A 57,671-nucleotide genomic window follows, 5' to 3' on the forward strand; every position below is an offset into this window, starting at 1 on the left:
TTTGACGATAACCTGGAAATTTTGCACGGCACTGACGAGTCCTGTCACGGCAGTATCGACTATGTGAAAGAGCGTGCAAACATCCAGTTCAAGTCGCTCAACTTTATGCGCGGCCGTTCTTTCAACAACGCCTACATCATTATCGATGAGGCTCAGGGCTTGACTCAGTTTCAGTTAAAATCGGTAATCAGTCGGGTGGGGGCCGACTCCAAAATAGTGGTGTTGGGTAACCTGGCTCAGATAGACAATAAATACATCAGTCCGCTGACTTCCGGGCTCACCTACCTGGTGGAGAAGAGCAAGCAATACCCGCACGCCGGCATTATGCATGTGAACGGTATTGTGCGCTCCAGGCTGGCTGCCTTCGCGGAGGAAAATCTTTAGCGGGCCCTGTTAGCGGGCCTTTGCAAATCAACGATAGATTTGCGTGCCCAGCCTTTTTTAGTCCCAGCGGAGTCGGAGTTTGGCGTCTGCGCTTACCCAGGCGCAGGCCCCAACCGGCCCAAGGACTTAATCTACATCTGAATCATCATCACGTGCTCTGTCTCTTTTGCCAGCGCGAGAAAAGTCCCTGGAAAGTGCAATTTCCAATCTGACCACGAAGCTCCAGGCCACGTCCCGTTCATCTTCGTATTCTGCACGACGGTAGTTTATCGCCGGTTCCAGCTCTACGAATAAGAAGTCCCGGTAGACCTGGCGACGCCATATGGTTCCCAGACTGTAGTTCTTGACGAAGGAATCGGGCTGAGTCTCCCCGGCAACGGTGAAAAAGTGATTTAGTGCCAGCGGTCTTTTCGTGTCTGATTTATAGCGCTGAAACAGCGACATGCGTGTGCGCCACTCCATGCCTTGAGTGTGACCGCCATACTTCAGTCGATTGCTCCAGCGCAAGACGTCCGTATTTTCAAATACTTGGTAAAGATCTCCCTGGGCGATGGTGAAGAAATTTTCGCCGTCTTCGTATTGCAGGCGCTGCACGTAGCGATAGCTGCGGGCAGATTGCAGTTCGCCTTCATTGCGGTAGCGAACACCGGGCTTTAGATGACCGGAGGAAAAGCCCATGGTGGCATCGAAGCGTGACCTGTCGCCTTCCCTGACTCGGTACTGTAGAGAGATATTGTCCTCGTCTTCCTTTTCCTCCCTATCAACCGAGTCACCATCGGAATCACTGAACACCAGATCCAGGCGTTTACTTAGTTTGGGCAACTGCACCTTACCGCGCACGGTCGCGCCGAAGTCATTGCCATCATCCTGGTCCCACTCGTTCTCGAATTCAAGGCGCAAAAAAGACTCTGCCTTTTCAAGATCATAAGTAGGATCACCAAAAAACTCGTCTACCCACTCCACCATCGCCTGTGCCTGGTCAGCGGCGACGGACTGGCCAGCGTCCACCCAATTGACGGGCGGTTCCTCGGTCTCGATCCCTCGCTGGTCTGTGACACGCAGCACCGGCTCCTCAGTGAGTTTTTCAGCTTCAGCGAGCGCAAAGCAGGGCATGAGTGCGATTAGTGCAAGCCAAATCTTCATGTCAGATTACTATTTTGTTTATTGGGTTAGACGATACACTATCCTTTATGGATAAACTCTTCATCTTTTTACAGCATATCGTGCCCCAACACCTGCTCTCACGTTGCACTGGTTGGCTGGCGGAATTGGAACACCCCTCGTGGTTAAAGGACTGGGTGATCGGTTTGTTTATTGGCCGGTTCAAAGTGGATATGAGCGAGGCCGTGGAGCCGGATCCCAAAAAGTATCCTAATTTCAATGCCTTTTTCACCCGGCCCCTAAAAGAGGGTGCCCGACCTGTTGCTGATGCCGATGTGGTGTGCCCCGCTGATGGCGCAATCAGTCAGTTGGGTGACATTATTGACGGACGAATTTTTCAGGCCAAGGGACAGGATTATAGTTGCGTCGAGCTGCTAGGCGGTGACCCTGAATGGGCCGCAACCTTTGCTGGGGGTAGCTTTGCCACTATTTATTTATCACCTCGGGATTACCACCGGGTTCACATGCCTATGGCGGGCAAGCTATTGGGGACAACCTATGTACCCGGCGACTTGTATTCGGTGAATGGCGTGACGGCCGAGAACGTCGAGCGCCTGTTTGCTCGCAACGAGCGCATGGTCTGCTATTTTGAGACGGCAGTCGGTCCCATGGCGATGATTCTGGTCGGCGCGATGGTGGTAGCCGGTATCGAAACTGTGTGGAGTGGTCAGGTCGCCCCTGCACCCAAAACACCGACTTCAGTGGGTTTTCAGCACTTGCCCGAAGCCGTGGCTTTGGAAAAGGGAGAGGAAATGGGGCGCTTTAAATTAGGTTCGACGGTCATCCTCCTGTTTCCCGAAGGTGCGGTGGAGTGGGATGGACGCTACGAAGCCGGTGCTGCTACCCGGCTGGGTGTCTCGCTGGCAGATAAGGCCTAATTCTCCTCCAGAGAGGCGATAATGTGCCTATAGCTTGCCAGCCGTGACGGGGTAATATCCCCTGAGTCAAGCGCCGCGAGGATGGCACATCCCGGTTCTTTTTGGTGCTGGCAGTCACGGAATTTGCAGTAGCCCAAATGGGGTCGAAACTCACGAAAACCCTGCTCCACTTCTTCTTTGTTCATATGCCACAGACCGAATTCGCGAATACCTGGCGAGTCGATGAGGCTGCCGCCACAATCCAGGTGGAATAGTTGCGCCGTGGTAGTGGTGTGAGTGCCCTTTAGGGTGCTTTCTGACAAGGCACCTACCCGCATGCCTGCGTCCGGTAGCAGCACATTTACCAGGGACGATTTACCGACGCCAGATTGGCCGACAAAAACGCTGGTTCGTTCGCGCAGCGCACTGTGCAGGTCTTCCAGACCGCCTTGTTTGCTGGAGGTGTAAAGTACCCGGTAGTCCAGACCCGGATAGATGGCCATCAGTGCCTCCATGTCGGCGCGCAGTTTGACATCGCTGTCCAGTAGATCGGTTTTGTTAACCAGGATGACTGGCTCTATGCCTACGACTTCCGAGGCCACCAGGTAGCGATCCACCAATTTGGCATGAGCTTCAGGGTAGGGTGCTATCACCACAAATATTTGGTCGATGTTGGCGGCTACCGCTTTGAGCTTGCCGTAGGGGTCTGGCCGTGACAGCACACTTTGTCGATCCAGCTGGGCGACAACGACCCCGGTGGGCTCCCCCTCGCACCAAACGACCCTGTCGCCGGTGACCAGACCTTCTATGTTGGCGCGAATATGGCAGCGCTGGCTCACTCCTGGTTCTGACTCTACAGCCACTTGGGTACCATAATGGGCGATGACTAGACCTTCGCGTTCAGGCCCCAGTTCGCCCCCCGTCAGCGCGCTTTCGGCGGCTTCGGTTCGGCGGGCAGCGCGCTTGGCACGCTCTTCCTGTATTTTTTCCACACGCCAGGCTTGCTGGCGACTGAGTTTACGCTTGGACATGTGGCCATTATTGGGTCAGGGAGTGGGCCTGTCGAGGCAATTTGTTACACTGTTGCCCTGTTAAAGCTCAAGAGCGACCTAATATGCAAAGCGCTAGCAATCTTGTCTGGGTTGATTTGGAAATGACCGGGCTGGATCCCGATGAGGATGTGGTGATCGAAATAGCCACCATCGTGACCGATTCAGATCTCAATACCCTCGCAGAGGGGCCGGTGATTGCCATCCATACCAGTGACGAGCGTCTCAATGCCATGGACGAATGGAACACGACCCACCATAACAGTTCGGGGCTGGTGGCAAGAGTCACAGCCAGTGACTATGACGGGCATCGCGCTGCTACCGAGACGATGGCCTTTCTGGAGCAGTGGGTGCCTGCCGGGGTGTCACCCATGTGCGGCAACACGATCTGTCAGGATCGGCGTTTTATGGCGAGGCATTTGCCCGATCTTGAAGCGTTCTTTCATTATCGCAACCTGGACGTGAGCACCCTGAAGATACTGATGCAGCGCTGGCGTCCGGAGCTGGAGGCGGGGTTTACAAAGACCGCCACCCACCTGGCACTGGATGATATTCGTGAATCTATCGATGAGATGCGTTACTACCGCGAGCATTTCTTGCGAATGGAGGCGTGACGGTAGCGCTATACCCCGGCGGATTTACCTTCCAATTGGCCTAGCGCCCACTCAACATGCTCGCGAACCAGCTCTGATGGAAATTCGGACCGGCTTCGCAGTGCTGCGATGGCCTCATTAGATGCCGGACCATTGCCCAGCCCCACGGCCAGATTTCGTAGCCATCGTTCATGGCCAATGCGCCGGATCGCTGAGCCCTCGGTGCGACTCAGGTAAGTTTCCTTATCCCACAAGAACAGATCTACTAGTTCTGCATCAGCCAGCCCATGTCGTGCTTTGAAATCTGACTCTCCTGTTTCCTGTGCGAATTTGGTCCATGGGCAAACTAATTGGCAATCGTCGCAGCCGAACACGCGGTTGCCCATTAAAGGACGAAGCTCTGGGTCGATGCTGCCATGGTGCTCTATGGTCAAGTAGGAAATACAGCGCCTGGCATCAAGTTCGAAGGGACCAACAAAGGCATCGGTGGGGCACAAGTCAAGGCAGGCGGTGCAAGTGCCGCAGTGTTTGCTCTCTTGCGAGCGCGTCTCAGGTAGTGGCAAGTCAGTATAAATTTCACCCAGAAAGAACCAGGAGCCCGCGTCAGGATTGATCAGCATGGTGTTCTTGGCGATCCAGCCGAGCCCAGCCTGTTCCGCGATCGCTCTTTCCAGCACCGGGGCGCTGTCGACAAAGGCGCGAAACTGACCGCCCGTGATTTCTTTTTCGATCCGCGCGGCCAATTGTGCCAGTCGCTTGCGAATGAGTTTGTGGTAGTCGCGGCCAAGGGTGTAGCGCGAGATATAGGCCTTCTCACTGGACGCGAGGACTTCCATCGCGCTGTGGTCTGCCAGGTAATCCATGCGCAGTGAAATGACCCGGCAGGTATCCGGCACCAGCTCTGCCGGGCGCGAGCGCTTGTTACCATGCCGTGCCATGTATTCCATACTGCCGTGGTAGCCAGCATCCAGCCACTTCTGTAAGTAGGACTCGTGCTCGCCAAGGTCTACATCGCTCACGCCCAGTTGCTGGAAGCCAAGTTCATCGGCCCAGAGACGGATTTTAGCCAGCAGCGCCTCGGGCTCTGGCAAAGTAATTTGTGAACCACCTTGTGAAGACATTTGCGTATAATTCGAGTTGCGTCATTTCTGCCTGAGCAGGAATCCAGTGACACCGGGGGCTTTGCACCAATCGCTCCTGGTCCCCATTAGCGTGGGGTGACGGAGTGAATGAATGGACCCTAGCCAATTCGAAGCATTGTACACCGCCAAACAAACCCGTGCGTTAGATCGGTGTGCGATAGAGGATCACAACATCCCGGGGATTACCCTGATGTCACGGGCGGCCGATGCCACGTTTGATAGCATGATTAATCATTGGCCCGAGCCAGAGTTGGTCCAGGTATTGTGTGGCACTGGAAATAATGGGGGCGACGGTTTCCTGGTCGCTGATTTAGCTCACAAGCGCGGTATCAAAACCATCGTATTGCAGGTGGGAGCGTCGGACAAAATTTCTGGCGACGCTTTACTCGCTCGCAATCAGGCGTTGGCGAATGGCGTTGACATTCAGCCCTTTGAAGACGGTGCGGTGCTGTCCTTGGGCGTAGTTGTTGACGCTCTGCTGGGCACAGGCGTGGGTGGTGATGTCCGAGGCGACTACCTGGAGGCGATCACAGAGGTAAATGCCGCTGGCGCCTCAGTGGTTGCCGTTGATATTCCCTCTGGCCTCTGCGCGGACACCGGGCGAGTGTTGGGGCAGGCAATAAAGGCAGATATGACAGTCACCTTTATTGGTCTTAAGCGCGGACTATTTGCCTTGGAGGCGATGGATTACACCGGAGATCTGCAATTCGCTGATCTCAGCGTCCCTTCAGAGGTGTATCAGCAGGTGCCCGCTGATTGTCGTCGCCTGGAATTGGAGCTGTTATTAGAAGAATTGCGCCCGCGTCCTGCTACCGCTCATAAAGGTATGTACGGCACGGTACTGGTTATCGGTGGAGACTATGGTATGGCGGGCGCTGCGGCGATGGCGGCAGAAGCGGCATTGCGTTGTGGTGCAGGCCTGGTAAAGGTGGCTACTCGCCCTGAACATGTGTCAGCGTTGGTGGCGCGCGCTCCGGAAGTTATGCCCCTGGGGGTAGAGTCCGGGGATGAACTCGAGTCATTATTGGCAAGCGCTGATGTGCTGGTGGTCGGTCCTGGTCTTGGGCAGTCGCCCTGGTCTGAGTATTTACTGCAGGCTGCAGTTGCCAGTGGCAAGTCCATGGTGCTGGATGCAGATGGCTTGAATATGCTTGCCGGCGGAAAGGTGAAGGCCAGAGACGGCATGATTATTACCCCTCATCCCGGTGAAGCCGGCAGGCTGCTTTCCTGCTCAACCGCTGAAGTGCAGGCAGACCGGTTTGCCGCAGCTCGCGCTCTGCAGCAACAGACCGGGGCGGTGGTGGTGTTGAAAGGTAATGGCAGCCTGATTGCAGGCGATGGACAGTTATTGCTCAGTGACTATGGTAATCCGGGTATGGCAACTGGCGGTATGGGTGATGTGCTTGGCGGAGTGATTGCTTCACTGTTGGCCCAGGGATTGGAGCCAGTGGCGGCGTCGGCCCTTGGCGTTTGTCTGCATGGTGCCGCCGGTGATATTGCCGCGGAAGAGGGTATGCGTGGCTTGCTGGCAACAGACCTTATCCCCCGGCTGCGGGAATTATTGGGTTGAGCGCGACTGAAATACAGTTGCTGGCAGACGGCGAAGAGGCGATGGTGTCTCTGGGTAATCTGCTGGCCCGCGCTTTGCAGCCAGGGTCAGTGCTTTACCTTGAAGGCGACCTGGGGATGGGTAAAACCACACTCAGTCGTGGCATTGTTCAAGGCTTCGGTCATAGCGGTGCGGTTAAGAGTCCGACCTATACGCTGGTGGAGCCCTATGAACTTGCGGAACTAAACCTCTACCACTTCGATCTATATCGTCTGGGTGATCCTGAGGAACTTGAGTTTATGGGCATCCGTGATTATTTCACAGGCGACTCAATTTGTTTGGTGGAGTGGCCTGGCAGAGGTCTGGGCATTTTGCCCCCGGCTGATTTAGTGATTAACATAGAGCGCAAGGGGATGGGACGTCAGCTTGCTTTTAATGCGAATACTGCCAGGGGGCAGGCGGTGTTACAGGACTTGCAAACAGACGCTTGATCAGTGTTACCTAAATAACAAGCGCATCAAGCGCGGGAGTGATATGAGCAGGGCATGGATCGGGGCGATCCTGGGCTTTTTCCTGACGGCGACTACCGCGATTGCGGGGGACGTGCACGAGGTGCGACTGTGGCGCGCACCTGACCACACGCGCGTGGTATTTGACCTCACAGGTCCCGCTGAACATAAAATATTTGTCCTGCAAAATCCGACGCGTATCGTTCTCGATGTGGAAGACACTCGCCTTAAAACCAACCTTTCCGACCTCACGCTGACAGATACGCCGATTCGTCAGGTCCGTTCAGCCGCTCGCGATGGTGATGACCTGCGCATAGTGATGGACATGAGTGCCTCGGTGGATCCGCGCAGCTTTTCGCTGAAGGCAAATCAGCAGGCTGGTGATCGCCTGGTGGTCGATTTGTATGATAAAACCGCAACTGCCGCGAAACCCGCGGTCAGGAAAACCGCCACTCAGGACAGCAAACGAAACATTATTATCGCCATCGATGCCGGCCACGGCGGCGAAGATCCCGGTGCTCTGGGCCCGGGACGACGTCGCGAAAAAGACGTTGTGTTGGCCATCGCCAGAGAAGTAAATGCCCTGTTTAAAGCCGATGTTGGCTTTACACCCACTCTGATTCGTTCAGGGGACTACTACGTTAGCTTGAAAGGTCGTCGCGACCTGGCTCGCAAGCGCCAGGCGGATTTGTTTGTATCTATTCACGCCGATGCCTTTAAGCGCAAAGAGGCCAATGGCGCTTCCGTTTATGCCCTGTCCACCCGAGGTGCAACCAGCACCGCCGCGCGCTATCTGGCACAGCGGGAAAATGCTGCCGACCTTGTGGGTGGTGTCAGTCTTTCTGATAAAGACGATATGCTGGCGGGTGTGCTGGCTGACCTGTCCATGACTTCTACGCTCGATACCAGTTTGCAGGTGGGTGCTCAGGTATTGCGCAACGTCGATAATGTCGCGCGGCTGCATAAAAAGAATGTAGAGCAGGCCGGCTTTGCCGTGCTGAAGTCACCGGACATCCCCTCGATTCTGGTGGAAACCGGTTTTATTTCCAATCCAACCGAGGCGAAAAGGCTAGCCACCAGCAGTTACCAGAAGAAGATGGCCAGGGCGATTCACTCCGGCATTAAGAGCTACCTGTTAGCGCATCCGCCCTCCGGTACCCTGGTGGCCTGGAACAAAGCCCAGGGAGGTACCGAGTATACTATTGCCAGGGGTGACACTCTGTCCGGTATTGCGCAACGCTTCAATGTGTCCCTCTCTACCCTCAAAAGCACCAATGGCATTAGCGGTTCAACCATCAGGATCGGCCAGAAGCTCACCATCCCTGCAACTTGATACGAAAACCGCCTATCACGCCTGCATAGTCGAGGCTTAGCGTCTTTCGGTGGTTCACCTACCTCTAATCCAGTAACATCTCCCGTTCACCCCGGCGGATACTGGATCCCCGCCTGCGCCCGGGTGACGTTTGTGCCATTGGTGGGGTGATCAAAAAACTATGCCTAAAATTCAACGCCTTTCCACTAGGCTGGCCAACCAGATAGCAGCCGGTGAAGTGGTCGAACGCCCTGCGTCGGTAGTGAAAGAGGTTCTCGAGAACAGCCTGGATGCCGGTGCTACACGGGTTGATGTCGATGTGGAGTCGGGTGGTGTCAAGCTGATCCGTATCCGCGATAACGGCAATGGCATTGATCCTGATGATCTGCCACTGGCGATGGCCCGCCACGCAACCAGTAAAATTACGTCCCTGGAGGATCTCGAAGCCGTGGGCAGCCTCGGTTTTCGCGGCGAGGCCCTGGCTAGCATAGGATCTGTTTCGCGACTGACGCTGACCAGTAATGCCTCTGAACAGGGCAGCGAAGGTAGTTCCGCTGCCTGTGAGGGCAGGGACATGGAAGTACAGGTAAAACCTGCACCGCATCCGCAGGGCACTACGGTTGAAGTACGTGACCTGTTCTTCAATACACCCGCGCGGCGTAAATTTCTGCGCACCGAAAAAACCGAATTTAATCACCTGGAAGAGGTGGTAAAGCGCCTGGCGTTGTCGCGCTTCGATGTGGCCTTTAGCCTGCGCCATAATGGTCGTGGTATTCACCAGTTGAAAGCAGGAACCGGCCAGGTGGAGCAGCAGCGCCGGGTGGCAACAGTGTGTGGCCCTGCGTTTATGGACCAGGCCATTTACATTGAGAACGCAGCTAGTGGATTCAAGCTGTGGGGCTGGGTGGGCCTGCCCACCTTCTCCCGCAGCCAGGCCGACCTGCAGTACTTTTTTGTTAATGGCCGGGTTATTCGCGACAAGCTGATCGCTCATGCGGTGAAGCAGGCCTATCGCGACGTGCTTTACCACGGTCGTCATCCGGCCTTTGTGCTTTATCTGGAGGTCGACCCTGCCCAGGTAGACGTTAACGTACACCCCACCAAGCACGAAGTGCGGTTTCGCGATGGGCGTAGCGTGCACAATTTCATTTTTTCCAGTCTGCACAGAGCGCTGGCCGATGTGCGCCCCACTGCCGACAACCCGGCTGACCCGTTGCCAGCAAACATGCTAAGCACGGGCGATGGCATGGCCATTAATACACAAACCGGTGAGATTTCCGCTCAGGGTGGACTGGCCTGGGGGGCGGGGCAAGGCTCAGCCGTAACCGACGCGCCGTTACAAACTCAGCCAGGCGGCGGCTTTGGTTCGCGCTTTGCCCCTAATACTGTCGCCCCAGCCCAGGGCAGCGCGCAGCTGGCAGCTTATCAGCAGCTACATCCCCAACTGCCAACGCAGGGTAGCGCAGAAGATGTGCCCCCGCTGGGCTACGCCCTCGCGCAATTGAAGGGTATTTATATTCTGGCTGAGAATGTCGCCGGCCTGGTGCTGGTAGATATGCACGCCGCCCACGAGCGCATTACCTATGAGCGCCTGAAAACGGCGCGGAATGAAGAGGGTATCCGTAGCCAGCCCCTGCTAGTGCCCCAACCGATAGCCGTGAGTCAGCGCGAGGTGCAGGTGGCGAGCGAAAATGAGGATTTGTTTAAACGATTGGGGCTGTCAGTAGGCGTGGCGGGTGAGGAGGCGCTGGTGATTCGAGAAATTCCAGTGGCTTTGCGCGATTCCGACGTGGAGCAATTATTGCGGGACGTGCTTGCTGACCTGATCGAGTTTGGTAGCTCTGAACGTGTTGAAGCGCACATGGACGAAATCCTTTCGACGATGGCTTGTCATGGGTCGGTGAGAGCCAACCGGCGTCTGACTATTCCTGAAATGAACGCCCTGCTGCGTGATATGGAAGAAACTGAACGCGCAGGCCAGTGCAATCACGGCCGGCCCACCTGGACCCAGATGAGATTGGATGAGTTGGACAAATTGTTCCTGCGCGGCCGCTAGCCAGCAATGCCAGACCTGATCTCAAAGCCGCCCCTGATTTGCCTGATGGGGCCTACCGCCTCTGGCAAGACCGATTTGGCAATAGCCTTGGCTGAAGAACTCAATTGTGAACTGGTCAGCGTCGATTCCGCGCTGGTCTATCGCGGCCTGGATATCGGTAGCGCCAAACCCGATTACCCTCACCATCTCGTGGATATTCGCGATCCGGCCGTGCCTTATTCAGCGGCTGATTTTGCCGCCGATGCTAATCGTTTGGCGGACGAGATTACTGCCAGGGGTAAAACGCCATTGCTGGTTGGCGGCACCATGCTGTACTTCAAGGCGTTTCTGGAGCCCATGGCAAATATGCCCTCTGCCAATCTGAATATGCGCGCAGCTATTGAAGCTGAGGCGGCTCGGGTCGGTTGGTCGCAGATCCACGCCAGGCTTGCGGAGGTAGACCCTGAGTCCGCCGAGCGTATCCACCCTAATCACTCCCAGCGACTGGTTCGGGCGTTGGAGCTTTACCAGAGCAGTGGTCGGACGATGACTGAGTGGCACCGCGACTCGGGAGTTGGTCTGGACCCTTTCGAGCGCTTCGACATTCGTCAATTGGCGATATGCCCCCAGAATCGGGCGGTCTTGCATCAGCGCATTGCGCTGCGGTTTGCGCAGATGATGAAGGCGGGATTCCTTACTGAAGTGCGCGACTTGCACCAGCGCGGCGATTTGAGTCCTGACCTGCCCGCCATACGCGCGGTGGGTTACCGGCAACTTTGGCAATACCTGGACACACAGTGTCCCCTGGAAGAGGCGGTAGAGAAGGGAGTGATCGCCACCCGTCAACTTGCCAAGCGCCAGCTTACCTGGTTGCGAAAGTGGAGGGATCTGGGGTGGATATACACCGATCAGGCCGGGAACGTTGAAGAATTTTTGCTGTCAGATGCTTCATTGGGGAGTTCTGAGGGTGCGTTAGCCGTGCCCGAACAGGAGGGCGAGGAGATCGCCGGGAAGCTCAAAGGCCAAGCACCGCTGGTGGTGGCCTTGAACTATTTGAGCGATGCCCCAATGTAGGTTCCTCTGGATGTTCTATACTGCGTTCAGTAGTAACGAGGGCTCAAGCTCGCATTGCTGTGCTTCAAGGGGAGCGAATGCAGGGACAGTGCAGAGAAGAAGGCCAACTTTTAGGTTTTTTCGGCTCCAATTGAGCCTGCCAGGAGAAATAGTTATGTCAAAGGGGCACACGCTACAAGACCCTTACCTGAATATTTTACGTAAGGAACGCGTACCAGTTTCCATTTATCTGGTTAACGGCATCAAGCTGCAGGGCCAGATTGAGTCTTTCGACCAGTTTGTCGTGCTGCTGAAGAACACCGTCAGCCAGATGGTCTACAAACATGCGATATCTACCGTGGTTCCAGGCCGCGTGGTGCGGCTGCCCATGCAGCATCCGCCGGAAGAGGATGGTGAGAGCTAGGAATATTCCCGGCGGCCGTGTCTGCGGTCGCTCCGGTTTCCAAAATAGAGGTTGCCTTGTTTTTTGACCGACCCGAGTCCGGGGAACGCGCTGTGCTCGTTCACCTGAATCTCGACAGTGAATCAGAGCGGGAAGACCCCCGCGAATTCGAGGAGCTCGTGCTTTCGGCCGGGGGAGACCCGGCTGCCTACATCATGGGTCACCGCACAGCTCCACATCCGCGCACTTTCATAGGCTCTGGCAAGTTGGAAGAAATTCGCGGCGAGGTCAATCTGCAGGAAGCCGAGGTGGTGATGTTCAACCACATTCTCAGTCCCAGCCAGGAACGCAACCTGGAGCAGGAGTTAGAGTGTCGCGTATTGGATCGCACTGGCCTCATTCTCGATATCTTTGCCCAACGCGCCCGCACCCATGAAGGTAAATTGCAGGTTGAGCTGGCACAATTGCAACATGTAGCCACCCGCTTGGTGCGGGGTTGGACACACCTTGAACGTCAAAAAGGCGGTATTGGGCTGCGCGGTCCGGGTGAAACCCAGCTCGAAACCGATCGTCGCTTGCTCAGGATTCGCATTAAATCGATTACCGCGCGGCTAGAAAAGGTGCGCAAACAGCGCGATCAGGGGCGCCGCTCGCGAAAACGCCAGGAAATTCCCACCGTTTCGCTGGTGGGCTATACCAATGCCGGTAAATCGACATTGTTCAACTACATTACCGATTCTGGTGTGTATGCTGCAGACCAGTTGTTTGCCACCCTTGATCCGACTCTGCGACGGTTAGAACTAGAAAACGTGGGCCCCGTTGTGCTTGCAGACACAGTGGGCTTTATTGCCCATTTGCCCCACAAGCTGGTAGAGGCATTTAAGGCGACACTCGAAGAAACGCTCAATGCTGATCTGCTACTGCATGTGATTGACGCGGCCAGTGATGAGCGCGAAGACAATATTCACCAGGTGCACGAGGTGCTGCAGGAAATCGGTGCCGATGAAATACCGCGACTGGAAATCTACAACAAGCTGGATCTGCTGGAACAAAAACCTCGTATAGACCGTAATGCCGACGGAATTCCCGAAAGGGTATGGCTTAGCGCTGCTACGGGCGACGGTGTGTCGCTTTTGTTACAAGCGGTCAGCGAGGTGGTTGGTCAGGATATGGTTGATGAACAGTTGGAAATTGCCCCGGATCAAGGTGGGCTGCGCGCAGCGCTTTATCGACTGGGTGCCGTGGAATCTGAAAATTATTCCGACGACGGCGTTGCCCACCTGCAGGTGCGCCTGCCCCGGGCTGATTGGAACCGGCTGATGAAGAAGGGCCCGGAGCCGTTGTTTTGAAATACTGGATGACAGTAACGTACAAAAATTTGATAGACTCTCTCGACTTTGAAAACAGGAACTAATTATGGCCTGGAATGAACCCGGTGGCGGTAATAACAAGGGGCCGAAAGATCCCTGGGGTGGCGGTGATCAAGGACCGCCTGATTTGGACGAAGCGCTGAAAAAGCTGCAGGAAAAACTGGGCGGCATTTTTGGGGGCTCTTCTGGCGCAAGTGGTGGCAGCGGCGGGGGCGGAGCATTATTTTCCGGTACCATGTTTGGTGTGATAGCCATTGGCGCGCTTATCGTCTGGGGCCTAATGGGCTTTTACCAGATCGATCAGCAGGAGCGAGCCGTGGTGCTGCGTTTTGGTAAATACTACGACACCGTTCAGCCCGGTCTGCAGTGGAATCCGCCCCTGATCGATGAAGTGATCAGGGTCAATACCACCAAGGTGCGTTCGGCCAGCCTGCGAGAGATCATGCTGACCCAGGACGAGAACATCGTTGAAGTGCGTCTATCGGTCCAATATGTGATCAATGATCCGAAGAAGTTTGTTCTCCAGGTTCGAGAACCAGAGCGTTCCCTGCAGCACGCTGCGCAGAGTGCTCTGCGCCATGTGGTAGGCGGCAATAGCATGGATCTGGTGCTGACCGAAGGTCGAGCCAAAATTGGTATGGATGTTGACGACCGGCTACAGGAATACCTGGATATGTACGAGACAGGTATTCTGGTCAGCAAGGTTAACGTCGATGAATCCAAGCCGCCCACACAAGTGCAAGAGGCCTTTGACGACGTGATTAAGGCGCGCGAGGACGAGGAGCGGGTGAAGAATGAAGCCCAGGCCTATGCCAATGCCGTGGTGCCTGAAGCGCGAGGTTCAGCCCAGCGCCAAATAGAAGAAGCCAGCGCCTACAGGGAAGAGGTGATCGCCAATGCAGAGGGTGAGGCTGACCGCTTCAACAAGCTGTTTGCCGAGTATGAGAAAGCCCCGCAGGTCACGCGGGAGCGACTTTACCTGGACGCGCTGCAAGGCGTATACAGCAACACCAATAAGGTGATGGTCGATGTAGAGGGGGGCAACAATATGATGTACCTGCCTCTGGATAAGCTGGCTGAACAAAGCCAGGGTCGCGGCGGCCGAGCTGCTAATATCGACAGCGCCAGCCTGCGTGAAATCACTGATGCCGTTACCGAACAGCTGCGCCGAGACGCAGCGTCCAGCAGTTCCACTCGTCGGGGGGGTCGCTAATCATGTCCAGCCGTAATATGACAATTATGATCATTGTTGCCCTGCTAGTATTCGTGGGAAGCAATTCTTTGTACGTGATGAAGGAAACTGAACGCGGCGTATTGCTCAAGTTCGGTGAAGTCGTGAATCCGGATATTCAACCCGGTTTGCACTGGAAAATTCCTTTCGTCAACAACGTGCGTAAGTTTGACGGGCGCGTATTGACCGTAGACTCCCAGCCGGAGCGTTTTTTCACCCAGGAGCAAAAAGCGCTAATTGTGGACTCCTACGCCAAGTTCCGGGTGAAAGATACGACCAAGTTCTACACCGCGACTAATGGCGAAGAAGCCAGGGCCATGGGCTTGTTGTCCCAGCGGATCAACGACGGTCTGCGGAACCAGGTGGCCGTTCGAACGATTCAGGAAGTAGTTTCCGGCGAACGCGACCAGCTGATGATTGACCTGGCCGAGTTGCTGAACGACGTGGCCCTGACTGAGTTAGGGGTCGAACTGGTAGACGTGCGAGTCAAGCAGATTGATCTGCCACCCGATGTCTCCGAATCGGTGTATCGACGGATGAACGCCGAGCGTGAAAAGGAAGCCCGTGAGCACCGCTCCCAGGGTCAGGAACTGGCCGAAGGTATTGAGGCTGCTGCTGATCGTGAGGTCACGGTAATCAAGGCTAATGCCTATCGCGACGCTGAACAGATCCGTGGTTCTGGCGATGCTGAAGCAACCCGTATTTATGCGGATGCCTTCAACCAGGATCCGGAGTTCTATTCTTTCACCCGCAGCCTCAAAGCCTATCAAGAGTCCTTCCAGGGCCAGGGAGATGTGTTGCTGGTGCAGCCTGACAGCGAGTTCTTCCGGTATCTCAAGGACTCACAGGGCGGTAAATAGCTGCTACCGCTGCAGGGCTTTGATTGGCTCCCCGCGAGAGCGGGGAGCTGGCCCTGTTAATGTACCCAAAAAACACAGGTACTAACTCCCTCCAATGTGATAGCATCCCGCAACCGTGGGATTCGTCGTTTGAGCCACAAACGCCGGGCCCACGGTTTTTTGTGTCTGGCCAATTCTGAGGGGAGTTTGTGGACTTTTGGCATGTGCTCCCGGTGGCCCTGGCACTGGTTTTTATCATTGAAGGCGCGATGCCTTTCATCAGCCCCAACCACTGGCGCAATATGCTGGCTGTGGTGGCGCAGATGGATGATCGTGTTATCCGTAAGATCGGTCTCGGCAGTATGCTGTTCGGGGTTGTTCTGCTTTATTTGGTAAATTGAAGGCTATACATGACATCGGTTGATCGCTGGCAATTGCCCGACGGGATTGAGGAAGTTCTTCCCGCACAGGCCGCCACTGTAGAGCAGCTACGCCGTCGCCTGCTGGATATGTTCCGCAGCTGGGGCTATGAACTGGTAATTCCACCCCTGGTGGAATTTACTGACTCCCTGCTCAGCGGCCTGGGTCAGGACCTGGACTTGCTGACATTCAAGCTTACTGACCAACTCTCCGGTCGGAGCATGGGTGTACGCGCCGACATTACTCCGCAAGTTGCCCGCATTGATGCCCACAGCCTCGCACCTGAGGGGGTGTCCCGCCTTTGTTACGCAGGCTCCACCTTGCACACCCGCCCCAAGTCATTAATGGCTTCCCGGTCACCCATTCAGCTGGGTGCCGAGCTATATGGTGACGATAGTCTGGCGGCCGATGTGGAAGTTATTCGCCTGATGTTGGCTACCCTGGACGCGGCCGAACTGGATGCGGCTTATACTCTGGATTTGGGCCACGTGGGCGTTTACGAGGCTGTACTTGCCACCGCCGATCTGGATGAAGCTCAGGAAGCCGCTATCTTTGACTGCCTGCAGCGTAAATCGGTGCCCGATCTGTTGCTGGCACTGGACAATGTTCCTGAAGATATTGCCACCTTAATTATTGGCCTGGTGGACTTGCACGGGGATGACGAAGTGCTGGTCGCCGCTAGAGAGCTATTTGCCGACAGGGTGCCTCAGGCGCTGATCGCGGTGGATGCCCTGCAGGATGTGGCGACCGATATTCGCCGCCAGTGTCCGGATCTCTCTATTTATTTTGATCTCGCTGAGTTACGCGGTTATCACTACCACACTGGCATTGTATTCGCTGCCTATGTGCCCGGCCGCGGTCAGGCATTGGCCAATGGTGGCCGTTACAACGGGGTTGGTGAAGTATTTGGTCGCTCACGTCCCGCCACCGGTTTTGCCACTGACCTCAAGTCGTTAATGGGCTTGTTACCAGCGACTCAAGAGAGGCAGGGTGCTATCAGCATGCCAGATAGCGATGACCTTGAACTATTGGCGAAAGTGGCTCAATTGCGGGCTGAGGGCGAGATTGTAATTAATAACCTTTCATCCGAGCCCGATAGCCGTTGTGATCGAGCGCTGGTGCACAGTGATGGTGAATGGTTAGTACAAGAAATCTAGGTCTTCATCTCCGCGAAGGCGGCAATGACGACGTTAATTTTTCCCGTCTTCTGACGGCACAATACGTAAGTAGAGCAACACCATGAGCAAAAACGTAGTCGTCCTCGGCACCCAATGGGGTGATGAGGGAAAGGGTAAAATTGTTGACCTCCTCACTGACCAGGCCAGCGCCGTAGTCCGGTTTCAGGGTGGTCATAACGCCGGGCATACCCTGGTGATCGACGGAGAGAAAACTATACTCCATCTTATTCCTTCCGGTATTTTGCGTGAGCATGTGCAGTGCTTGATCGGCAATGGCGTTGTGTTATCTCCCGAGGCGCTGCTCAAGGAAATGGCCCAGTTGGAAGAGAAGGGCGTGCCGGTTCGTGATCGTCTGAAAATTTCTCCTGCTTGCCCTTTGATCCTGCCCTATCACGTGGCCCTGGATCAGGCTCGAGAAGCCAAGCGCGGTAGCGAAAAAATTGGTACCACGGGTCGCGGCATAGGCCCCGCCTACGAAGACAAAGTGGCCCGCCGTGGACTGCGCCTGGGTGACCTGCAGGACAAGGAACGCTTTGCCCGCAAACTCAAAGAAGTGATGGAATATCATAACTTCGCTCTGGAGCACTATTATCATGCTGAGCCGCTGAGTTACGAGAATGTGCTGGAAGAAGCCCTGACGATGGGTGAGCAACTCAAACCCATGATTGCCGATGTGACTGCCATTTTGCATGAGTGTCGTAAGACCAATGCCAAAATTATGTTTGAAGGTGCCCAGGGCTCGTTACTGGACATAGACCATGGTACCTACCCCTATGTGACCAGTTCCAATACCACCGCTGGCGGCACCGCCACCGGTTCCGGCTTCGGTCCCTTGTATTTGGATTATGTGCTGGGTATCACCAAGGCCTACACCACCCGTGTTGGTTCAGGCCCATTCCCTACTGAATTATTCGACGCGACTGGTGCTCATCTGGCCGAAAAGGGCCACGAGTTTGGTGCCACCACTGGCCGCCCTCGTCGCTGTGGTTGGTTTGACGCCGTTGCCTTGCGCAATGCGGTTAACATCAATTCGGTAAGTGGTCTTTGCTTGACCAAGCTGGACGTGCTGGACGGTTTGGAATCTATCCAGATCTGTGTTGGTTATGCTTGTGTCAACGGCAATCCTGTCCCCAATCCGGTTGATTCAGACGATTACGAAGGCCTACATCCGGTATATGAAGAGGTGCCCGGCTGGTCCGAAACCACGCTGGGGGCGCAATCCCTGGAAGAACTGCCTCAGGCGGCCAGGGACTACATCCAGAAGATAGAGGCAGTGGTAGGTGCGCCTATTGACATCATTTCTACCGGTCCTGACCGGGTTGAGACGATAGTACTGCGGCATCCGTTCGAAGCCTGATGTCTGCAGCCCTGCGGCCGGTCGCCCCCCAAAGTGGGGGTCGAGTGTCTCCAGGACCACGAATTAATAGCTAATCAAACGATTAAAATCGCCCGAAAGTTATTAGCGATCAGCCGTCAAATTTTGCTGGTTACTTTTGATTTATTGGGTCTGAACTGAAGTATACTAAGGCGACACAGTTAGCTCAGGGGGACGGATTCCCATGTTCGAGACATTTCTGCTGGCAGGAGGCCTTGTTGCGGCCATTCTGCTTTTCTTCCGGTTGTTCGCTCGTAAGCGCAAACCCATGGCTCGTTCTGCGCTGGGTTACCAAGCGACATTACGCCAAAAGGCGGTAAAATCATCGACCAACAGCCGATACGCGGCCGTATCCTGCAACGGTCATTGTTCGGCGATCAGGCGCTTGCAAGGTAAACGGTTTTTGGAGAGAGAGGCTCCCCGCCTCCCTGTACCAGGTTGCCCAGCGGCGCGTTGCGATTGTATTTATACACACCACGATGATCGTCGCACAGGTAGACGAGACCGCCGTGGGCTTTCCCAGATAGCCAAGGAATTTTTTAATTACTCGGAACAGCCCAACCGCCGAAATCGACCCGGGCGAAGGGCCGCGGATTGATCGATGACCTGACGTGTCAGCAGCGCTTTTCAGCCCCCTTTATCGAAGTTCGATGCGGTGACGCGCGTTCAGGCCCAGGCCCAGTGCCCCCAGAATTATCAGTCCCAAAATCCACTGTGGTGTCACCGGAATATTTTGTATTTCAGTGTCGGGCGGATCAATGGGTGGAGGGTCAATAGGTGGTTCGGTAGGATCCACGAAGTAGCCGAAATTGGCATTCTGGTAGATTTGTCCTGAGGTGAGGCTAAAGGCATTAGGGTTGGTGCCGCCGGTCAGCATCTTGTCAGTTAATACAGCATATTCGTCGGTAACCTCGATTCGCCAGTTGCCCGTCGGCACAGGAACAAACACGTAATAGCCATTGCTATTGGTAACAGCGGTGGCGGTTCTTTTTTCATAGCTGCCGTTGTTGTCCTCATCCAGCTGGAGTTCAACCGTCACATTGCCGATGCCTGGTTCCGAGCTTTCTCGCAGGCCATTGCCGTTCTCATCGTCCCACACCAGATAGCCGCTTGCCCCGAAGTTGATTGGCACAAAGTCCACATTAAATGATGACTTAGAATCTACCACGTTGTTTTCATCATCGACTGCGGTGGCGGTCACAATATTGGTGTGAACGCTGCCAGGAGAACCAGTAATTATTTGCGTGAACTGACAGGCGACTGACGACCTGGCAGATATAGCCACAGGTAGGGCGCAATTGCCCTGGCCGTTCAGGTCACCGAAACGGTCGTCGTCAAGACCGGTCAGAGTGACATTCACGTAGCTCGAGTTGCGAGTGGTGATGGTGTAGATCACCTCGCCGCTGGACCCTAATAAAGCTCTGCGATTGCCAATCTTCACCACCTCGATGGCCGCAGCTGCGTAACCGAAGTCTGCGTCGTTGAAGATCTCACCTGTCTCCAGATTGACGTCCAACGGCTCGGCACCTCCTGTCAGAATAAATCCATCAAGGGCGCCTGTTGTATCGCTGACAACCACCTGATAGTTGCCAGCGGCAAGTGCCGTGAAGTCATATTTGCCAGAAGCGTCAGTGCTGGTGGTGGCCAAACGTGTACCGGCTTGGTAAAGGTCCACCGTTACGTTTTTTATACCGGGTTCTCCTGCATCAAAAACGCCGTCTGCATTGAGGTCTTCCCATACCTGATCGCCAATAGCGGCGCTAGAGGGCGCTAAAAACAGCACGGCGGCGGGACCGGAGTCGAAAGTGATGTTGTCATTAGCATCGGTTGCTCTAGCGGAAACGGTATTGCGGTGGATTTCCAGGGGCTCGCCCGAAATAGTTTCTGTAAAGCGGCACTTGTAAGTCTGCCTTTTGGTGATGCTGACACCCAATTCGCAGGTCCCCAAACCATTGAGGTCACCGAAGCGACTGTCGATCAACTGATCAAGGGTCACTGCTGTGTCACCAATATTTACAACAATAATGGAGTAGGTCACCTCTGCAGAGGGCGATTTAACAATAAATTCGGATGGAATTTTTATGACCTGGATTGCTGGCTTGGGTATGTCCGCGTAGCCAAAATCGGCGCTGTCATAATATTTGCCGGGTGCAAGAATCAAATCCAGAGGTTCGGGCGGCGTCGTCAGAAAACGATCCTTCAAAATCTGGTTGGTGTCAGTGACGGTGACTCGGTAATTGCCGGCCGGCAGACCAATGAAACTGTACTCGCCATTGTTAATGGTGGTATCCGTGGCAACCAGTGTTTCGTAATTGCCATCGCTGTCAGCGTCGTAGGAGAGGTCAATGGTTACCTGGTTTAACCCCACCTCGCCTTCGTCTAAAACTCCATTGGCATTTTGGTCCAGCCACACAAGGTTACCCAGAGAACCATTGACAGGATCTTCAATGCCGACGACAGCGTCATCGGCGCCATAGATAAAGTAACCTTCAACGAGGTCTTTGGCAGCAGCCTGCACAGTGTTGGTATGGTTTTCGCCTGGGTTACCATCGATTTGGCGGTCGAATTCGCAGCTGTAGATATCTCCCGGTGCCAATGGCGTAGCGGGGAGCGCGCAGTCTCCCTGGTCAATCAGGTCACCGAATTTGTCGTCTACTAGTTCGGTCAGTTCCCAGGCAATCACTCCCGAGTTCTGAACTTCCACCGTGTAAGTGACCAGCCCACCAGGAGCAAACACCACTTGGGGGCTTACTGCTTTGGAAACTGTCATTTCGGCGCGTACATAGCCGAAGTTCGCAAACGTATTGACCTGTCCGGTCTTAAGAACCACCTCCAGGGGATTAGCGGCGGTGGTGCGTACCAGGTTGTCCAATGGTCCTGATGAATCTTCAACCGCCACCACGTTGTAAATACCCCCTCCCAGATCCGTGAAAGTATAGAATCCGGACTCGTTGGTCACAGCGATCGTGGGTGTTGGAATGAGCTCCTCGTACAGCTCTATGGTAACGCCGGCGATACCCTCTTCATTTTCCTGCTTAATCCCGTCCGCATTCAAGTCGTTCCAAACCAGGTAGCCGATCGCTCCCTGAGTAACTTCAATGAAATTGACTAGAGCTCGTCCCATATCGCTGACGGGCTTGCCGTCCCCGGTGCCGCTGGCGGTCACAGTGTTCAGGTGCACTCCGGGCGCCGTGCCGGAGGGAAAAGCATTGAAACTGCAAGTGTAGATCTCGCCCGAGGCAATTTCCTGCGGCATGCTACATGAGCCTGCTCCGTTCAAGTCGCCGAACTTGTCATCGACCAGCGTATCGATAAACACTGTGATCGGGCCTTCATTCACCACATTGATTGTATAGTCCACGTCTTCACCGGGGCTGATCACAAGAGGCTCAGCTGTTTTCTGGACGCGTATTACTGGGGTTTCAGGGTTGGGCGGTACAACGGGCACTTCTCCTATATCCCCAATGGTATTAATGCACTTGCTGCTCGTTGAAAGGCTGAAATTCGCTGGATCGCTGGCATCGTCGCAGGCACTTGAGTTCTGCTTCCAGGTAATTGCGTAGGCAACATCCAGAGTGCCATCGTTATTGCGGTCCTGGCACAGCACGTTGCTGAGGGTTATGTCTTTATAAATGACCCTGTCAATTTTATTGGCATCACCGCAGGCATTGCCTTCCAGGTTGCGGTAGGGGCCGTTACCACTGAGACCGTCAAAAATTCCGTCTACAGGTACAATACGGTCCAGAGAATCGAAGGTGCAGCTCTCGCCGTTTATCGGCGAGTTATCCGCATCACCGATAAAAAACCCGATGTCATAGGTGCTGTTCCGATTGCCCAGCAGGCCAATGCGCATCACCAGGTCCCCAGGAATAATCTCGCCATCGATACAGCTAGATGGTCCGGAAATCAACTCTTCAGAAACAGTTTCGAAGTCATTGGCGGTGCAGATTCTTCCTGGAGAAGAATTTTCCAGGCATGCTGCCCCGAGCGCCATGTTGGGGGCTGCTGCTGCAATGGCGGCTGCCAACAGTGCTTGGAAACGATATTTTTGCACTTTTATTACCTGTCCATGGTTTGGGGAATGCGTGCAACGGGTAAATATATCTTCAAGTTACAGACATCACGGAAATTAGTGTCGAGGTATAACATTTACTGTCAACTATTTCTATTGGCCCCCGGGGGATGGACATCTTAGTCGCTGCATAATACCTGTGCAGAGGCGAATGAATTTGCTGCGGTAAATGGTAGCATTGGCCCTTTGACAGCAGGTTGAACACCCCGCTGCGAACATGGAACAAGCGTGCGCATAATTAATCAATGGCAAAATCCCGACGGTTCTACCTGGCTGGTCATCCGCAAATCGGCCGAAGGTTTTGAGCTGGAGTTTCCGCATTTAGCTCAGTTTAGCCTGGACGACGAGGGTGATGTTATCCGCAAAACTCAGCTTGAGGACGGTTGTGAGGCCACCCTGGATCATCTTTATCTCAATCAGGTATTACCGCTTGCTCTCAGTTTGCAAAACGAGCTGGTGTTGCATGCCAGTGCGGTTAATATTAATGGCCAGGCCGCGGTTTTTTGTGGCAGTTCGGGTATGGGGAAATCTAGTATAGCCGCGGCCTTTGCTACCGCCGGGTATCCGTTTTTGACAGATGATGGTTTGCTGATAGAGCCTAGTGGCGGGGATTACCTCGCCGTACCGAGCCACCCGTTTATTCGCTTGTGGGACGACTCGCGTGACTCTTTGGTGCCCGGAGAAGTTGGGAGCTTGCCTACACCGGTATGGACCGAAAAATCTCGCTTACTGGCGGGTGAGCAGTTACCGTTTTGTGATCAAAAAGTGACTGTTGGGCGCGTTTATTTTCTGCAAGATGAAGGGGTTGATAGCTTGACGATTTCCCCCCTACTGGGTGCTGATGCCCTGATGGCGTTGGTGCGAAATTCGTTTTTTCTCGATATCTCCGATCGTTGCGGCGTCAGTAAGCATTTCCATGGAGCTGGTGACCTGGTGCGCAAGCCATTATTCTATCATCTCGATTACCCACGGGCCTATGGCGAACTGCCGGGCCTGGTGGATGGGGTTTTAGAACACATGGAAATGCCTGGCTTCGCATCCGTTGAGGGTTCATGACTGTCCACGGTAATAAGGCGAGTGCAGCCTCCAGTTTGTGCCAGAGCTGTGGCCTTTGCTGTACCGGGTTTGCTTGCGAGGTTGTAATCGTCAAACCGGAAGGTGATGAGGCCTATGCCGATAGGTTTGCTAATGGCCTGGTGCTGGCCTCGGATGGCCAGCATCGCTTTCTCGAATTGCCCTGTCCGGCGTTCGACGGCAACTGCACGATGTATGAGCAGCGCCCCAGCGACTGCCGTAGCTATCAATGTGACTTGCTGGAGAAGGTGCTTGGCGGTGCGCTTTCCAGGGATAAAGCTGATCAGGTGATTAGCGAGGTACAAGGTCGCTTGCGCGAACTGGCGACTGAATACAACGCCGGTCGCTCCGACCCACTCTCTGAGCAGGAAACCTATGCTGCCTTGCAGTCAGACCATTTGTGCGCCCGCGAGAAGGGTCTGGAGCAGCGATTTTGGCAGCAAAACCCGAAATACCTGGGGTTGGTCTTTTTGCGTGAAAAGTACTTTGTCGCCTGAGCTTGCCACCTGGGTTATGGTAAACACTCCTAGTTTGCTCTCTTTGGATTAACCACTTGGATCACTCTATCGCCAAACCGAGCTGTCCATCGCCTGAGCCATCGCCAGATATATCTGCGTGCCGTAGAGAGGCACAGGAACTGCTGGCGATTGCCGATACTCTCACTGCTGTGAACACAAAGCTGGCTGCCAGCCTCGCGACTTGGCGAGAAGCGATGATGACAGTGTTACATGAAAGTCAGGAGAGCCTTTCGACCGAGCGCACACTGGAGGGGCTTGCTCTGGAGTTGCGTCACCGTTGGATGGCACTGGCCCAGTCAGTGGTGAACCGGGATCTCAAGTCCCCCCCGGATGATTACCTGCCGCTGCTGCCCATCAGCGGTGGCGCCTACTATATCTACGAGCGCGTAAAAGGTGCTGTCCCGCTGGAGCAGCGACTCAACGCTGGTGCCCCGGCAGCTGGCGATTGGCAGAGCAGCCACGTACTGTTTACCAACGGCATGGCCGCCATAGCCGCCGTGCTGACATGCCTGCGACAGTGGCGGGAAACGCTGTTGCCAGAAGCGGATCGGGCCCATAGGCTGGATGCCTGCATTGGTTATTTTGAAAGCTTCAAGTTGTTGCGGTTAATGAATTCCGCAGAACTTCCCTGCACTAACTATCGTGATTCCGAGGAAGTGCTGGCTCTGCTGGCCAGTGGTGCCACAGACATGCTGTTTTTGGAGCTCATAGCCTATGATTGGGTGCAGAGCGTTATTGATCCGGCCAAAATTCTGGCGGCGTTAGAGTCGCGTCCGTCAGATCGCCCCTGGGTGCTGGTGGTGGATTCCACTTTGCTTGGCGCTGCCTTTGATATGATGGCGTTGCTGGCCGCTATGGGAGACAGAAGCCCGGTGATGGCGGTAGAAGTGCGCTCGGGTTTGAAGCTGGATCAGGTAGGTTTAGAGTTCGCTAATGTAGGCCTTGTAAAGGTCTTTGGTTGCACACACGCAGACAGTGAACAGAGCACAATAGCGAGCGAATTTGTGCAGGCCCTGGCATCGGCCCGCAAGGTGTTGGGTACCGGTCTCAGCATACAACAGAGCGCGGTGCTGGACGCGCCCTGGGTTTTTCACCCTCAGTTGACAGCAGCACATACCCAACGGATATTCGACCATAATCGTCGCTTAGCTCGGGCAATGTCTGATATACCAGGTATGTTCGCACAAGTGCATCACCCGGCACTGGGAAAGCAGTCGCAACTGGCCTGGGCAGAATCTCCAATAGTGGTAATGACCTTTCACCCGGGCGAGGACACCGAAGAGAACCACAAATTATTATTAGCCGTTATTGCTCATGAGGTGCGCCAGCGGGGACTGGTGTTTCACCGGGGCTGCAGTTTTGGCTTCCGCCACCATCGCTGCGAAATTGTAGTGCCCGAATCTGGTTACATTCATCAGGGCGGTGGCCCCCGTGGTTTCTTCAAAGTTGCTATGGGCGTGCGCGGGGGTCCCTCATTGGAGGGGGTGATTCAGCTGCTGCAGGCGCTGGCAGAGTTTGCAGATTTTGATGCCCTGCGCACTGCATATCCAGATCTGAGCTCCAAGCGTGCACTCGCAGCGCTGCCCGACTTGCAGTCCCTGCGGACGACTCGGTAAGCCTGTGCTAATAGAAGTAAAACCCTCGTCTGACTACAAAGCGGGACTGGCTCAGCTGACCGATCAGCTGAAGGGGCGCGGGCCTGCGATAGATGTTGCGCCTGCGCTGTTTAGTTGGCTAAAGGGCAGGGAGCTCTCTACTCCAGCGCTGGTATTCGACCTGGATACGATCACCGCCCGCATGCAGGCTTTGGCGCAAACCGCAGCAAATCAAAATATCGCATGCTTGCTGGCAGTTAAGAGTTGCCCGCGGGAACCACTATTGACCATAGCGCAGCAGCATCTGGCGGGTTTTGATGTGTCTAATCTGGCTGAATACCAGGCTTTGCCTGCTGATCTGAGTGGCAAAACAGTTTCCCTCACATCACCCCAATTGACCAAGGACTATTACCTTTTTGCCGCTCGCGGTAACCGGCTGGTGGTAACCGTGGACAGTATCGCCCAGTGCGTCAACTACTTGCAGCAGGGTGCGCCCTTTCCCTACGTATTGCGTATTCAAGGCGGCCAGTTGTTGCCAACGTCAGACGCCGCATACACGAACTGCAGTCGTTTTGGTTTCACCGCACCGATGCTGGAACAACTGCTGCAGCGACCAGACGTGCAAGCGCAGCCCCCCTGTGGCTGGCATGTGCACCACGGCAGCGAAATTAATAGCGCGGCAACCTACCAATTCCTGATTGCGGGGCTTGCAAAACTTGGTGCGCAACTGCCTGAACCGCCAGCAATCATTAACCTGGGCGGAGGTTGGCATTCGGTTGAGAAACAGCAGCTCAATGATTTGTTTGCCTTCGCTCGAAAAGTGTTCCCAGAGCCCTGCTCGGTTTTTATTGAGCCCGGCCAATGGTTTGGCAAGGGCGCTGGATTGGCGGTCGGGGAAGTAGTCAACAAAAGCGGGGGCGATGACAATCTTGGTTGTGTGCTGAATCTCTCGATGGACTGTCACTTGCGCTGGTCGTCTCCCAGGTTGTTAGTGCCCGTGCAGTTGCCAGCGCTCAAATTCGCCAAAGTTTATCTGGGCGGTGCCTCCTGTTATGAGGCCGATAGCCTGGGTCGCTTCATGCTGCCCTATCGGCAGGATCTCGCGCATGACACATCGCTGGGTTTGGGCTGTCGGGTGCTGCTGAGCAATATCAGTTTGTATTCGCTGGCCTGGAACCAGGGCTTTAATGGTATTGCGCCAGCCACGGAGTATTGGTTGCGCAATGGTCTGGCGCTGGAGCCCACTGCATGAGCGGCATTGTCGGTCTGGTGCGTTACGATCAGCAGGGGGTGACTCGCAACCAGATAGAGTCGCTATTACAACAGATGGCCTACCGTGGCCCCGACGGAATGCATTGCTGGGTCGATGGGCAGGTGGGCCTCGGTCACGCCATGCTGCACACAACGCCTGAGTCACTGCATGAGGTGCAGCCCTTGCATGTGCCTGAACGTAATCTGACGTTGGTGATGGATGGTCGCCTGGACAATGGTCTGGAACTGCGCGGCCGGATATTGTCTCTGGGTATGTCGGTGCCCCGCTTAACCGATGCCGACCTGGTCTTGGCGGCCTACCTGGTCTGGGGTGAAGCCTGTGTTGACCATATTGAAGGTGACTTTGCTCTGGTTCTTTGGGACGCGAGCAGTCAACGATTATTTTGCGCGCGCGACCGTATCGGCCACCGGCCGTTTTATTACCACCACAGTGATGGTTTATTCGCTTTTGCCTCAGAGCTGCACTTGCTGTTGACGTTACCGGAAGTCAGCCGTCGACCTGATACGGTGTATCGCACGGAACACTTGGCCACCGAGTGGCATTCGCGCGAGCGTACTCTGTGGGCAGACATCAAGCGCCTACCGGCGGCCCATACCTTATCGTTAGAGGGTCGCGGGCTGAGGAAAAGGGAATACTGGCAGCCGGATTTCAATCGGCAACTGTACTATTCCAAGTACGAAGATTACGTTCAGCATTACCGTGAGGTGCATGACACCACAGTGCAGCGAATGTCCCGCAGTCACAAGCCACTGGCCTGCACTGTCAGTGGTGGGCTGGATTCTTCTGCAATATTTGCGACCACTAAATGGCTTGAGGAGCAATGCAGGCTGCGCGCTCCTAGCGTACAGGCCTATACTCTGGATTTCAGTCACAACGAAGACGCCAACGAGCTTGCCTATGCCCGAGCCGTAACCGATTACCTGGGCTGTGACCTGCATGAGGTCCTCCCCAGCGACTATCCGCTGGACTGGTACCTGCAGCGCGCCGAGCGCCGGGGTGAAGCCTACTGCGTTCCTAATAGCACCATGTCCAACAGTTTGCGTCAGCGAGCGGCTCGTGCGGGCAGCCGAGTTCTGATTGGGGGCTTGGGAGGAGATCAATGGCTGGGCTTTGGTGAGAGCTGTTACATGGAGTTACTGGCACAGAGGCAATGGGGCTTGCTGCAATCAGTGTGGCATGAAGATGCAAAAGCCTGGGGGGCCGCCCGGGCCGGCTATTACGTCGCGAGATATGGATTGGCTCCTCTTCTGCCCGACGCAGTAAAGCGCCCGTTGCAGCGTTGGCGCGATAATCGGGAACATCTGGCCACAGGCAGGCTTTGGTTGGGTCCCGGTGACGTTGATAGTTTGGAGCACGGCGCTCAAATGGCGCGGCGCAAGCCTCATGCCGGGTTCCGTTGGGCAGGCCAACAAACAGACTGGCGACGGCTGTTGAATGCTAGGGTTGCCAATGAGCTGGAACTGGTACAGCAGTCTACCGCTGAGGCGGGTTTGGAGTTGCGCAGCCCCTATTGGTCTGAGGCTATGGTGCAGCTCTCGATTAGTCTGCCCAAGTACCTACTTCATAGTCCGCAGCTGAATCGGCCTTTGCACCGTCGAGCTATGGTGGGTCGATTGCCCGAGCGGGTTCTGCAGCGTGACAGCAAGGCCGAGTTTAGCGTCACTTACGAGGGCGTTATGGTCCAGGCAACTGCCTTGCTGTCTGCCTCTATGACGCAAAGCGCTGAGCTGGGCCTGCGGGAGTCGTATATTCAGAAAGCCGTAGAGGCAGAACTAGCTGAGCCTCTGGGCGACGAGAGCGACGGTTTATGGGAGTTGTGTAATGTGTTGGCAGCGACTCAAAGCCTGCCCCAGCGAGGGGGAGGGGATAGTGATAATGGCCTCCATGGCGTAGACTAAGCCGTCGTTGGGCAAGAATTTATCATTTCGGGAGAGTAGCCAGTGGATAAACATGAAGAGAGTGTTCAGCTGCCGGCTTCAGTGGGGTCGGGGCGTCGCTACAAAACGCCGCGACTGGAGCGGTTTGGTGAGATTTCTCATGTGACACAGGGATCTGGTAATAAAGGAAAGGACGCGGACGGCGAGGTAGGCACAAAGAAATAGCAGCTCTTACGTTGTCCGCTTTACACGGCCACGAAGCTAGCTCTAAGTGCCGCTAGCCTGATCCGCCGGTACTAAACCCCCATCCGCCAAACTCAACACCCTGTCCGCCAGCGCAAGACTAGCCGGCCTGTGGGTAATCAAAATCACCGTACGTTGGCTGATCAGCTCAAGGCATTCACTGATAAAGCTCGCCTCCCCGACCGGGTCGAACATGGCGGTGGCCTCATCCAGTATTAGGATCGGTGGGTCCTTCAATAAAGTGCGAGCCAGTGACAGACGCTGGCGCTGACCGCCCGACAGCTTGACACCCTCATCGCCTATGAGCGTCTCGTACCGCTTTGGCAGTGCCTCGATGAAGTCTGCCGCGTGCGCAGCGCGAGCGGCTTTGCGAATATCTTCCTGCGAAGCCCATGGCCGGCTGTAGGCAATGTTGTCGGCTATAGTGCCGTTTAGCAGCAGCACGTGCTGGGCCACGAGACCTATCTGCGCCCTAACACTGCCTAGCTCCGCTGTGCTGATATCGTGGCCGTCTATCAGGATACGACCTGCAGATGCTGAGATAAAACGCATCAGAAGGTGTGCGATGGTGCTTTTACCAGCGCCATTTTCACCGGTTATTGCCACCGTTTCGCCGGCATCTATCGTCAGATTCAGGTTTTTGAACACGGGCTCGCGCCCGGGGTAGGCATATTCGACATCAGCAAACACAATGCTGCCCTTGACCGGTGGCAAAAGGCGGCCGCCGTTATCGAGCGGCTCCGGTTGCTCGCTGAATAATTCCAGCAGGCGCTCCGCTGCTCCCCTGGCTTTTTGCAGGCGGCCATAGACATCCGCCAGGTTGCGCAGTGGTGCAATCAGCAGGCTGGCATACAACAGTAAACTGACCAACTCGGCGGGCTCCAGCTGGCCCTGTTCTATGTGGCGGCTGCCCAGCCACAGCATGGCGAGCACCCCGGCGCCCGCCAGCAGGTCCACCGCCGGCGACAGCAAGGTCTGTAACTTCAGTTGTCGCTGCCAGGTGCGTTCCAGTTGTTTGTTCTCCTGGCGGAAGGCATCCCTTTCCAGACGCTCCCGGGAAAAAGATTTGATAGCCGCCAGCAGCGAGAGGTTTTCTTCGGCGCGAGAAATCAGCTCGCTGTATTGATCAACCCAGGTCCGCGACAGGGGACGCATTTTGCGGCCGATAATTTTCAGCAGAAGAAAGTAAAGCGGCATGCCGCACATCACCAGTATAGCGATGCTCGGGTCCAGGCTGGTCATCATCAGAAAAGCGCCCAGCAGGGTCAGAGACGTTGGTAGTAGTGGCAACACAGTGCCGGTGACGAAGTCGCTGATCATGTCTGTATCGTTGATCAGCAGGGTGAGCACCTGGCCTCGCCTGCGGGCCTGATGCCAGGGTAATGGCAGCAGTTGCATATGTTCATAAACCCGATTGCGCAACTCGGTGGCCATGCGCTCCCCTACCAGACCCAAGTAGTAGCCGTTGGCGAGCTCAAGCAAGCTGCGGGCAGCAAATAAGGCCCCCCAGGCTAAAATAATGAGCGCGGTGCTATATCCTGCCGCGTTTGCTTCGCCTAGCAGCTTGCGGGTGAGTTCCCCGGCGACCAGCGGATTGATAAGGGAAATGCAGACACCTCCCAGCATCAGCACAGCGCATATCAGCAGCGGTACCTTTGGAGGAGTGATATAGCTCAGTAGTGTGCGGAAATTCATTGTTTTGCATGTGTGCCGTTAAGCATGCCAGCCTACACAATTGTGGTGGAGTTAGGCTACTCTTGTGCTCAACCAGTTCCTGAAGCACAACGTCAGTATAACGGCAGCGATGCATCCAACCCACTCGTTAGATAAGCGAAGTGCTAAGTTTGCCCCGTCGCTGTGGATTCGCCACCGGAAGTCCTAACCCATTCGGTAGTACCCTGTTCAATTCTTGTGGCGTAGATCGAAAATCGCTATAGTTTTTGAGAAGGGAAGCGCAACGGATGTTAGGCTTTCAGCCAAGGACAACCAGGTTTGAAGATTTAGTCCCCATAAGGCGCAGTTCAATGTATGACGAAAATTACACATTGGGAAATAACCCTGAAGTCGAGAACGTGTCTATCCGCAACCCACAACTCTGCTCCTGCATGTGTCCATACCTCTAAGTCAATTTTTTTCTCTCCCTGCACGACATAAATTACTGCTGCTTAAGGCTTGGTTTTTGTTGGGTTTTTTCCGTGCCGCTGTGCTTTGCTTTCCCTTAAAGCGTTTAACTTTGCCTTTGCAGCACCATGCTCAAGCGCAACCTAGTGCTCCGCTCCGCGAGAATCAACAAAGGGAGGCTGTCGCTATTGGGCGTTTGGTTGCAGGCGCTGCACGCGTCACTCCGTGGCAGAGTCTCTGCCTTACCCAGGTGTTGGTCGTCCAGCGATTACTGTTGAAAAAGAATATCCCAGGTCAAATCTATCTTGGTGTGCGCAAGGGCGACCAGCAAGTAGCGTGCCCCGGAACCGCTGCTACAGGTCTTTATGCCCATGCCTGGCTGCAATCAGGAGATCAAATAGTTAACGGTGGAGGAGGCGTAGAGCAGTTTGCGGTTGTCTCTGTGTATAGTTGGGAAGCGCTTTGATCGAGGACTGCTGGTGATACTTACAAGTGCTTGCCTCGCAATCTTTGTTGATAGGAGCGGTTGCGACTTTTGCTGCGGTTATGCCGATTTCGGCAGTTTAGCGGAACTGGACTGCACCCCCTGCAGGCTTGTTACAATGAAGGGCCGTCCGTCTTTCCCCGTCTAATGGAGCGCAACTTGAAGAAGATTATCTGGAGTATCGGATTCGCATGGTTATTAGCCGTATCTAGCTTCTACGCGTCAGCTGCTAGCGAACAGGTGACTGAAGTGGTAATTGCCTCCTTAGATAATGGCAATGATCACGGGGTTGTAATTGAAAGTCTGATGCGAGAGCCGTTCAGTTTCTCGCTTATACAAGCGACGCTCGCAGCCGTTGAAGCCGGAGGCGAGGGCGAAAGTGATGCGTTTGCCATGGCTGGCATTGCCTCTGCTACCAGCCTTCCCGAAGCGGAAGCCGTCGCTGCTGTATTGCGGAGTACGGACGTGGATGAAAATGTGCTGGATACTGCGATGGAGCAGTACGTGCAACTTATGTCTCAGCCCTTCATTAACAGCGATGCCGTCGATACACCGGGCGGCGGTGGGCTCAGCTCACCTGTGAGCCCTGCAAACTAAGTGGTTGCAGAGACCGTGCCAGCAGCAGTAATGCTGCCTTTTCATGTTTGAATGACGCTGTATCTTTATCGATTGCTTATAACAACGATTAACATTGGCTGAGTGGGTTAAATGCTGAATCGATTGGAGTCAGGCTTATTTGCGGTATATCTCGCGATTCTCGTTTGGGTGCCACTACCATTTGCCTCCAATCGGCCATGGGGCGCGGGGCTAATGGTATTGCTGCTGTCGGTGGTAATGTTCCTCTGGTTGTTACTGTTTGCCGCAGGTAGGGTTCAGCTGTCACGAGAAGCTTGGCGGCAAATGCGGCTGCCGTTTACTCTGCTGGCATTAGTGCAGCTTTGGTTGCTTTTGCAGTGTATTCCGCTGCCGCGCGTCGTGATTGAGGCGTTGTCTCCGCAGGCTTATGCGTGGCACATACAGCAGGGCTGGCTAACACTTTCACTGGATGTCGCTGCCACTCGCTTTTATTTGCTTCAAGGTTGCGCACTTACCGCCGGTTTTTTTCTTACTACCGCACTCGTTAACAGCCAGAGTAGGCTGCGTTTGTTATTGCAGATTTTGGTATTCAGCGGCACCTTTCAGGCCGCCTATGGTGCCTTCATGGTGCTCAGTGGCGTTGAATATGGCTTTTTTGTAGAGAAGTACGCTGGGCAGGGAGTCGCCACCGGTACATTCGTTAACCGGAATCACTTGGCCGGCTACCTGGTGATGTGTCTTTCGGCGGGTATTGGGCTGTTGCTGTCGCAGCTTTCGGTTCACCGACCGGCTAATTGGAAGCATCGACTCGAGGGTTGGTTGCGGATGTTGATGAGTCCCAAGATTCGTTTGCGCATATATTTAGCCGTCATGGTAATTGCCCTGGTGCTCACGCGCTCTCGCATGGGTAATATTGCATTTTTTGCTGCCCTGTCGATTACTGGACTGCTGTACATGCGAGCAAGCGGCCGTTTTTCTCCCCGTATAATGGCTTTTTTGGGCAGCTTGATTTTGGTAGACACGCTCATTCTCGGTCGATGGTTTGGCTTTGACAAGCTGGTACAGCGTATCGAGCAAACCCGTCCCGAGACTGAGGGGCGATTATGGTCCAATGCTTACACTTGGGATTATCTCGAGCGCTTTCCGCTTACAGGATCAGGCGGTGGTTCGTTCTATGGAATTTTTCCCAATTTCCAGCCATCAGACTTGCGGGGCTTTTATGACCATGCTCATAACGATTACCTCGAGTTCGCCGTAGAGCTAGGCATTCCTGCGACTATCGTGTTGATGCTCGTCGTGTTATTGACCGCTCGCCAGGCGTTTCAGGTGCTTGTAAAGCGCCGGGCACCCGTGCTCAAAGGTACCGCTTTTGCTGTTCTGATGACGGCGGTTTGGGGGGGGATTCATTCCACCGCAGACTTCAATTTACAGATTCCTGCTAACGCACTAACGTTTGTGACTATTCTGGCATTAGCCGCAGTGGCAGGGTCTTTGCAAAGCGCTGGAGTTAAGCCGTCGCATGGCTTATCAGCAAAGGATTAGCTTGAATTTGTATATTGCATATTGCGAAGCAAGGAGCGGGCTTTGCGGAAATTTGCCATCTTTTTTGGATCGAAGTTTTTAAGAAAAAAAGGGTATTATGGTGTCGCTAAATGGAATTCACACACGTGATTGCCGAATTAGCAATACGATCGAGGAACTTCATCAGCAATGAAGTACGGTAGATTTTTTTGCCACATAATTCGAGTGGGAGCTTTAGCAACATGCGCACCACTGTTTGCGCTGGAGCCTGCCAACCTCAACTGGGGCTCAGTTTATGTGACCCCTACCCTGGATACGCGGGTTGAATACGTCGACAACCTGTTTCGTACCCCCGACAACCCAAAAGAAACCGGCTTGACTGTCATAGAGCCAGAGGTACAGGCCTGGCTGCAAAACGGGATTAATACCTACTCAATTGCTTATAAACTCGCTGACTGGCGCTATTTTGATAGCAGTGACGACGACTTCATCGATCACCAGTTCAATATTGACGTTCATCATGAATTCAATGCTAAAAACGTATGGAATGTTTACGGTGAGTTCATGGATGCTCATGAAGAGCGCGGTACTGGATTGTCTGAGGGCGTTGCAAGCCTCATAGACGAGCCTGTTGAATTCCAGCGCGATACCCTGGGTACAGACTATACGCTCGGCAATGATGGGTCTAAGGGTCGAGTGCTAGTCGATGCGCAGTATCTAGATAAAGAGTACCAAAACTTTCAAGACCTTACGCAATATCGAAATCACACGACGAACCAACTAGCAGGAACTTTTTTTTGGAAAGTGACCGGCAAGACAGATGTTTTAGCTGAGGTGAAGTATCAGGAGGCGCGCTATGAAGAGGTAGATCCTCTGCGTCTTGGCGGGAGCTATGACAGTGATGAATATAATTATTTCTTGGGCATAACTTGGGACTCCAGTGCGAAAACCGCTGGCAGCATCAAACTGGGCAATTTTGAGAGGACATACAAGTCACAAAAGCGCCAAGACGACGATGGGTTTTCGTGGGAGGTTGATGTGTATTATAAACCTCGGACCTATTCGGTTTTTCATCTGGCGTCCAAGCGCCTCAGTCAAGAAACTACTGGCATTGGTGATTCAATAAATACTCAGAAATCGCGCTTAAACTGGGACCATGACTGGAACAGTCGCTCGAGCACTCAGCTTTCCGTATTGCTTCAAAACGATGATTACTCAGGCTCGGAGCGTGAAGACGATCTGCGCGGAGTAGAAGCTGTGTTCAAGTACTCGTTGCGTCGTTGGGCGGATTTGATTGCAGGTTACCGCTACGAAGAGCGTGACTCAGATTTCGAGTTATATGATTACGACCGTAGCACGGTCTTTGTGGAAGCGAAGTTTAGCTTGTAATGAGTAACCTGTGATTCGTAGCGCGAGGCTGTTTTTTGCATCGCCGGTGCTGATACTGGTTGCAGTTCTGGGTTTGGAGGGCGCACGCACCGTCTGCGACGACCTGGTTTTTACCACAGCGGCTACTCAGCTCTCTTTCTGGGGGAGAGAAAGCTACCAGCCAACTGTTCAAACGATTGATCTCACCGGACAGCGGCTGGAATCGTTACTACAACGCTCGCCTTCGAAGCCCAATTATCTTGCTGAGCAAGCTTATTTTCTGTCTTGGAGGGGGTATGCTTCGGACGACGTTGCGCAGCGCCTTGCCTATAATAAAAGCGCGGCTGCGACTCAATTACAAGCTTTAGAGCAGCGTCCCGCCTACCGACAGGGCTGGGCAGAAATGATAGAGTATTCGTCTCGAATGAGTGGAGGTGGCGAGATGCTGGAACAGGCACAGGCTCGTTTCGTCGCTCTGCAACCCGCCACTAACTGAGGTTGAAAGCTCTCGTGATCAAACGGATTGGATACATACTGGCGTTGCTAGGCACGCTAATGGTAGGTGGCTTTGTGCAGGGGCAGGATGCCGCCGGCTATACGCTCAATGCGGGCGACTCCATTCGAATCTATGTTTATGGTGAGCCTGATCTCACCTTTGGGAATCTGCTAATTGGCCAAAATGGTCGTATTTCTTATCCTTTTTTGGGTGAGTTCAAAGTCACTGGTAAAACTTCAGGACAATTACAGCAGTTGTTGGTGGACGGTTTAAAGCCTGATTATCTGATTGATCCCCGTGTTTCCGTTAGTGTAACGCGCTATCGCCCGTTTTTTATCAATGGCGAGGTAAATCGCCCGGGAGGGGTGGATTTTCAGCCCGGCTTGACACTGCGTAAGGCAATTTCGCTGGCGGGGGGGTTCACTGAGCGCGCTAACAAGAAGCGCATTCTTGTTATAGCCGATAAAGACCCGAACCGCGAAGAGCAAGAGGTGGGGCTGGATTACCGGGTGCAGCCCGGAGACATAATCACCGTGCAGGACACCTTTTTTTAGATGAACGAGTTTCTCGGCCAGAACCAGCAAATGATGCCTCAGTCGGCGCAAGGTATGCGTGTGTCTCTTGGTGATGAGGTCATCGATTTGGCGCGTTACCTACGTGCAATATTGCATTACAAGTGGCCGATAGTAGGGCTGGGGTTTGCGTTGACACTGCTCGCCGGACTTTGGGTGTACACCCTCGAGCCCATTTATCGCGCGTCTGCGTCCATAGTAATGGAAACCCAGGAAGCCAACGTGGTAAATGTTGAGCAGGTGTACACTATGGGTCACCAGGGTTATGACTACTACCAGACCCAGTTTGAAATTCTGAAAAGCCGCAGCTTGGCCGAGCGGGTGGTGCGCAAGCTAAACCTGCACAAACACCCTTATTTTGCATCTTCTGCGGCGAAGGCGGCCGAAAAAGAGGCAGGATTTAGCTTAAAAACTCTGTTACCGGCGCGGAGCAAAGAGCCACCGCTGCAGTTGACCGAGGAGCAGCAAGAAGCACTCGATATTAAACGAGCCACCGGATATGTAGTCAGCGGACTGGATGTTTCTCCCGTAGATTACAGTCATATTGCCTACCTTAGTTTTGAATCGACAGATGCCCGCTTAACAGCCGAGATAGTAAACGCAGCCGCACAGGCCTTTATTGACAGCAATCTTGAAAATCGGCTGGAGGGCACCCTGCAGGCTACACAGTGGCTCACCACTCGACTAGAAGACCTTAAGGAAAGCCTCGGTCAGAGCGAGATGGCCTTGCAGGCTTTTCGTGATGAGGAGGGGCTGGTAGACATTGCCGGCGTAACTGGCTCCGGTGGAAGCGAGTTACAGCTACTGTCGTTGCGTATGGAACAAGCGCGAGAGGCGCGTATAGAAGCCCAGAACATCAAAGACGATGTAGAGAGTATGGGCAGCACCACCACTGAAGAGCTGATGACCGTGCCTGCCGTGTTGCAGCACCAGGTGATTCGCGACATCAAGCGTGAGCAGTCTTTGGCGGAACGTCGTTTGTCTGAATTGGGTAAACGCTACGGCCAAAAACACCCAAAAATAATCTCCGCACAGTCAGATCTTAACGCTGCAACCAGGGATCTCGCTACCGAGGTACGCAAGGTGGTTTCGGGTATTAGTCGAGAATATGAGCTAGCCCTGCGTAATGAAGAAGAGCTAGAAGCTTCCTGGGAGGCGCGTAAAAGCGAGATGCAGGAGTTCAATCGCGTTGAATTCCGTCTGCAGGAGTTGCAGCGGGAAGTTGATACAAATCTGCAGCTGTACAATATCTTCTTCACGCGGATTAAAAATGTGAGCGAAACAGGTGGCTTCGAAAAGCCACATGCCCGTATCGTTGATAGTGCCGCGGTCCCGGGTTCACCGGTGCGGCCAAAAAAGCGGCTTATCGTAATGGCAGCATTGGTCGTTAGCCTACTGTTTGGTTGTGCAGTTGCCATATTGCTAGACATACTCGATAACACCGTTAAGCGCCCTGAGGATATACATGAGAAGCTCAGTTCATCGATGCTGGGCACCATTCCCAAAATGAAAATCGATAACGAAGGTTCGTTTGAGCAAGTTTGGCAGAACCCGCAGGGCATATATGCCGAGGCTATTAGAACGATTCGCACCGGTGTAGTACTCAGTAGCCTCGATGACCCGGCTAAAATTATTGTGGTGACATCCACGCTACCTGGTGAAGGTAAGTCGACAACGGTTCTCAACCTTGGTGCTGCTTTTGGGCAAATGGAGAACACGTTGGTAATTGGTGCCGACCTGCGGCGGCCTAGCTTGGCCAGAATGTGTAATCTGACACCTAACCAGCAGGGCCTCAGTCACTTTGTGTCTGGTGCAGCGTCTTTGGATAGTTGTATCGAAAATGTAGAGGAGTTGGGTATTTATGTGATGCCCGCGGGCATCATTCCACCCAATCCGCTTGAAATGATCAGTTCCAGGCTCTTCGTGAACGCTTTGGAGCAGCTGAAAGAGCGCTTTGATCGAATAGTGATCGACTCCGCGCCGGTGCAGGCAGTGAGCGATGCCTTAATACTGGCCAGCTACGCCGATTCAGTTATCTATTTAGTGGAGGCAAATTCGACGTCCGCTACCCAGGCCAGAAAAGGAATTGCTGCTATTGTCGCGAATAACGAGCCACTCACAGGTGTAATACTCAACCAGTTTGATGCTAAAAAAGCCCGTAGCTATTACGGCAGTGGCTATGAGTATGGCGACTACTATGCCTCACAATCAGAAACTCACTAAGCTGGTCTTTTCCGAGAATGAGGCGGGCCGTCATTCCAGCAACCGGTTAGGTGGTTCCATAACGTGATCGATCTTCACGCCCACTTACTTCCTGGTGTAGATGATGGCCCAGACACCTTAGAGCAGTCCCTGGAGCTCTGTCGCCTGGCTGCTTCCTCCGGCACCACGCACGCCATCTGCACTCCTCACATTCATCCCGGCCGCTGGGAAAACACTCGCAAATCTATCCAGGTAAAATTCGCCAAATTGCAACGAGCAGTAGCCCAACAGTGCATCCCGCTGCATCTTGGCTTCGCCGCTGAGGTACGCTTAACCGACGAAATTATTACCCAGATCACAAACAACCAAATCCCTTTCTACGGTGAAGTGGACGGCTATGAAATAATGCTGCTGGAATTCCCCCACAGCCATATCATCCCCGGCAGCGATAAACTGGTGCAGTGGTTGATGAATAGGAAAATACGACCATTAATCGCTCACCCCGAGCGCAACAAGCAGGTAATGAAAGATCCGGCGCTGTTGCAACCCTTTATTGATGCGGATTGCTGGCTGCAGGTAACTGCCGGTTCGATTATTGGCGCATTTGGCGACGGCGCTCAGACTATCGCACGACAGTTACTTGATGATGATGCGATAACTGTTATCGCGAGCGATGGCCACAATGAAAAGGCTCGCCCTCCGGTACTTAAGGAGGCTTTTACTCATACCAGTGAAGTTTATGGCGTGGAGCGCGCACACCGCCTGATGCAGAGCACTCCCGCCAGTATCATTTCCAGCCAGTTTCATGGGCAGTCGCTTGCGCCCTTGACGCCGTTCGACTCAGTAGTATCTGAGTAGTTTGAGATGTTCCTATTGATGAAGGCCTACTTGTCGGATCAAGGATTGAGTCCTACTTTGCTAAGAGCGCTCTTGGGCAGTGCCGGTATCCGCACAGCTGGCATGGGTTTGAGTTTTCTGGTGGGGGTGCAATTGGCTCGTGCGCTCGGGGTAGAAGGTTATGGCATCTATGGGCTTGCCATGTCGATTATTTCTATAGCCATGACTTTTGCAGCATTTGGTCTGCCGCAACTTGTCACGCGCGAGTCTGCCAGGGCTTATACAAATAACGATTGGGCAGGGCTTTATGCGCTGCTGCGATGGTGTAGCCGCACGGTTTGCCTGCTCGCATTACCGGCCGCAACTGTTGGAATCATAGCTGCCTATTGGCAGAAGGATTCCTCAGGAATTACTCTGCTATATGCCGTTGTGGCCGGTCTGCTTATCGTGATACTTACGCCCCTGGCCAATATTTATGGCTCAGCATTACGAGGGCTTCAGCACATTGTAAAAGGGCAACTCCCAGAGGCAATTTTCCGGCCGTTGTTCTACTCGCTCTTTCTGTACGTGGGTGTAGTTAGCTATCCTTCAGCTGTTGGGCCTCAGGGAGCAATGGCGCTGCAGGTTCTGGCAGTAGCGCTTTCCGCTCTCGTTGCTTATTTTTTACTACAGCGAGTATTACCCAAGGTGTCGCCGCTAGATGTCACTCACGCGCAATCGGCGCAGTGGTTCCAAGGTGCATGGCCAATGGCGTTGACTGAGGCCATGCGTGTTGTGCAGGGCAACCTGCCAATTTTGGTCTTGGGGGTGTTGGCTAGCACATACCTGGTAGGTATTTATCGGGTGGGCAGTTCAGTGTACCTATTGCTGACATTTCCGCTTACGCTAATCAATATAGTGTTTTCCCCCATTTTTGCACAGCTTCACAGCGCGCAAGAGCAGCACAAGTTGCAGCAACTGTTAGGTTTGGCCAGTCTGGCTATGGTTTTGGGTGTGTTTTTATTGACGCTCCCCTTTATCTTTTTTGGTGAGGATATTCTGGGGTTTCTGTTTGGTGATGAGTTTCGTGAGGCCAACTCTATACTTCTCGTTCTTGGGGGGGGAGCAATTGTAGGGTCTTTTTTTGGTCCGGGTGCTACCTTGTTGAATATGACTGGCCATGAACGGCTTGTGACGCGCAGTCTAGGTTTTTCATTACTTGTGTTTTTTGTTATCGCTCCTCCACTAGTTGCGATGACTGATGCAGAAGGGGCGGCAATTGCCAGTTCTATAGTCTTCATTGCGTGGAATGCGGTAATGTTTTTTCGGGCAAGAAGGGTTTTATCTCTAGACTCGTCGGTCATCGGTGGTTTGAAGTTCGGGTGGCGATCATGACACGTTCTCGTGAATGGATGATGAAAAAGCATTGGATCCTCTTCACGCGTAAGCTTGGTTCAGGATTAACACGGTCTAAAAAGAAATGGAATTCCGCTTCTATACGTTTAGGTACCACTTTAAATGCAAGTATAAAAATTCAAGGTAAGTATAATTTTGGAAAAGGCGTGGAGCTTCGAGCGACTGATGGCGGAATTATTCAGCTTGGGAAGAGGGTGTCCATCGGAAGGAATGCGGTACTAATTGCCCAAGGGGGGGAGATTGTGATCGGTGATGATTGTTATATCGGTGATGGTTCCTTCATAGTGGGCGACGGTGCTGTGATTGGCGCCCATGCGCTTGTTAGGTCAAACATTCCGGACGGAATGTTGGCGGTGGGGCTGCCTGCCAAGGCAGTTCGATGTTTGAGAAATACCGCATAAATTGTCTAGTAGATAGGATGTGTTGATATCGTTTTTTCTGCCTGTGAGATTTGATATTTTTCCCAGATGAAACATGAGCCAAAAAGAATTGCCATTCTTCTTCCTGACCTCGCTGGCGGTGGCGCTGAGCGTGTGAGTATCGATCTCGCCCACGAGTTTTTTTGCGCCGGCCATGAGGTGGTATTTGTGCTGATGCGAGCCGAGGGTGAGCTTCTGACCGAGGCGGGATCTTTATTTCCGGTGATCGATCTAGGCGCGCAACGTGCTCGGCAGTTGGCGCTGCCCCTTGCCCGTTACTTACGTCATGCACAGCCTGATGCGCTACTAGTGGGGATATGGCCGTTGACAACAATTGCAGCCCTCGTGGCGCGCATATCTGGTTTCCGTGGCAATGTCACTGTGAGCGAGCATGGGATATTGTCTGCACAATATATGACTTGGGGTAAGGCTCATCGTATGGCCTTGCGTGCCAGCATGGCTATGGGTTATCGCCTTGCAGATGCACGCATCGGCGTATCCGTAGGTGTCGTTAGAGACATCGCGCTTCTGGCCAAGATGCCCGAGAGTGACTTTCAGGTGGTCAACAATCCGGTTGCCCCCAGACCGAAACCCGATCTGCAGGTATTAGCTGAGATCGACGCGCGATGGGGTGTCCCACCTGGCGCGAGAATTCTCACGGTAGGAAGCTTTAAACCGGTCAAAAATCATCCTCTTTTATTGCGCGCCTTTGCTAAGCTTATCCAGAATAGAACCGAAGCGCGGCTCATCTTTCTGGGTGCAGGAGACGGTGAGACCAAGCTGCGGACTATGGCGCATGAGTTGGGAATTAGCGAGCAAGTGATTTTTGCAGGGTTCCACAATGATCCAACTTCATTTTATTGTACGGCTGACCTTTTTGTGCTGTCGTCCGATTATGAAGGCTTTGGTAATGTGATCGTCGAGGCGCTAGCCTGCGGTACGCCAGTTGTGTCCACCGATTGCCCCTCCGGTCCAGCTGAAATTTTGCAAGACGGACGCTATGGAGCGTTGGTTCCTGTTGGTGATGCAACAGCGTTAGCAGATGCCATGGAGACATCACTTGGTCGAGTTCATGATGCTAATCGACTGATTCAAAGGGCGCAAGCATTCGAGCCTCACATAGCGGCTGAGAAATACCTTGATCTCATGTTCCCCACAAAAAAGCGAGAGGCATCGGGTCCACAATAACTGCCGTACAGCAATCCTTTTTAGATAAACTGGAAGGGCACGAATTTAAAGATAGATTATTTGGTAATTGAGATTGAGTCGATTTACTGCGTTTCTGCTTGGACTGAGTGTTGGCACCTTAGCAACATACACTGTTATTGCACTGTTAGTTTTCCGAATTCCAGACTGGCTTGTTTTAGCTAATCAGCCAGAAAAGGCAGAGGTCGGGGTGGTATTGGGAGGAGGAGGGGGTAGCCGTTTACGCGCTGGCCTGTCCTTGTATGACGCCGGCTTTGTTAGTCAATTGCTGCTCGTAGATGGTAAAAAAAGTGCGTGGGAGCATATACAGAAAAATTTATGTCTGGACTGTGCTATTGACGGTAAGGATGTGAGGGTTTTGGAAGGTTCCACAAACACGTTAAGTGATGCCGAGCTTGTGGAGCAATTTTGCTTAGAGAATAGGGTGAGTAGCTTGTTGATCATCACTGATCCGTACCATACAAGACGAGCCTCATTGATCTTTCATTCACGAATTAGCCTGTCGCAAGTCAATATTTTGGTGGTGAGCTCAGGCGACTATGCGAATTACATGTCTCCTGAAGAGCTATGGTGGACAGATGAATCCACTCTGCAAGTGGTACTGGCCGAAACGAGTAAGATCGCCTTTATGTTCTTGAAGAGGTGGGTGTAGGTATGCAATACAGTAAAAATGCGCGTGCTTTTTTTCCTTTCAAGAAATAGAGAAGCGCGTTGCCCTTTTTCTGAGAACTCCAGCACAAATGTGCATGGGTAATGGCATGCAAAAAAAACTCAGCAAATTTTCGAACGAAGGTTGATCGCACTTGAAGATCCTCTATTTGACGCGCACTGGTTTGTTGGAACCCCTGGGACAAAGCCAGGTGTTTGCTTATCTGCGAGGCCTATCTGCTGATTACACTATCACTCTGATTACCTATGAGAAGGCCGCAGATATGGCAGACGCTGGAGCTATGGCTAGAGCTATGGAGCAGTGTGAATCGTTTGGTATTCGATGGCTCCCCAGACGTTTTAGGTCTCATCCCAGATTTTTAGCGTCGGCTCTGAGTATGCTCGATATGGCACTGCTCGCTTGGAGAGAGGTGCGGCAGGGTGAAGCAAGGCTCATTCATGCTCGATCTTATATTCCGGCAGCAGTCGCACTCCTGGTTCATCGATTGACTGGGGTACCCTTTGTGTTTGATATGCGTGCGCTCTGGCCGGAGGAACTTATCACCGCCCGACGATTGCGGCGTGATAGTTTGGCCCATAAAGCGATTACATGGGCGGAGCGTGCCTGCCTTCGCGAAGCTGCAGGTGTGGTTTCGCTCACTCAAGCTGCTGTTGAATACCTACAGCAGACCTATCCAGATGAACTCGCCGGTCAGAAGATGATTGTGATACCTACTTGTGCAGACCTCCAGAGGTTTAAGCCATCAGAGCGGCATGAATCGCAAGCCCGTGTGCACGGCTGTATTGGCACTGTGCTTAGTGGCTGGTTTCGGATGGATTGGCTCGCTTCCTGGGTGCGGGTGGCACTCCGTGGGAATACTTCCTCCAGGTTTGATATCGTGACCCTTGATGACCAAAAAGAGATTCGCAGACAGATCGACCCTGAGGGTGAATATGGTGATAGATTGAGCATCAGGGCCTGTCCATCAGAGCAAATGCCAGGGGTTTTGCATGGACATTCTTTATCGGTAATGTTCTTTGCTGATGGCTTGAGTAAGTTGGGGAGCTCTCCCACGCGCATGGCCGAAGTGCTAGGTTCGGGGCTGCCGGTAGTAGTGAGCGCGGGTATTGGGGATGTGGCACAGATTGTAGCCGAATATAGAGTGGGGGTGGTTGTCTCAGATAACTCTGAAGAGGAGATGCATCGAGCCTATGGTGAGTTGGAAGATCTTCTTCTGGAAGCTGATTTAACTGAGCGTTGCCGCAGGGTAGCAGAGTTAGTGTTTTCTTTGGAGCTTGGGGTTAAAAGCTATCGGACGCTTTACCAATCTGTGTTGGGTGATCCTCTAAACTGAGGTCTATATCCGTAGAACCGAGAATCAATTCAAAGGTTTTGACAAAAAATCAATGAAAGTCACAGACGCACCGACGATATTATTCTTGACTAAATATTCACGCAAAGGTGCCAGCAGTCGTTATCGCACATTGCAATATGTCCCATATTTTGAAGATGCTGGATTCCATTGCAATGTGTCTACGTTGTTTGAAGATGACTATCTCGAACATCGCTATCAATACGGTAAAGCCAGTGTTGGTATTGTGTTGAGGTCTTACTTGCGCAGGTTGAGGACTTTGCTGCGCGCGAGAGACTATGACATGTTAGTGATCGAGAAAGAACTTTTTCCTTACCTTCCAGCTCTAGCAACCCGAATATTGAGATGGTTCGGTGTTCGCTATACATTGGACTACGATGACGCGATATTTCATCAATATGATAACCACCGCTCGTTCATTATCAGATATCTTCTAAGCAAGAAAATTTCTAATGTGATGCGGGGGTCTGAGGTTGTGATTGTCGGTAACAATTATCTCGCTGACTATGCAAGTGCAGCAGGAGCGAAAAGAGTCGAAGTTGTGCCCACGGTTTTAGCTTTAAAATCATATCCCCTGCCATGCCAAAGGTCTCGTGCGGATGCTGTATTTAAAATTGGGTGGATTGGCTCTCCTTCTACAGCTAAATATCTCGAAGCGATCGCTCCCGCTCTAGCTGAAGTTTGCTCTGGTGGTCAGGCGCGTGTGGTTCTCATTGGGTCTGGGCCTTGCAGTTTATGCGGAGTGCCAGTCGATATTATTGAGTGGAGTGAGGAGACTGAGGTTGCTGAATTAAATCAGATTGATGTTGGAATAATGCCGCTGCCTGATGAATTATGGGCGCGTGGTAAGTGTGGATTTAAGTTGATCCAATACATGGCCTGCGGCTTGCCCGTGGTGGCGTCTCCGGTCGGAATCAACAGAGAAATTGTAGAACATGAGCACAATGGCTACCTAACAACTGACCATGCATCCTGGGTAGATGCCCTGACTGAGTTGCGTGACAACAAAGCTATTGGAGAAAAAATGGGTCGACGTGGTCGAGCGATAGTGGAGAGTAATTATAATTTGGAGATCAGCGCTACTAAGTTGTTAGGGGTGTTGAATGCCACTGTATCTCTTATCAGGGACTAAAATATGTGCGGCTTAGCGGGGTTTTATAGCGGAGATCCGTCGGAAAATTCGGAGCGTGTCATCGAGGTGATGACTAGCTCTTTATTTCGACGCGGGCCTGACGTGTCAGGAGTCTGGCTCGATGCTCCTGAAGCTTTAGTGGCACTGGGCCACCGACGGCTTGCTATTTTAGATCTAACGAAAGCCGGCCATCAACCTATGCACTCTGCCAGTGGACGCTACGTGTTGGCATTTAACGGAGAGATCTATAATCATTTAGACTTGAGAGCAAAGTTAAACGGAGGCAATCTGTATGCAGTCGCCTGGTGTGGGCGTTCTGACACTGAAACCCTTCTTGCGTGTATAGAAGCTTGGGGGTTTCAACAAGCGCTTGAAGCCATTACTGGGATGTTTGCTATTGCTGTTTGGGACAGGGAACAACAATCTCTGTTGCTCGCCCGCGATCGATTGGGTGAAAAACCGCTTTACTATGGTTGGCAGGGCAATACCTTCCTGTTCGGCTCGGAACTAAAGGCCCTGAAGGCGCATCCGGCGTTTGACGCCGAAGTCGACCGTGGCGCTTTATCTCTGTTTTTGCGTCATAACTTTATCCCGGCGCCTTACTCGATATCAGAATATATACAAACTTCCAGCGGGGACCTGGCTTGAGATTAACGCTGGGGATACCGAGGCTGTCCCTCAGCCTTACTGGCAGTTTTCGGCCGCGGCAGAGGCCGGCGCAGCCGCCCCTTTTCAAGGCAATGACACAGAAGCCCTGGAAGAGCTTGAAAAAGTTATGTTAGGGGCAGTACATGGCCAGATGCTGGCGGATGTGCCACTTGGAGCGTTGTTGTCCGGTGGGGTCGATTCTTCGGCTGTTTGTGCGTTAATGCAAGCTCACAACAACCTTCCAATAAACACGTTTACCATCGGCTTTGATGAGGAGCAGTACAATGAGGCAGAGCATGCCCGGGCGGTGGCAAAGCACCTTGGTACGAATCACAATGAGCTGTACCTGAGCGCAAATGACGCCCTGAACCTGGTGCCTGAGCTGCCGTGCATATGGGATGAGCCGTTCGCTGATTCCTCTCAACTCCCTACCCATCTGGTTATGCAGCTTGCGCGCAAAGACGTGACGGTTGCGCTATCAGGCGACGGGGGTGACGAACTGTTTGCAGGGTATAACCGCCATTTTCATGTGCCCCGGCTCAGCAGCAAGTTGAGTTTCATGCCTGCGTCTATGCGCAAGTTTACCGGCGCCCTGTTAACTGCTGTTCCGGCGCCCGTCGTTAATAAATCGTTGGGCCCGTGGGCCAAGAAGCGAGGCGTAGCCACGCCAGGGGATAAGGCCCACAAGCTCGGTCAGAGATTTGGCAATGCAAATTCCGCTAGTGTGGATGATCTCTACGTCTCTCTGATGACCGAGTGGCCCAGCGCTCATGCCGTGGTCGTGGACGGTTATATGCCTACTAACCTGCTCGATACTCGAGGAAGCTGGCCACAGCTGGAGGACTCCGTGGAGCGGATGATGGCTCTAGATGCCATGATGTACTTGCCGGACGACATTCTGGTGAAGGTTGATAGGGCTGCTATGGCAGTTTCACTCGAAACCCGTGCACCTTTTTTAGATCATAATCTTGTGGAGTTTGCCTGGCAGTTGCCTATGCACATGAAGCAGCGCCATGGGCAGGGGAAGTGGCTGTTGCGCCGGCTTCTCGATCGGCATGTGCCCGGTAAGTTAATTGAGCGCCCGAAAATGGGTTTTGGTATTCCGTTGGATCAATGGCTGCGCGGCCCGCTGCGCGACTGGACAGAGAATCTTTTGGATGAAGAGCGCTTAGCAAACGAAGGTTTTTTTCATCCTGCCCCCATTCGCGCTGCATGGCAGGAACACTGTCACGCAGGCGTCAATAACGGTTATCGATTGTGGTCTATTCTTATGTTTCAGTCTTGGCTGGAGGTGCAGTAGGTAGTTCGATATGTGGCCTTATTGGTTTATGTTTTTTCTTGCGGCTCTCGGGGTGATCGCTTCACTGCGTGACCTTAATGGTGAGCTAAAAAACAGTGAGCATCGTCTGGCCTGGGTCGCAGTTTTAATAATTTTCACGCTGATGATTGGCTTTCGGCATGATGTCGGTGGAGACTGGGCCAATTACGCCAGGCATTTTAACCATATCAGTTACATGACTTTTGATGAGACTCTGCAGTACACAGATCCGGGTTATTATTTGTTGAATTGGGTAGTGGCTAGGGCAGGCGGGACAATCTACTCGGTAAATCTCGTTTGCGCTGTACTGGTCGTATGGGGGGTTGGTCATTTTTGTAGGCAGCAGCCGATGCCTTGGCTTTCCTTGCTGGTATCGGTTCCGTACCTGCTCGTCGTTGTGGCTATGGGTTACAGTCGACAAAGTGTGGCGTTAGGGATGGCCCTTATAGCTCTCACTTACTTGGGCAAGCACCAGACATTGAAATTTGTAGTTTACGTTCTGCTGGGCGCCTTATTCCATAAATCCGCTGTGCTATTACTGCCTATTGCAGCGTTGTCCGCGACTACTAGTAGAATATACACGTTCATCTGGGTGTGTGTTGTGGCCGCGAGCGGAGCATATTTCTTGGTTTTGGATTCCGCGGAAATTCTTTGGAAAAACTATGTGGAGGCTAATTATCGTTCCCAGGGTGGTTTAATTAGAGTGCTGATGAACGCAGTTCCTTCAATAATACTGATTGCGCTCAGGAAGTGGCTTTTCTATAGCGATACTGAGAGAAAGCTGTGGGTGTGGTTGGCCATATTTTCTCTAGCTACGGTGCCGCTGGTGACAATTTCATCAACAGCAGTAGACAGAATCGCCCTGTATTTTATTCCGTTACAGTTATTCACTTTTTCTCGCCTGCCCTTTTTAGCGAACCGAATTGAGTGGCGACAATTGCTGACAATTGGTGTGGTGGCTTACTATGCACTAGTGCAGTTTGTCTGGTTAAATTATGCTTCACACGCTTTTGCCTGGCTACCGTATCAAAGTTATTTTTACCTGTGAAAGGGCAAGTTTATGCCTCTGGCTATCGCATGAAGATTGTCACTCTCTCGTCCAATACTTCATGGTATTTGTACAACTTTCGAGCGTCTACTATTCGTTGCTTTATCAAGAATGGCTATCGAGTGATCTGTCTTTCTCCGGAGGACGACTATAGCCAAAAGTTAAAAGATGACCTCGGATGCGAATGGTTGCCTTTAGTTATGAGCAATCAGGGAAGAAATCCCTTTAAAGACGCAGGTTTGGTTGTCCAGTTCTGGCGTTACTACCGTCAATTGCGGCCGGTTGCGGCCTTGCACTTTACGATCAAAAACAATGTATACGGTACCTGGGCTGCCCGAACTCTGGGCGTGCTCGCTATCAATAACGTGTCAGGCTTGGGTACAGCATTTATACGCAGAGGGCTAATTTCGGCAGCGGTGCGCTTGCTATACAAGGTCAGTCAGCCACTTGCATACCGAGTGTTCTGCCAGAATGCAGAGGATATGAAGAAGCTCGCGGATTTGAAACTAGTTCCTCTGTCACGACTGGAATTGTTGCCGGGCTCAGGTGTAGATTTACAGCGGTTTCATCCTGGCTTAAAAAAAGATCACACTGGCCCGTTTCGTTTTCTCTTTGCTGGACGAATGCTGGCCGACAAAGGGCTAAATGAGCTCATTGCAGCTGTAAGGGCGATCAATGCCGAGTGTGTAAGGTGTACACTTTGGTTGTCTGGATTTGCGGACGTGGAAAACGTTTCTGCTGTCACAAGTGCCCAGTTGTCTGAATGGAGTCGAGAGCCAGGAGTTGAATGGCTTGGCCCTAGTGATTCAATGGAAGATGTCTATGCACAGGTAGATTGCGTAGTGTTGCCGTCTTATCGTGAGGGAATGCCGCGTAGTTTACTAGAAGCAGGTGCTATGGGGTTGCCGGTAGTGACTACAAGTGTACCTGGTTGTAAGGACGTGGTTGAAGATCGAGTTAATGGGCTGGTGTGCGAGGTCAAGTCTAGTGAGTCCTTGCGACTTGCCATGGCATCTATGCTGGAAATGACGCAAGAAAAACGCGCGAAAATGGGTGAGCAGGGGCGTAGGCTCGTTTCTTCGAAGTTTGACGAAAAAATAGTCGTCGACGCGACTCTGCGGGCTGTCGAGTCAGCAGTAACTGCCCGTAAATACAATAAGCCAGCTGCTTAATTAGGTTTGGGTTATCATTTTTTGGCTTTAGACTGCGTATTTTCTTCGATAGTCTGTAAACTCACGAGTTGAGTTTTGATGACAATTGTACTACTCCTCCGACACAAGTATCCCCTTGGTCTTTGACACTTCAGATGCAGTTGTGGGTCCTCTGCGGTCAGTTAGAGAACGTTCTATAGGCCGATTCAATGCACATTGGTTTCTGAGTTGCTATTGGAGTCGCCTAAGATAAGCTGGCAGTTTCGCGGGACTGTGAAGAAACGAGCTCATAAGATGCAACACTCTAGCGTGAGCGTCCAACAAGTTGGCGACGGCAGGTGAGTTGTAGCGCTTTTGTAATATCTGTAATTGAACTGCGGTTTTACGAGGATTTATGCTGGCACCGTTCGCAGGATACAGCATTAAAGCTTCTATGATATTCGAAAAAACTGCGTGAGCGTCACTACACTGTCGCGGCAGCGAGTTCCAATCAATAAATTCTTTTCCAGTTTCGGAAAGCCTAATGTAATCGCAGGCCTCTCGAATAGGAATTGTACGGCGAACCAAGTGTCCATCGTGTACCACCTTGCCTAGTATCAGGTGTGTGATCTGGTGATCAAAACTAGGTGTGAGAAATCTTGCACCGTGACTTTGCTGGACTTGTGCTCTTTTAAATAAGGGCCCTAAGGGGTTTTTCTGCTGAAAACGTTTGGGTAGAAAGTGCCGATGCAATTCTACAGAGGTTTCGTAACCCTCTTTGATGAGTGGAGGAAGATGATGGTGAGCGGCGCTGCTTTTTATCGCTGTTGACGTGTTTAGTAGAGATGTTGATTTGGAATAAGATTCAGCAGTTGTATTGCAGAAGTTGTAACCCTCGGCAAGGAAAATGTCAGCAGCTATTGCTAGTTGTTCCGGTTCTACCAGCAAATCGATGTCTAATTGTTTGCGAAAGCCCAGGTCTTTTGTGCTGGGGTCTAGCAGTTGTAAAGTGCCTTTCAAAAATAGCGGAGTAATTCCGGCCCGGTTCAGTTGAGTTGTGATTTTTAGAGACTGCGCCTTAATCTGCATGTTGCGCACGGTGTTGTCTATTAGGGCTTGCTTGAGCTTGCTGCGCTGATGTTCACTTAAAGTGTCGGTGCTCACCTGCTGATCATTGCACCTTACTGCAAGGGCAGGTAGCACGTCGTTCACTGCTGCTATATCAAACAGTGCTGGCAGTTGCCGATTCATCTCTGCCTGTATTAAGCGTTGATCATTTTGCCCGCCTAGTACTTCGCAGAGTATCCTGAAAATAGACCAGTTAGAATTGTTGCTCATGGGGCGAGTGTTTTTTCGAAATATACCAAGGAATTGTTCTGGCAATACCACCGCTGATATCGAACTCCGGCCTATAACCCAAATTTTTTTCAGCTTTGCTGATATCAGCTTGTGAGTGCAGCACATCGCCATCGCGAAAAGTGCCATATATTGCCTGCTTCTCATAGCAGACGTTATTGTCGGCAAGCGTACGTTGCAGCGCCGAAAAAAGCGTGTTTAGGGAAGTTCTTCCTCCGAACGCCACATTGTAAATAGAGTCTCTGGCATCTTCGCTTGATGTTGCTGCGAGTAGATTTGCCTGAACGACGTTGTCGATAAAACAGAAATCCCTGCTAGTTTCTCCATCTCCATTAATGATTACATCGTAGTTGCTGATCATCGCAGCGATCCATTTAGGAATTACCGCAGCATAGGCGCCGTTGGGGTCCTGACGTTCGCCAAATACATTAAAGTAACGCAGCCCTATGGTGTTGAAATTGTAAGAGCGTGCAAATACCTCGGCGTACAGTTCATTTACGTACTTGGTCACAGCGTAGGGCGATAAGGGCTTACCGATATTTTCCTCTACCTTGGGTAGCGCGGGGTGATCTCCATAGCTTGAGCTGCTGGCTGCATAGGTGAAGCTTTTTACCAAGGCATCTCTACTCGCTATTAGCATGTTCAGGAAGCCGTCTACGTTTACACGGTTGGTGGTGATGGGGTCTTTCAGGGAGCGAGGCACTGAACCCAGCGCTGCCTGATGAAGAACATGATCGACTCCAATGCAGACTCGTTGGCAGTCGTCTGGATTAGTAATGTCACCTTGTACAAAGTTGAACCGTTGCCATTGCTTCTCATTGACCAATGATTGAACTTCGTCCAGATTGGCCTGGTGGCCAGTTGCAAAATTATCAAGGCCTATGACTGTCTGGTTAAGTCGAAGCAGAGTTTCTACCAGGTTAGATCCTATAAAGCCTGCAGCTCCGGTAACCAGCCAAGTGGCCGGTGTGGCAGTGATTTGATCTTTTACTTTTTGATAAGGCGTCATCGCTTACAGTCTTATGTCGCTCGCATCAGTCGGCAACACATTCTTCAGGTCGTACAAAACGTGCCTTGACTTACCCATGGCGCGAATCTGCTGTGCCGTCATGTCTCTGAATTGTTGGTGGGCTACCGCAATGATAATGCCGTCATAAACGCCCGCTTCAGGTTCGACGATCATGTCAATATTGTATTCATCGTAGGCGATTGCTGCGTCCGCCCACGGGTCGTAAGTGTCCAAGTCTACGTTATAATCTTGCAGTTCGCGTATTACGTCTACAACTTTGCTGTTACGCAGGTCTGGGCAGTTTTCCTTAAATACTAAGCCCATTACCAGCACTCGCGCACCCTTGATGTGTATGTCCTTTTCCAGCAGCGCTTTAACAAATTGGGCCGCCACGTAACTTCCCATCTGGTCATTAATGCGCCGCCCCGCCAGAATCATCTCAGGGTGATAACCGATCTCTTGGGCCTTATGCGTTAGGTAGTAGGGGTCAACGCCAATGCAGTGGCCGCCTACGAGTCCGGGTTTGAATGGCAGAAAATTCCACTTGGAACTCGCGGCCTGAAGTACGTGATCAGTCTCAATGTCCAAGCGATTAAAGATCATAGCCAGCTCATTCATTAGCGCGATATTGACGTCCCGCTGCGTGTTCTCGATAACTTTGGCGGCCTCTGCCACATTAATACTCTGAGCTTTGTGAGTACCGGCGGTGATTATGGAGTTATATAGTTCGTCTACATAGTCAGCTGTTTTCTGGTTGGAGCCTGCAGTTACTTTGATAATGGAGGTGAGGCTGTGCTCCTTATCGCCCGGGTTGATGCGCTCCGGACTATAACCCACGTGAAAGTCCCTATTGAATGCCAGGCCAGAGTGCTGGCTTAATAAGGGAACGCAGTATTCCTCGGTAGCGCCGGGGTAGACGGTAGATTCGTAAATCACAACGTCGCCCTGTTTAAGCAGTTTACCTACTGTGGTGCTGGCCAAACCCAGTGGTCTGAGGTCCGGTCGATTGTGTTGGTCGATAGGTGTGGGCACGGTAACAATGAAGACGTTGGCGTCTCCGATATCCGCCGGCTCGTGAGTAAAAGTAAGCTGTGTGGCGTGTTTCAATTCAGCCGCGTCAAACTCCAGCGTGCAGTCGTCGCCTGCACTTAGTTCATCAATGCGTACCTTGCTGATATCGAAACCGATGGTTCGGTATTGCTTACCAAACTCTACGGCCAGGGGCAGGCCAACGTAGCCCAGGCCTATGACGGCTATAGTGGGTTGTTTCACCAATCGATTCATCTCGCTGAAGTAATAGTGCTAGATAGCGACTACGCTACTAGACGACTAAAGAGATGGTACTGTGAAGAGGCGTGAAAGTGAACGTTTTTGGCGATCATTCTCTGCTCTGTATGGAGAGCAGGTCTAGAACAAAAGCGCAATGCAATCCGAAAACCAGGAAGTAACCAGCGAGGCTGACGTAAGCCGGAACAGCTTCTAACGCCAGACCCACAGCGATGCCGCCAGTCGCGTAGACTACTAAAATCGTTAGCGTTTGCCGAGGAGTGAACCCCATATCCATTAGCGTGTGATGTAAATGCGACCGATCGGCGTCCATCACTTTTCGGCCACCTCGATAGCGCCTCAGCATGGTTGCAAGCATATCCATCAATGGCACGGTTACCATCCACAACGCGGTAACTGGCTCAATAACGGCCCAATCTCCCTGAGAAAAGTGCACCAGCGACGCTGTTACAAGAAAGCCCAGAGTTATGCTGCCGCCGTCTCCCAGGAACACCTTAGGCAACAGGTTATTGTTGGGGCCGAGGTTGAAGATTAGAAAGACGCCTAAAGGTATCAGCATTAGCATCAAAAACTCAGCCTCAGGATGTCTGTTGTCAACGGCGAGGCAATACAGAGCAAGGAGGGGTAAGGCAATAGTCGATGCTGCCAATCCATCAATGCCATCGGTCATGTTGTATGCGTTAGAGAGTCCTGCCACAGATAACGCCGTCAGCGGAATGGTAAGTAATAGCAGGTATATGTCGCCGAAGGCCAATAGGTTCCCGACGTTATCAATGGCAATGCCGCCATAAGTCGCTAGCAGTGCTCCCGCAACATATTGGATAAGTAAGCGCAGGCCGGCATGAATCTGTTGAAAATCGTCAAATACACCCACTAAAAATACAGCGATCGCTATAACCATCATCTCCGTTGTGTAGGGTTCAATGTCGAGGAAAAGTGTCCCTAGCAGGATGGTCAAAAAAATGAAAACACCGCCGGTCAGGGCGACAGTGCCCGAGTGCTGCTTTCTGGCATCTGGGTGATCGACCAGGCCCAGTCGTGCCCCCAAACTAATACTAATCCTGGCGACGACGACAGATATGAGGGCAATAATGGCGAAGTGCATCGTGTGTTTCTTTCGTTCTCACCCCAAAGGCTGTGAAACAAGCAAAGCTTATCGATAGCTCAAGCAGCATACTAACCGTTTCTGGGGCATCTGACAGCGTGTGGATAAAGGTTTGAGCGCAAGCCCAATGAGACATAATCACTACTAAATTTTGATTCGGTGCCTGGATTGCATATCAGTCAGTCAGTTAGCCACTCGTCACCACAGCGGGTTACAATCAATTCCTTGTTGATTTATCTGAGTTTGTTATGCCCCACTCTATTCTGGTCACCGGCGGTGCCGGTTATATCGGCACACACGCCTGTACGTGCCTGGCCGAGGCGGGTTATTCGGTGGTGGTCCTGGATAACCTCTGCAATGCCAGCGCCGAAGCAGTTGCTCGTGTAGAAGAGCTCACCGGGATGTCGGTGCCCTTGGTGCAATGTGATATTCGCGACTCTGTTGGACTAGATCAATTATTTGCAAGCCACGACATCGCAGCGGTCATGCATTTTGCTGGCTTAAAGGCGGTAGGTGAGTCGGTCGAGAAGCCACTGGAGTATTACGACAACAACGTCAATGGCACTTTGGTGCTGTTGGCGGCTATGGAACGCGCCGGGGTCGATAAGTTTATATTTTCCTCTTCCGCGACGGTTTACGGTGATCCGGCATCTGTGCCGATTAAGGAAAGTTTTCCCACTTCAGCGACCAATCCTTATGGCCGCTCCAAGCTAATGGTAGAGGAAATTCTGGCGGACTGGGGCCAGGCGCGTCCCAACTGGAGTATTGGTCGCTTGCGCTACTTCAATCCGGTTGGTGCTCATGCCAGCGGTCGTATAGGAGAGGACCCTCAGGGCTGGCCCAACAATCTGATGCCCTTTGTGGCCCAGGTGGCGGTAGGCCGACGAGACAAGTTATCAGTTTTTGGTAGCGACTACCCGACTCCCGACGGTACCGGCGTGCGCGACTACATTCACGTCGTGGATCTGGCCGAGGGTCATGTGGCGGCACTGGAATACGTGCTGGATAACGCCGGCGTACTAACGGTTAACCTCGGCACTGGCGTCGGCGCTTCCGTGCTGGATATGATTAGTGCTTTTGAACAGGCGAGCGGTAAGAACATACCCTACGAGCTGGTTGATCGCAGGGCAGGGGATATCGCCGAGTGTTGGGCAGACCCGGCAATGGCCGAGTCTTTACTGGGTTGGCGGGCCACCCGCAGCCTGGAGCAAATGTGTGCCGATACCTGGCGTTGGCAGGAGGCAAACCCCGAAGGTTACGGCAATTAAATCTGCCCAATGGCGCCCCAAAGGGACAAAACGATTAACCCTATATTCGCCACAAACCCGATCATCATGCCGGTGCCGCGGGTTGCAGGGTCTTTCATGTACGCCTGACGGTATAGCAATCTTCCCACCATAAACACCACACCCAATCCAGCGGCCCACAGCGGGCTGAAAAAATACGCGCAAATCCACATGCTTGGCAGTGTCACCATCAACTGCTCCAGAGTGTTCATCTGCACCCGAAACGCTTTCTCGAAGCGCTCATCACCGCTAGTGGCGGGGGCAACAACGGTGTCTTTGCCGCGTGCGAAGCCGCAGAACATCATGTAGGCCATGTATTGAATGATTAGAAGAATCGTAACAATCGCAACGTATTGCATGGTGTAGTTCCTTTAGCTTGGTATTATTAAGAGTCGCCTGAGTATACAGGAGCCCCACTATTTCTTTTTCGCTTACCAAGTTGTTATCGCTGCTGGTCTATCCACTAAGCCTGTCACTCCTGTTAGCGCTCATGGCGCTGCTACTTTGGCCCCGGCGACGAACATCAGCCTCTTTGCTTGGGATTTCGATGGTATGGCTTTATGCCTGCTCCACTGCGCTTGTAGCCGACTTTTTGATGGCCAGCCTAGAGGATGATTTCAGGCCCAAGGCGATGTCGGTTGTACCTAAAGCCGATGCGATTGTAGTTCTGGGTGGCGCCACTCGCGGCGATACCTATTGGAGTAGCATGGCGGACCTTAATGCGGCGGCAGACAGGCTTACTCACGCCGTGTCCCTGTACAAAGCAAAGAAGGCACCGCTGGTATTACTGTCCGGCGGGTCCACCACTGGCAGCCGCCCAGAGGCGGAGCAATTGCGCGATTACATGGTATTGATGGGATTGCCCGATCGTGCGCTGTTGATGGAACGCCAGAGTCTGGATACCCAGCAAAACGCCCGCTATTCGGCGCTGATTTTGCAGGGCAGGGACGTACGCAGGATTTTGCTGGTAACGTCTGCATATCATATGTCACGGGCTGTTCCGCTATTTGAACGTCAGGGCTTTGAGGTGATTCCCGCCCCCACCGACTACCAGCGACTCGTGGGTAAACCCGCAGTGCCGCGCTGGCTGCCGACAGCGGACGATTTATGGCGTAGCACCGCCGCCATCAAGGAATATGTCGGTTTTCACTACTATCGATCCCAGGGTTGGCTCTAGTTGGGCTTTTTTCTGTGACCTGCTTCAAGGTTTAGGTGACTCAGTCGCTTTTAGCTCCAATGTCTCTTTATAATTGCGGTAAATATAAAACGGTAATGCCAGTAAAACTATGGCTCAAAAGCATCCAATAAGGCTGATCAGCAAGGCGTTTTTGCTCGCCACGGGGCTCTTTTGCCTGCTGTTGGCTGGGTCGCTGACACAGGCAGCTTCGACAACCGACGGACTGCCTTTTATAACCGGGGAAAACCTCCGTGAGGGCATTTCCCTGCGCGGTCAATGGCGCTTCAAGCCCGGTGATAGTATCGCTTGGGCCACACCGGCAGTGGACGACTCCAGCTGGTCCAGTATGGCAGTGCCTGATCGATGGCCTAGTGGTGGTTTTCCTGAATCCGGGCAAATGGCCTGGTACCGCCTTAGCCTGCGGCTGGACCCTGAGCTGGTACGAGAGAGCCAGATCTCGCAGTTGGCCGTTCGAATTGGCAAAGTGCTCAGCGCTTATGAGCTTTATGCGGGCGGCAAGCTGGTGGGCGGCGTTGGTAGTTTGCCGCCGCTGAGTGAAGTGATCTACGACCAGGAGCGCGTTTTTGCTATCCCCACTTCTGCCATCAGTAAAGACAATGTCCTGATACTCGCTCTGCGCGTATGGGGTGGTGATGAGGCACTAGTAAAGGCCTGGAGTGGAGGCCCCATTTCCGGTGTTTACATGCTAGGTCAATATCGTGAACTGGTGCTCGAAGGCATGGTGAGTGAGGTGCCGGGGTTGCTATTTTGTGCACTTATTCTTGGGTTTGGCTGCTACTACCTTTATCTCTATGGGCGAAACCGCAAGCTTAGTACTTACCTCT

52 protein-coding genes (2 of these 52 only partly in view) are annotated in these 57,671 nt (G+C 52.9%); 42 read left to right on the forward strand and 10 right to left on the reverse strand.

The features are described 5' to 3' along the window. Positions 1 to 384, forward strand: the end of a protein-coding gene (locus EYC87_RS17205; protein WP_007228246.1) for a PhoH family protein. Its footprint begins 1,059 nt before the window's first position; the window shows 384 of its 1,443 coding nt (coding positions 1,060–1,443); its start codon lies off the left edge, out of view; the stop codon is at positions 382 to 384. Between the two features lie 126 nt (positions 385 to 510). On the opposite strand, the gene EYC87_RS17210 is transcribed toward EYC87_RS17205, so the two are convergent. Further along, on the reverse strand, positions 511 to 1,527 hold the full coding sequence (locus EYC87_RS17210) for a hypothetical protein (RefSeq protein WP_040540506.1): 1,017 nt from the start codon (positions 1,525 to 1,527) through the stop codon (positions 511 to 513). Between the two features lie 47 nt (positions 1,528 to 1,574). Between EYC87_RS17210 and asd the strand changes: the two genes are divergently transcribed. Next, on the forward strand, positions 1,575 to 2,423 hold the full coding sequence (asd, locus tag EYC87_RS17215) for an archaetidylserine decarboxylase (protein WP_007228082.1): 849 nt from the start codon (positions 1,575 to 1,577) through the stop codon (positions 2,421 to 2,423). On the opposite strand, the gene rsgA is transcribed toward asd, so the two are convergent. After that, on the reverse strand, positions 2,420 to 3,433 hold the full coding sequence (rsgA, locus tag EYC87_RS17220) for a small ribosomal subunit biogenesis GTPase RsgA (RefSeq protein ID WP_007228260.1): 1,014 nt from the start codon (positions 3,431 to 3,433) through the stop codon (positions 2,420 to 2,422). The two genes, asd and rsgA, sit on opposite strands and share 4 nt — an antisense overlap. An 83-nt stretch (positions 3,434 to 3,516) precedes the next feature. On the opposite strand from rsgA, the gene orn reads away from it, so the two are divergent. After that, the gene (gene orn, locus EYC87_RS17225) at positions 3,517 to 4,065 is read left to right on the forward strand and encodes an oligoribonuclease (RefSeq protein ID WP_007228274.1); all 549 of its coding nucleotides are present in this window, start codon (positions 3,517 to 3,519) and stop codon (positions 4,063 to 4,065) included. An 8-nt stretch (positions 4,066 to 4,073) separates the two neighbouring features. Here the strand turns inward: orn and queG are convergent, their stop codons facing one another. Then, the gene (gene queG / locus EYC87_RS17230) at positions 4,074 to 5,165 is read right to left on the reverse strand and encodes a tRNA epoxyqueuosine(34) reductase QueG (protein WP_279253962.1); all 1,092 of its coding nucleotides are present in this window, start codon (positions 5,163 to 5,165) and stop codon (positions 4,074 to 4,076) included. A 112-nt stretch (positions 5,166 to 5,277) separates the two neighbouring features. Here queG and EYC87_RS17235 point away from each other — a divergent pair, with 112 nt between their 5' ends. The 12 genes from EYC87_RS17235 (at position 5,278) to EYC87_RS17290 (ending at position 18,442) form a co-directional block, all read left to right on the forward strand. Continuing rightward, complete coding sequence (locus tag EYC87_RS17235) at positions 5,278 to 6,756, forward strand: NAD(P)H-hydrate dehydratase (protein WP_279253963.1); 1,479 nt, start codon at positions 5,278 to 5,280, stop codon at positions 6,754 to 6,756. Then, the gene (gene tsaE / locus EYC87_RS17240; RefSeq protein ID WP_279253964.1) at positions 6,753 to 7,226 is read left to right on the forward strand and encodes a tRNA (adenosine(37)-N6)-threonylcarbamoyltransferase complex ATPase subunit type 1 TsaE; all 474 of its coding nucleotides are present in this window, start codon (positions 6,753 to 6,755) and stop codon (positions 7,224 to 7,226) included. The genes EYC87_RS17235 and tsaE overlap by 4 nt, the downstream gene beginning before the upstream one ends. Positions 7,227 to 7,269: 43 nt before the next feature. After that, entirely contained in the window at positions 7,270 to 8,577 is a 1,308-nt protein-coding gene (locus EYC87_RS17245; RefSeq protein WP_279253965.1) for an N-acetylmuramoyl-L-alanine amidase, read from the forward strand. 160 nt (positions 8,578 to 8,737) lie between these two features. Continuing rightward, complete coding sequence (gene mutL / locus EYC87_RS17250; protein WP_279253966.1) at positions 8,738 to 10,612, forward strand: DNA mismatch repair endonuclease MutL; 1,875 nt, start codon at positions 8,738 to 8,740, stop codon at positions 10,610 to 10,612. 6 nt (positions 10,613 to 10,618) lie between these two features. Further along, a complete protein-coding gene (miaA, locus tag EYC87_RS17255; RefSeq protein WP_279253967.1) occupies positions 10,619 to 11,665 on the forward strand; it encodes a tRNA (adenosine(37)-N6)-dimethylallyltransferase MiaA in 1,047 nt (348 codons plus the stop codon). A 154-nt stretch (positions 11,666 to 11,819) separates the two neighbouring features. Further along, entirely contained in the window at positions 11,820 to 12,068 is a 249-nt protein-coding gene (hfq, locus tag EYC87_RS17260) for an RNA chaperone Hfq (RefSeq protein WP_007228407.1), read from the forward strand. 56 nt (positions 12,069 to 12,124) lie between these two features. After that, on the forward strand, positions 12,125 to 13,396 hold the full coding sequence (gene hflX / locus EYC87_RS17265; protein WP_279254045.1) for a ribosome rescue GTPase HflX: 1,272 nt from the start codon (positions 12,125 to 12,127) through the stop codon (positions 13,394 to 13,396). Between the two features lie 67 nt (positions 13,397 to 13,463). Then, a complete protein-coding gene (gene hflK, locus EYC87_RS17270) occupies positions 13,464 to 14,630 on the forward strand; it encodes an FtsH protease activity modulator HflK (RefSeq protein ID WP_279253968.1) in 1,167 nt (388 codons plus the stop codon). Between the two features lie 2 nt (positions 14,631 to 14,632). Then, positions 14,633 to 15,508 carry a protease modulator HflC gene (hflC, locus tag EYC87_RS17275; RefSeq protein WP_279253969.1) on the forward strand — a complete coding sequence of 292 codons (876 nt, stop codon included), beginning with the start codon at positions 14,633 to 14,635 and terminating at the stop codon, positions 15,506 to 15,508. 188 nt (positions 15,509 to 15,696) lie between these two features. After that, positions 15,697 to 15,888: a DUF2065 domain-containing protein gene (locus tag EYC87_RS17280; RefSeq protein WP_007228331.1), complete on the forward strand. Its 192-nt coding sequence runs from the start codon at positions 15,697 to 15,699 to the stop codon at positions 15,886 to 15,888. A gap of 9 nt (positions 15,889 to 15,897) precedes the next feature. Beyond that, the gene (locus tag EYC87_RS17285; RefSeq protein WP_279253970.1) at positions 15,898 to 17,064 is read left to right on the forward strand and encodes an ATP phosphoribosyltransferase regulatory subunit; all 1,167 of its coding nucleotides are present in this window, start codon (positions 15,898 to 15,900) and stop codon (positions 17,062 to 17,064) included. Between the two features lie 82 nt (positions 17,065 to 17,146). After that, positions 17,147 to 18,442, forward strand: coding sequence for an adenylosuccinate synthase (locus EYC87_RS17290; protein ID WP_279253971.1), 1,296 nt, complete (start codon positions 17,147 to 17,149; stop codon positions 18,440 to 18,442). 655 nt (positions 18,443 to 19,097) lie between these two features. Here the strand turns inward: EYC87_RS17290 and EYC87_RS17295 are convergent. Then, positions 19,098 to 22,514, reverse strand: coding sequence for an SdrD B-like domain-containing protein (locus tag EYC87_RS17295; protein WP_279253972.1), 3,417 nt, complete (start codon positions 22,512 to 22,514; stop codon positions 19,098 to 19,100). A 246-nt stretch (positions 22,515 to 22,760) separates the two neighbouring features. On the opposite strand from EYC87_RS17295, the gene EYC87_RS17300 reads away from it, so the two are divergent. The 6 genes from EYC87_RS17300 to EYC87_RS17325 are packed head-to-tail and all read left to right on the forward strand — an operon-like array spanning position 22,761 to position 29,094. Beyond that, complete coding sequence (locus tag EYC87_RS17300) at positions 22,761 to 23,588, forward strand: hypothetical protein (RefSeq protein ID WP_279253973.1); 828 nt, start codon at positions 22,761 to 22,763, stop codon at positions 23,586 to 23,588. Then, positions 23,585 to 24,103, forward strand: a complete 519-nt coding sequence (locus tag EYC87_RS17305; protein ID WP_279253974.1) for a YkgJ family cysteine cluster protein — start codon at positions 23,585 to 23,587, stop codon at positions 24,101 to 24,103. The genes EYC87_RS17300 and EYC87_RS17305 overlap by 4 nt, the downstream gene beginning before the upstream one ends. Positions 24,104 to 24,159: 56 nt before the next feature. Continuing rightward, positions 24,160 to 25,740: a hypothetical protein gene (locus EYC87_RS17310; RefSeq protein ID WP_279253975.1), complete on the forward strand. Its 1,581-nt coding sequence runs from the start codon at positions 24,160 to 24,162 to the stop codon at positions 25,738 to 25,740. Positions 25,741 to 25,744: 4 nt separating this feature from the next. Continuing rightward, positions 25,745 to 26,971, forward strand: coding sequence for a hypothetical protein (locus tag EYC87_RS17315; protein ID WP_279253976.1), 1,227 nt, complete (start codon positions 25,745 to 25,747; stop codon positions 26,969 to 26,971). Further along, complete coding sequence (locus tag EYC87_RS17320) at positions 26,968 to 28,890, forward strand: asparagine synthase-related protein (RefSeq protein WP_279253977.1); 1,923 nt, start codon at positions 26,968 to 26,970, stop codon at positions 28,888 to 28,890. Before EYC87_RS17315 ends, EYC87_RS17320 begins: the two co-directional genes overlap by 4 nt. 42 nt (positions 28,891 to 28,932) lie before the next feature. Beyond that, positions 28,933 to 29,094, forward strand: a complete 162-nt coding sequence (locus tag EYC87_RS17325; RefSeq protein WP_279253978.1) for a hypothetical protein — start codon at positions 28,933 to 28,935, stop codon at positions 29,092 to 29,094. A 42-nt stretch (positions 29,095 to 29,136) separates the two neighbouring features. Here the strand turns inward: EYC87_RS17325 and EYC87_RS17330 are convergent, their stop codons facing one another. Beyond that, on the reverse strand, positions 29,137 to 30,807 hold the full coding sequence (locus EYC87_RS17330) for an ABC transporter ATP-binding protein (protein WP_279253979.1): 1,671 nt from the start codon (positions 30,805 to 30,807) through the stop codon (positions 29,137 to 29,139). Between the two features lie 412 nt (positions 30,808 to 31,219). On the opposite strand from EYC87_RS17330, the gene EYC87_RS17335 reads away from it, so the two are divergent. The 18 genes from EYC87_RS17335 (at position 31,220) to EYC87_RS17420 (ending at position 49,648) form a co-directional block, all read left to right on the forward strand. Beyond that, a complete protein-coding gene (locus EYC87_RS17335) occupies positions 31,220 to 31,699 on the forward strand; it encodes a lasso peptide biosynthesis B2 protein (protein WP_279253980.1) in 480 nt (159 codons plus the stop codon). A 177-nt stretch (positions 31,700 to 31,876) separates the two neighbouring features. Beyond that, positions 31,877 to 32,314 carry a hypothetical protein gene (locus tag EYC87_RS17340; RefSeq protein WP_279253981.1) on the forward strand — a complete coding sequence of 146 codons (438 nt, stop codon included), beginning with the start codon at positions 31,877 to 31,879 and terminating at the stop codon, positions 32,312 to 32,314. Positions 32,315 to 32,425: 111 nt separating this feature from the next. Then, entirely contained in the window at positions 32,426 to 33,835 is a 1,410-nt protein-coding gene (locus EYC87_RS17345) for an O-antigen ligase family protein (RefSeq protein WP_279253982.1), read from the forward strand. 168 nt (positions 33,836 to 34,003) lie between these two features. Further along, entirely contained in the window at positions 34,004 to 35,203 is a 1,200-nt protein-coding gene (locus EYC87_RS17350; RefSeq protein ID WP_279253983.1) for an outer membrane beta-barrel protein, read from the forward strand. A gap of 10 nt (positions 35,204 to 35,213) precedes the next feature. Then, the gene (locus EYC87_RS17355; protein ID WP_279253984.1) at positions 35,214 to 35,678 is read left to right on the forward strand and encodes a hypothetical protein; all 465 of its coding nucleotides are present in this window, start codon (positions 35,214 to 35,216) and stop codon (positions 35,676 to 35,678) included. Between the two features lie 14 nt (positions 35,679 to 35,692). Further along, positions 35,693 to 36,232 (forward strand): polysaccharide biosynthesis/export family protein, encoded by a 540-nt coding sequence (locus EYC87_RS17360; protein WP_279253985.1) that lies wholly within the window; start codon positions 35,693 to 35,695, stop codon positions 36,230 to 36,232. Continuing rightward, the gene (locus tag EYC87_RS17365) at positions 36,233 to 38,473 is read left to right on the forward strand and encodes a GumC family protein (protein WP_279253986.1); all 2,241 of its coding nucleotides are present in this window, start codon (positions 36,233 to 36,235) and stop codon (positions 38,471 to 38,473) included. A gap of 63 nt (positions 38,474 to 38,536) precedes the next feature. Continuing rightward, positions 38,537 to 39,310, forward strand: coding sequence for a tyrosine-protein phosphatase (locus EYC87_RS17370; protein ID WP_279253987.1), 774 nt, complete (start codon positions 38,537 to 38,539; stop codon positions 39,308 to 39,310). A 57-nt stretch (positions 39,311 to 39,367) separates the two neighbouring features. Next, on the forward strand, positions 39,368 to 40,663 hold the full coding sequence (locus EYC87_RS17375) for an oligosaccharide flippase family protein (protein WP_279253988.1): 1,296 nt from the start codon (positions 39,368 to 39,370) through the stop codon (positions 40,661 to 40,663). Then, positions 40,660 to 41,085 (forward strand): LbetaH domain-containing protein, encoded by a 426-nt coding sequence (locus EYC87_RS17380; protein WP_279253989.1) that lies wholly within the window; start codon positions 40,660 to 40,662, stop codon positions 41,083 to 41,085. The genes EYC87_RS17375 and EYC87_RS17380 overlap by 4 nt, the downstream gene beginning before the upstream one ends. Positions 41,086 to 41,151: 66 nt before the next feature. Then, positions 41,152 to 42,291 (forward strand): glycosyltransferase, encoded by a 1,140-nt coding sequence (locus tag EYC87_RS17385; protein WP_279253990.1) that lies wholly within the window; start codon positions 41,152 to 41,154, stop codon positions 42,289 to 42,291. Between the two features lie 73 nt (positions 42,292 to 42,364). Beyond that, complete coding sequence (locus tag EYC87_RS17390) at positions 42,365 to 42,961, forward strand: ElyC/SanA/YdcF family protein (RefSeq protein WP_007228291.1); 597 nt, start codon at positions 42,365 to 42,367, stop codon at positions 42,959 to 42,961. A 151-nt stretch (positions 42,962 to 43,112) separates the two neighbouring features. Continuing rightward, entirely contained in the window at positions 43,113 to 44,312 is a 1,200-nt protein-coding gene (locus EYC87_RS17395; protein WP_279253991.1) for a glycosyltransferase, read from the forward strand. A gap of 52 nt (positions 44,313 to 44,364) precedes the next feature. Beyond that, positions 44,365 to 45,462, forward strand: coding sequence for a glycosyltransferase family 4 protein (locus EYC87_RS17400; RefSeq protein WP_279253992.1), 1,098 nt, complete (start codon positions 44,365 to 44,367; stop codon positions 45,460 to 45,462). Between the two features lie 3 nt (positions 45,463 to 45,465). Continuing rightward, positions 45,466 to 46,110 (forward strand): asparagine synthetase B family protein, encoded by a 645-nt coding sequence (locus EYC87_RS17405; RefSeq protein ID WP_279253993.1) that lies wholly within the window; start codon positions 45,466 to 45,468, stop codon positions 46,108 to 46,110. A gap of 127 nt (positions 46,111 to 46,237) precedes the next feature. After that, the gene (locus tag EYC87_RS17410; protein ID WP_279253994.1) at positions 46,238 to 47,410 is read left to right on the forward strand and encodes an asparagine synthetase B family protein; all 1,173 of its coding nucleotides are present in this window, start codon (positions 46,238 to 46,240) and stop codon (positions 47,408 to 47,410) included. Positions 47,411 to 47,420: 10 nt separating this feature from the next. After that, complete coding sequence (locus EYC87_RS17415; protein ID WP_279253995.1) at positions 47,421 to 48,476, forward strand: EpsG family protein; 1,056 nt, start codon at positions 47,421 to 47,423, stop codon at positions 48,474 to 48,476. A 29-nt stretch (positions 48,477 to 48,505) separates the two neighbouring features. Continuing rightward, the gene (locus tag EYC87_RS17420) at positions 48,506 to 49,648 is read left to right on the forward strand and encodes a glycosyltransferase family 4 protein (protein WP_279253996.1); all 1,143 of its coding nucleotides are present in this window, start codon (positions 48,506 to 48,508) and stop codon (positions 49,646 to 49,648) included. Positions 49,649 to 49,858: 210 nt separating this feature from the next. Here the strand turns inward: EYC87_RS17420 and EYC87_RS17425 are convergent, their stop codons facing one another. The 4 genes from EYC87_RS17425 to EYC87_RS17440 form a co-directional block, all read right to left on the reverse strand. Continuing rightward, a complete protein-coding gene (locus EYC87_RS17425; protein ID WP_279253997.1) occupies positions 49,859 to 50,944 on the reverse strand; it encodes a nucleotidyltransferase family protein in 1,086 nt (361 codons plus the stop codon). Continuing rightward, positions 50,928 to 51,971: an NAD-dependent epimerase/dehydratase family protein gene (locus EYC87_RS17430; RefSeq protein ID WP_279253998.1), complete on the reverse strand. Its 1,044-nt coding sequence runs from the start codon at positions 51,969 to 51,971 to the stop codon at positions 50,928 to 50,930. The genes EYC87_RS17425 and EYC87_RS17430 overlap by 17 nt, the downstream gene beginning before the upstream one ends. A gap of 3 nt (positions 51,972 to 51,974) precedes the next feature. After that, positions 51,975 to 53,255, reverse strand: a complete 1,281-nt coding sequence (gene tviB, locus EYC87_RS17435) for a Vi polysaccharide biosynthesis UDP-N-acetylglucosamine C-6 dehydrogenase TviB (RefSeq protein ID WP_279253999.1) — start codon at positions 53,253 to 53,255, stop codon at positions 51,975 to 51,977. Positions 53,256 to 53,349: 94 nt separating this feature from the next. Beyond that, the gene (locus tag EYC87_RS17440; protein ID WP_279254000.1) at positions 53,350 to 54,363 is read right to left on the reverse strand and encodes an MraY family glycosyltransferase; all 1,014 of its coding nucleotides are present in this window, start codon (positions 54,361 to 54,363) and stop codon (positions 53,350 to 53,352) included. A gap of 248 nt (positions 54,364 to 54,611) precedes the next feature. Between EYC87_RS17440 and galE the strand changes: the two genes are divergently transcribed. Next, on the forward strand, positions 54,612 to 55,631 hold the full coding sequence (gene galE, locus EYC87_RS17445; RefSeq protein WP_279254001.1) for a UDP-glucose 4-epimerase GalE: 1,020 nt from the start codon (positions 54,612 to 54,614) through the stop codon (positions 55,629 to 55,631). On the opposite strand, the gene EYC87_RS17450 is transcribed toward galE, so the two are convergent. Further along, positions 55,628 to 56,008 carry an MAPEG family protein gene (locus EYC87_RS17450; RefSeq protein ID WP_279254002.1) on the reverse strand — a complete coding sequence of 127 codons (381 nt, stop codon included), beginning with the start codon at positions 56,006 to 56,008 and terminating at the stop codon, positions 55,628 to 55,630. The genes galE and EYC87_RS17450 overlap by 4 nt on opposite strands. Before the next feature lie 236 nt (positions 56,009 to 56,244). On the opposite strand from EYC87_RS17450, the gene EYC87_RS17455 reads away from it, so the two are divergent. Then, complete coding sequence (locus EYC87_RS17455; protein ID WP_279254003.1) at positions 56,245 to 56,826, forward strand: YdcF family protein; 582 nt, start codon at positions 56,245 to 56,247, stop codon at positions 56,824 to 56,826. 109 nt (positions 56,827 to 56,935) lie between these two features. Beyond that, positions 56,936 to 57,671 carry the start of a sensor domain-containing diguanylate cyclase gene (locus EYC87_RS17460; protein ID WP_279254004.1) on the forward strand. It continues 1,097 nt past the right edge of the window, so the window shows 736 of its 1,833 coding nt (coding positions 1–736); its start codon is at positions 56,936 to 56,938; its stop codon lies off the right edge, out of view.

Origin of the sequence: Candidatus Seongchinamella marina (genome assembly GCF_026262685.1) — a bacterium.
Lineage (GTDB): Bacteria > Pseudomonadota > Gammaproteobacteria > Pseudomonadales > Halieaceae > Halioglobus > Halioglobus marinus.

What these genes read in the sequence shown, in the direction of transcription:
- EYC87_RS17365 (WP_279253986.1), top strand. Translation starts at nt 36,233, where the DNA reads ATGAACGAGTTTCTCGGCCAGAACCAGCAAATGATGCCTCAGTCGGCG.
- EYC87_RS17305 (WP_279253974.1), top strand. Translation starts at nt 23,585, where the DNA reads ATGACTGTCCACGGTAATAAGGCGAGTGCAGCCTCCAGTTTGTGCCAG.
- EYC87_RS17320 (WP_279253977.1), top strand. Translation starts at nt 26,968, where the DNA reads ATGAGCGGCATTGTCGGTCTGGTGCGTTACGATCAGCAGGGGGTGACT.
- EYC87_RS17330 (WP_279253979.1), bottom strand. Translation starts at nt 30,807, where the DNA reads ATGAATTTCCGCACACTACTGAGCTATATCACTCCTCCAAAGGTACCG.
- rsgA (WP_007228260.1), bottom strand. Translation starts at nt 3,433, where the DNA reads ATGTCCAAGCGTAAACTCAGTCGCCAGCAAGCCTGGCGTGTGGAAAAA.
- EYC87_RS17450 (WP_279254002.1), bottom strand. Translation starts at nt 56,008, where the DNA reads ATGCAATACGTTGCGATTGTTACGATTCTTCTAATCATTCAATACATG.
- EYC87_RS17210 (WP_040540506.1), bottom strand. Translation starts at nt 1,527, where the DNA reads ATGAAGATTTGGCTTGCACTAATCGCACTCATGCCCTGCTTTGCGCTC.
- EYC87_RS17245 (WP_279253965.1), top strand. Translation starts at nt 7,270, where the DNA reads ATGAGCAGGGCATGGATCGGGGCGATCCTGGGCTTTTTCCTGACGGCG.
- galE (WP_279254001.1), top strand. Translation starts at nt 54,612, where the DNA reads ATGCCCCACTCTATTCTGGTCACCGGCGGTGCCGGTTATATCGGCACA.
- EYC87_RS17285 (WP_279253970.1), top strand. Translation starts at nt 15,898, where the DNA reads ATGACATCGGTTGATCGCTGGCAATTGCCCGACGGGATTGAGGAAGTT.
- miaA (WP_279253967.1), top strand. Translation starts at nt 10,619, where the DNA reads ATGCCAGACCTGATCTCAAAGCCGCCCCTGATTTGCCTGATGGGGCCT.
- EYC87_RS17345 (WP_279253982.1), top strand. Translation starts at nt 32,426, where the DNA reads ATGCTGAATCGATTGGAGTCAGGCTTATTTGCGGTATATCTCGCGATT.
- EYC87_RS17405 (WP_279253993.1), top strand. Translation starts at nt 45,466, where the DNA reads ATGTGCGGCTTAGCGGGGTTTTATAGCGGAGATCCGTCGGAAAATTCG.
- hfq (WP_007228407.1), top strand. Translation starts at nt 11,820, where the DNA reads ATGTCAAAGGGGCACACGCTACAAGACCCTTACCTGAATATTTTACGT.
- EYC87_RS17420 (WP_279253996.1), top strand. Translation starts at nt 48,506, where the DNA reads ATGAAGATTGTCACTCTCTCGTCCAATACTTCATGGTATTTGTACAAC.
- EYC87_RS17385 (WP_279253990.1), top strand. Translation starts at nt 41,152, where the DNA reads ATGAAACATGAGCCAAAAAGAATTGCCATTCTTCTTCCTGACCTCGCT.
- tviB (WP_279253999.1), bottom strand. Translation starts at nt 53,255, where the DNA reads ATGAATCGATTGGTGAAACAACCCACTATAGCCGTCATAGGCCTGGGC.
- queG (WP_279253962.1), bottom strand. Translation starts at nt 5,165, where the DNA reads ATGTCTTCACAAGGTGGTTCACAAATTACTTTGCCAGAGCCCGAGGCG.
- EYC87_RS17425 (WP_279253997.1), bottom strand. Translation starts at nt 50,944, where the DNA reads ATGAGCAACAATTCTAACTGGTCTATTTTCAGGATACTCTGCGAAGTA.
- EYC87_RS17290 (WP_279253971.1), top strand. Translation starts at nt 17,147, where the DNA reads ATGAGCAAAAACGTAGTCGTCCTCGGCACCCAATGGGGTGATGAGGGA.
- EYC87_RS17430 (WP_279253998.1), bottom strand. Translation starts at nt 51,971, where the DNA reads ATGACGCCTTATCAAAAAGTAAAAGATCAAATCACTGCCACACCGGCC.
- asd (WP_007228082.1), top strand. Translation starts at nt 1,575, where the DNA reads ATGGATAAACTCTTCATCTTTTTACAGCATATCGTGCCCCAACACCTG.
- EYC87_RS17415 (WP_279253995.1), top strand. Translation starts at nt 47,421, where the DNA reads ATGTGGCCTTATTGGTTTATGTTTTTTCTTGCGGCTCTCGGGGTGATC.
- EYC87_RS17455 (WP_279254003.1), top strand. Translation starts at nt 56,245, where the DNA reads ATGGCCAGCCTAGAGGATGATTTCAGGCCCAAGGCGATGTCGGTTGTA.
- EYC87_RS17235 (WP_279253963.1), top strand. Translation starts at nt 5,278, where the DNA reads ATGGACCCTAGCCAATTCGAAGCATTGTACACCGCCAAACAAACCCGT.
- EYC87_RS17440 (WP_279254000.1), bottom strand. Translation starts at nt 54,363, where the DNA reads ATGCACTTCGCCATTATTGCCCTCATATCTGTCGTCGTCGCCAGGATT.
- hflC (WP_279253969.1), top strand. Translation starts at nt 14,633, where the DNA reads ATGTCCAGCCGTAATATGACAATTATGATCATTGTTGCCCTGCTAGTA.
- EYC87_RS17350 (WP_279253983.1), top strand. Translation starts at nt 34,004, where the DNA reads ATGAAGTACGGTAGATTTTTTTGCCACATAATTCGAGTGGGAGCTTTA.
- orn (WP_007228274.1), top strand. Translation starts at nt 3,517, where the DNA reads ATGCAAAGCGCTAGCAATCTTGTCTGGGTTGATTTGGAAATGACCGGG.
- EYC87_RS17380 (WP_279253989.1), top strand. Translation starts at nt 40,660, where the DNA reads ATGACACGTTCTCGTGAATGGATGATGAAAAAGCATTGGATCCTCTTC.
- EYC87_RS17410 (WP_279253994.1), top strand. Translation starts at nt 46,238, where the DNA reads ATGTTAGGGGCAGTACATGGCCAGATGCTGGCGGATGTGCCACTTGGA.
- mutL (WP_279253966.1), top strand. Translation starts at nt 8,738, where the DNA reads ATGCCTAAAATTCAACGCCTTTCCACTAGGCTGGCCAACCAGATAGCA.
- EYC87_RS17400 (WP_279253992.1), top strand. Translation starts at nt 44,365, where the DNA reads ATGAAAGTCACAGACGCACCGACGATATTATTCTTGACTAAATATTCA.
- hflK (WP_279253968.1), top strand. Translation starts at nt 13,464, where the DNA reads ATGGCCTGGAATGAACCCGGTGGCGGTAATAACAAGGGGCCGAAAGAT.